48 protein-coding genes, 2 pseudogenes and 2 riboswitches (2 of these 52 cut by a window edge) are annotated in these 55,955 nt (G+C 71.3%); of the genes and pseudogenes, 24 read left to right on the forward strand and 26 right to left on the reverse strand.

Translation table 11 applies throughout. The features are described 5' to 3' along the window. From QE401_RS21485 to ispH, 9 genes and pseudogenes are all read right to left on the reverse strand, one after another. Positions 1-1,692, reverse strand: partial view of a DUF3320 domain-containing protein gene (locus QE401_RS21485; RefSeq protein WP_307140286.1) — the 5' portion only. It extends 621 nt beyond the left edge of the window; only the first 1,692 of its 2,313 coding nucleotides appear in the window; it begins with the start codon at positions 1,690-1,692; the stop codon falls past the left edge of the window. After that, positions 1,580-4,960, reverse strand: a complete 3,381-nt coding sequence (locus tag QE401_RS21490; RefSeq protein ID WP_307140134.1) for a DUF4011 domain-containing protein — start codon at positions 4,958-4,960, stop codon at positions 1,580-1,582. Before QE401_RS21490 ends, QE401_RS21485 begins: the two co-directional genes overlap by 113 nt. Positions 4,961-5,115: 155 nt before the next feature. Next, on the reverse strand, positions 5,116-7,710 hold the full coding sequence (locus QE401_RS21495) for an efflux RND transporter permease subunit (RefSeq protein WP_307140135.1): 2,595 nt from the start codon (positions 7,708-7,710) through the stop codon (positions 5,116-5,118). A 214-nt stretch (positions 7,711-7,924) separates the two neighbouring features. Further along, positions 7,925-8,230, reverse strand: a pseudogene (locus QE401_RS21500) (efflux RND transporter permease subunit); the annotation flags it as partial. Then, positions 8,227-9,363: an efflux RND transporter periplasmic adaptor subunit gene (locus QE401_RS21505; RefSeq protein WP_307140136.1), complete on the reverse strand. Its 1,137-nt coding sequence runs from the start codon at positions 9,361-9,363 to the stop codon at positions 8,227-8,229. The pseudogene QE401_RS21500 and the gene QE401_RS21505, both read right to left, overlap by 4 nt. Positions 9,364-9,470: 107 nt before the next feature. Next, a complete protein-coding gene (locus QE401_RS21510) occupies positions 9,471-9,923 on the reverse strand; it encodes a MarR family winged helix-turn-helix transcriptional regulator (protein WP_307140137.1) in 453 nt (150 codons plus the stop codon). 653 nt (positions 9,924-10,576) lie between these two features. Then, positions 10,577-11,050: a ribonuclease HI gene (gene rnhA, locus QE401_RS21515; protein WP_307140138.1), complete on the reverse strand. Its 474-nt coding sequence runs from the start codon at positions 11,048-11,050 to the stop codon at positions 10,577-10,579. Next, positions 11,040-12,014, reverse strand: a complete 975-nt coding sequence (locus tag QE401_RS21520) for a homoserine kinase (RefSeq protein WP_307140139.1) — start codon at positions 12,012-12,014, stop codon at positions 11,040-11,042. The genes rnhA and QE401_RS21520 overlap by 11 nt, the downstream gene beginning before the upstream one ends. Positions 12,015-12,038: 24 nt before the next feature. Then, positions 12,039-12,983, reverse strand: a complete 945-nt coding sequence (gene ispH / locus QE401_RS21525) for a 4-hydroxy-3-methylbut-2-enyl diphosphate reductase (protein WP_307140140.1) — start codon at positions 12,981-12,983, stop codon at positions 12,039-12,041. A 126-nt stretch (positions 12,984-13,109) separates the two neighbouring features. Here ispH and QE401_RS21530 point away from each other — a divergent pair, with 126 nt between their 5' ends. The 4 genes from QE401_RS21530 to gcvP all read left to right on the forward strand — a co-directional run bounded on the left by QE401_RS21530 (position 13,110) and on the right by gcvP (position 18,486). After that, positions 13,110-13,667, forward strand: coding sequence for a hypothetical protein (locus QE401_RS21530; RefSeq protein WP_271135999.1), 558 nt, complete (start codon positions 13,110-13,112; stop codon positions 13,665-13,667). Between the two features lie 194 nt (positions 13,668-13,861). Beyond that, a riboswitch (glycine riboswitch) is annotated at positions 13,862-13,951 on the forward strand. Positions 13,952-13,954: 3 nt separating this feature from the next. Beyond that, a riboswitch (glycine riboswitch) is annotated at positions 13,955-14,049 on the forward strand. A gap of 47 nt (positions 14,050-14,096) precedes the next feature. Further along, positions 14,097-15,200, forward strand: coding sequence for a glycine cleavage system aminomethyltransferase GcvT (gene gcvT / locus QE401_RS21535; protein WP_307140141.1), 1,104 nt, complete (start codon positions 14,097-14,099; stop codon positions 15,198-15,200). Between the two features lie 11 nt (positions 15,201-15,211). Continuing rightward, entirely contained in the window at positions 15,212-15,589 is a 378-nt protein-coding gene (gene gcvH, locus QE401_RS21540; protein ID WP_307140142.1) for a glycine cleavage system protein GcvH, read from the forward strand. Continuing rightward, the gene (gcvP, locus tag QE401_RS21545; protein ID WP_307140143.1) at positions 15,586-18,486 is read left to right on the forward strand and encodes an aminomethyl-transferring glycine dehydrogenase; all 2,901 of its coding nucleotides are present in this window, start codon (positions 15,586-15,588) and stop codon (positions 18,484-18,486) included. The genes gcvH and gcvP overlap by 4 nt, the downstream gene beginning before the upstream one ends. 136 nt (positions 18,487-18,622) lie before the next feature. Here gcvP and QE401_RS21550 read toward each other — a convergent pair whose 3' ends face one another. Both QE401_RS21550 and QE401_RS21555 read right to left on the reverse strand, forming a co-directional pair. Further along, positions 18,623-19,561 carry a DUF2891 domain-containing protein gene (locus tag QE401_RS21550; RefSeq protein WP_307140144.1) on the reverse strand — a complete coding sequence of 313 codons (939 nt, stop codon included), beginning with the start codon at positions 19,559-19,561 and terminating at the stop codon, positions 18,623-18,625. A gap of 31 nt (positions 19,562-19,592) precedes the next feature. Further along, entirely contained in the window at positions 19,593-20,726 is a 1,134-nt protein-coding gene (locus QE401_RS21555; protein WP_307140145.1) for a DNA topoisomerase IB, read from the reverse strand. A 60-nt stretch (positions 20,727-20,786) separates the two neighbouring features. Here QE401_RS21555 and QE401_RS21560 point away from each other — a divergent pair, with 60 nt between their 5' ends. The 4 genes from QE401_RS21560 to QE401_RS21575 all read left to right on the forward strand — a co-directional run bounded on the left by QE401_RS21560 (position 20,787) and on the right by QE401_RS21575 (position 24,059). Then, positions 20,787-21,239 carry a GNAT family N-acetyltransferase gene (locus QE401_RS21560; RefSeq protein WP_307140146.1) on the forward strand — a complete coding sequence of 151 codons (453 nt, stop codon included), beginning with the start codon at positions 20,787-20,789 and terminating at the stop codon, positions 21,237-21,239. Between the two features lie 53 nt (positions 21,240-21,292). Then, a complete protein-coding gene (locus QE401_RS21565; RefSeq protein ID WP_307140147.1) occupies positions 21,293-22,222 on the forward strand; it encodes an alpha/beta hydrolase family protein in 930 nt (309 codons plus the stop codon). Between the two features lie 28 nt (positions 22,223-22,250). Next, the gene (locus QE401_RS21570) at positions 22,251-22,868 is read left to right on the forward strand and encodes a ribonuclease HII (RefSeq protein ID WP_307140148.1); all 618 of its coding nucleotides are present in this window, start codon (positions 22,251-22,253) and stop codon (positions 22,866-22,868) included. A gap of 156 nt (positions 22,869-23,024) precedes the next feature. After that, positions 23,025-24,059 (forward strand): site-specific DNA-methyltransferase, encoded by a 1,035-nt coding sequence (locus QE401_RS21575; protein ID WP_307140287.1) that lies wholly within the window; start codon positions 23,025-23,027, stop codon positions 24,057-24,059. Positions 24,060-24,127: 68 nt separating this feature from the next. Here QE401_RS21575 and QE401_RS21580 read toward each other — a convergent pair whose 3' ends face one another. Both QE401_RS21580 and QE401_RS21585 read right to left on the reverse strand, forming a co-directional pair. Beyond that, the gene (locus tag QE401_RS21580; protein WP_307140149.1) at positions 24,128-25,366 is read right to left on the reverse strand and encodes an MFS transporter; all 1,239 of its coding nucleotides are present in this window, start codon (positions 25,364-25,366) and stop codon (positions 24,128-24,130) included. A 131-nt stretch (positions 25,367-25,497) separates the two neighbouring features. After that, on the reverse strand, positions 25,498-26,664 hold the full coding sequence (locus tag QE401_RS21585) for a multidrug effflux MFS transporter (protein ID WP_307140150.1): 1,167 nt from the start codon (positions 26,662-26,664) through the stop codon (positions 25,498-25,500). A gap of 368 nt (positions 26,665-27,032) precedes the next feature. On the opposite strand from QE401_RS21585, the gene QE401_RS21590 reads away from it, so the two are divergent. Beyond that, positions 27,033-28,067: an amino acid ABC transporter substrate-binding protein gene (locus QE401_RS21590; RefSeq protein WP_307140151.1), complete on the forward strand. Its 1,035-nt coding sequence runs from the start codon at positions 27,033-27,035 to the stop codon at positions 28,065-28,067. Between the two features lie 198 nt (positions 28,068-28,265). After that, on the forward strand, positions 28,266-29,648 hold the full coding sequence (locus QE401_RS21595) for an amino acid ABC transporter substrate-binding protein (RefSeq protein WP_307140152.1): 1,383 nt from the start codon (positions 28,266-28,268) through the stop codon (positions 29,646-29,648). Positions 29,649-30,329: 681 nt separating this feature from the next. On the opposite strand, the gene QE401_RS21600 is transcribed toward QE401_RS21595, so the two are convergent. Both QE401_RS21600 and QE401_RS21605 read right to left on the reverse strand, forming a co-directional pair. After that, positions 30,330-30,605, reverse strand: a complete 276-nt coding sequence (locus tag QE401_RS21600) for an acylphosphatase (RefSeq protein WP_307140153.1) — start codon at positions 30,603-30,605, stop codon at positions 30,330-30,332. Between the two features lie 17 nt (positions 30,606-30,622). Beyond that, positions 30,623-31,330, reverse strand: a complete 708-nt coding sequence (locus QE401_RS21605; protein ID WP_307140154.1) for an ATP12 family chaperone protein — start codon at positions 31,328-31,330, stop codon at positions 30,623-30,625. Between the two features lie 238 nt (positions 31,331-31,568). Between QE401_RS21605 and QE401_RS21610 the strand changes: the two genes are divergently transcribed. Beyond that, a complete protein-coding gene (locus QE401_RS21610; protein ID WP_307140155.1) occupies positions 31,569-32,132 on the forward strand; it encodes a GNAT family N-acetyltransferase in 564 nt (187 codons plus the stop codon). Between the two features lie 123 nt (positions 32,133-32,255). Here the strand turns inward: QE401_RS21610 and QE401_RS21615 are convergent, their stop codons facing one another. Beyond that, entirely contained in the window at positions 32,256-33,752 is a 1,497-nt protein-coding gene (locus QE401_RS21615) for a malate synthase G (RefSeq protein WP_475638096.1), read from the reverse strand. Between the two features lie 34 nt (positions 33,753-33,786). Then, a pseudogene (locus QE401_RS23120) lies at positions 33,787-34,458 on the reverse strand (malate synthase G); the annotation flags it as partial. A 101-nt stretch (positions 34,459-34,559) separates the two neighbouring features. On the opposite strand from QE401_RS23120, the gene QE401_RS21620 reads away from it, so the two are divergent. After that, positions 34,560-36,158, forward strand: coding sequence for a gamma-glutamyltransferase (locus tag QE401_RS21620; protein WP_307140156.1), 1,599 nt, complete (start codon positions 34,560-34,562; stop codon positions 36,156-36,158). 10 nt (positions 36,159-36,168) lie between these two features. Beyond that, positions 36,169-36,807 (forward strand): GOLPH3/VPS74 family protein, encoded by a 639-nt coding sequence (locus QE401_RS21625; protein ID WP_307140157.1) that lies wholly within the window; start codon positions 36,169-36,171, stop codon positions 36,805-36,807. Between the two features lie 64 nt (positions 36,808-36,871). Here QE401_RS21625 and QE401_RS21630 read toward each other — a convergent pair whose 3' ends face one another. The 6 genes from QE401_RS21630 to QE401_RS21655 form a co-directional block, all read right to left on the reverse strand. Next, entirely contained in the window at positions 36,872-37,576 is a 705-nt protein-coding gene (locus QE401_RS21630) for a glutathione S-transferase N-terminal domain-containing protein (RefSeq protein ID WP_307140158.1), read from the reverse strand. Between the two features lie 82 nt (positions 37,577-37,658). After that, positions 37,659-38,216 carry a sugar O-acetyltransferase gene (locus QE401_RS21635; RefSeq protein WP_307140159.1) on the reverse strand — a complete coding sequence of 186 codons (558 nt, stop codon included), beginning with the start codon at positions 38,214-38,216 and terminating at the stop codon, positions 37,659-37,661. 70 nt (positions 38,217-38,286) lie between these two features. Beyond that, a complete protein-coding gene (locus tag QE401_RS21640) occupies positions 38,287-39,231 on the reverse strand; it encodes a DMT family transporter (RefSeq protein WP_307140160.1) in 945 nt (314 codons plus the stop codon). 85 nt (positions 39,232-39,316) lie between these two features. After that, positions 39,317-39,649, reverse strand: coding sequence for a DMT family transporter (locus QE401_RS21645; RefSeq protein WP_307140161.1), 333 nt, complete (start codon positions 39,647-39,649; stop codon positions 39,317-39,319). Continuing rightward, positions 39,649-40,647 (reverse strand): glycosyltransferase family 2 protein, encoded by a 999-nt coding sequence (locus tag QE401_RS21650; protein WP_307140162.1) that lies wholly within the window; start codon positions 40,645-40,647, stop codon positions 39,649-39,651. Before QE401_RS21650 ends, QE401_RS21645 begins: the two co-directional genes overlap by 1 nt. Then, entirely contained in the window at positions 40,644-41,414 is a 771-nt protein-coding gene (locus tag QE401_RS21655) for a class I SAM-dependent methyltransferase (protein ID WP_307140163.1), read from the reverse strand. The genes QE401_RS21650 and QE401_RS21655 overlap by 4 nt, the downstream gene beginning before the upstream one ends. An 89-nt stretch (positions 41,415-41,503) precedes the next feature. Here QE401_RS21655 and QE401_RS21660 point away from each other — a divergent pair, with 89 nt between their 5' ends. Genes QE401_RS21660 through QE401_RS21675 form a run of 4 tightly spaced genes read left to right on the forward strand, consistent with a single transcriptional unit; the run spans position 41,504 to position 45,873 of the window. Then, positions 41,504-43,069, forward strand: coding sequence for a hypothetical protein (locus tag QE401_RS21660; RefSeq protein WP_307140164.1), 1,566 nt, complete (start codon positions 41,504-41,506; stop codon positions 43,067-43,069). Continuing rightward, complete coding sequence (locus QE401_RS21665) at positions 43,066-43,899, forward strand: HTD2 family dehydratase (RefSeq protein ID WP_307140165.1); 834 nt, start codon at positions 43,066-43,068, stop codon at positions 43,897-43,899. The genes QE401_RS21660 and QE401_RS21665 overlap by 4 nt, the downstream gene beginning before the upstream one ends. Next, positions 43,892-44,974 (forward strand): DMT family transporter, encoded by a 1,083-nt coding sequence (locus QE401_RS21670; RefSeq protein WP_307140166.1) that lies wholly within the window; start codon positions 43,892-43,894, stop codon positions 44,972-44,974. Before QE401_RS21665 ends, QE401_RS21670 begins: the two co-directional genes overlap by 8 nt. Continuing rightward, complete coding sequence (locus QE401_RS21675; protein WP_307140167.1) at positions 44,971-45,873, forward strand: DMT family transporter; 903 nt, start codon at positions 44,971-44,973, stop codon at positions 45,871-45,873. Before QE401_RS21670 ends, QE401_RS21675 begins: the two co-directional genes overlap by 4 nt. A gap of 39 nt (positions 45,874-45,912) precedes the next feature. On the opposite strand, the gene QE401_RS21680 is transcribed toward QE401_RS21675, so the two are convergent. Further along, entirely contained in the window at positions 45,913-46,566 is a 654-nt protein-coding gene (locus QE401_RS21680; RefSeq protein ID WP_307140168.1) for a hydrolase, read from the reverse strand. A 147-nt stretch (positions 46,567-46,713) separates the two neighbouring features. On the opposite strand from QE401_RS21680, the gene QE401_RS21685 reads away from it, so the two are divergent. Beyond that, the gene (locus QE401_RS21685; RefSeq protein WP_307140288.1) at positions 46,714-47,628 is read left to right on the forward strand and encodes a LysR family transcriptional regulator; all 915 of its coding nucleotides are present in this window, start codon (positions 46,714-46,716) and stop codon (positions 47,626-47,628) included. Positions 47,629-47,768: 140 nt separating this feature from the next. Here the strand turns inward: QE401_RS21685 and QE401_RS21690 are convergent, their stop codons facing one another. Continuing rightward, complete coding sequence (locus QE401_RS21690; RefSeq protein WP_307140169.1) at positions 47,769-48,167, reverse strand: winged helix-turn-helix transcriptional regulator; 399 nt, start codon at positions 48,165-48,167, stop codon at positions 47,769-47,771. A gap of 93 nt (positions 48,168-48,260) precedes the next feature. On the opposite strand from QE401_RS21690, the gene QE401_RS21695 reads away from it, so the two are divergent. From QE401_RS21695 to QE401_RS21715, 5 genes are all read left to right on the forward strand, one after another. Then, positions 48,261-48,983: an SDR family NAD(P)-dependent oxidoreductase gene (locus tag QE401_RS21695; protein ID WP_307140170.1), complete on the forward strand. Its 723-nt coding sequence runs from the start codon at positions 48,261-48,263 to the stop codon at positions 48,981-48,983. Between the two features lie 141 nt (positions 48,984-49,124). Beyond that, entirely contained in the window at positions 49,125-50,384 is a 1,260-nt protein-coding gene (locus QE401_RS21700; RefSeq protein ID WP_307140171.1) for a lipase family protein, read from the forward strand. Beyond that, positions 50,381-51,265 carry an MBL fold metallo-hydrolase gene (locus QE401_RS21705; protein ID WP_307140172.1) on the forward strand — a complete coding sequence of 295 codons (885 nt, stop codon included), beginning with the start codon at positions 50,381-50,383 and terminating at the stop codon, positions 51,263-51,265. Before QE401_RS21700 ends, QE401_RS21705 begins: the two co-directional genes overlap by 4 nt. 133 nt (positions 51,266-51,398) lie before the next feature. After that, on the forward strand, positions 51,399-52,139 hold the full coding sequence (locus QE401_RS21710) for a hypothetical protein (protein WP_307140173.1): 741 nt from the start codon (positions 51,399-51,401) through the stop codon (positions 52,137-52,139). An 11-nt stretch (positions 52,140-52,150) separates the two neighbouring features. Further along, positions 52,151-52,804, forward strand: coding sequence for a hypothetical protein (locus QE401_RS21715; protein ID WP_307140174.1), 654 nt, complete (start codon positions 52,151-52,153; stop codon positions 52,802-52,804). A gap of 119 nt (positions 52,805-52,923) precedes the next feature. Here the strand turns inward: QE401_RS21715 and QE401_RS21720 are convergent, their stop codons facing one another. Continuing rightward, the gene (locus QE401_RS21720; protein ID WP_307140175.1) at positions 52,924-55,254 is read right to left on the reverse strand and encodes a xanthine dehydrogenase family protein molybdopterin-binding subunit; all 2,331 of its coding nucleotides are present in this window, start codon (positions 55,252-55,254) and stop codon (positions 52,924-52,926) included. 174 nt (positions 55,255-55,428) lie between these two features. On the opposite strand from QE401_RS21720, the gene QE401_RS21725 reads away from it, so the two are divergent. Next, a protein-coding gene (locus QE401_RS21725) for an SMP-30/gluconolactonase/LRE family protein (protein ID WP_307140176.1) crosses the window boundary here: on the forward strand, positions 55,429-55,955 show its 5' portion. Its footprint extends 364 nt past the window's final position; 527 of the gene's 891 nt are visible here — the first part of the coding sequence; its start codon is at positions 55,429-55,431; its stop codon lies off the right edge, out of view.

Consider the following 55,955-nt stretch of genomic DNA (forward strand, 5'->3'; position numbering starts at 1 on the left):
TCTCTCGAGGGTCACCACATCGAGGGGCACGGCACGTCCGCCGAGACTGCCAGCCCTCTCCCGCTCCGCCAACTCGGCGCGGGCGGCCTCGATCGCCATGGCAATCCGCTCCAGCTGCTCCATGGGGCGCTGGAACCAGTCAGATCCCCAGACACGATGGATGATCCAGCCATGGTCCTCCAGCACTGCCTGCCGCAGGCGATCTCGGTCCCGGGCGGACCGGGAGCTGTGGTAGGCCGCGCCATCGCACTCAATGCCGAGCAGATACCGGCCCGGCCGCTCGGCATCCGCGATGGCCAAGTCGATGAAGAAGCCGGCAATGCCAACCTGGGGATGGACCTGGTAGCCACGGTCCTGCAGTGCGCGCCCGATCTGCTCCTCCAGAATGCTGTCTTGCTCCCGGCCGCTTCGATGGGCGACGTCAAGCCTGCCGGTCCGGGCATAGTGCAGGAATAGCTTCAGCGCGAAGACGCCTTTCCCCTTGACGCGCTCCAGGTCGATGTCCTCGTCCGTGATGGAGGCGAACACCTCGCAACGGCGCTTGGCGCGGCTTATGAGGACGTTCAGGCGCCGCTCGCCGCCATCAGCGCCAAGCGGGCCGAAGCGCATGGAGAAGGTGCCGTTCGCGTTCCGCCCATAGCCCACCGAGATCATGATGACGTCGCGTTCGTCACCCTGGACGTTCTCCAGGTTCTTGATGAAGAACGGCTCGCCCGGATGGGAGTGGAAGAACTTCTCCGTATCGGGATTCAGGCGCCGAAGGATTTCGAGCTCGTCCTGGATGGCGCGGCGCTGGCGGCTGGAGAAGGTGGCGACGCCCAGCGAGTGGCCAGGACTGGTCTTGGCATGGTGGATGACCTCCTGCGCCACCAGCTTGGCTTCGGCGGCATTCGTCCCCGTTCCGCCAGAGTCAAACACGCCGTCCGGCACGTGCCGGAAGGTCAGCCCCATTCCCGCTTCGCGCGTAAACGGGCTGGGGACGATGAACAGTTTGCTCTCGTAGAACTGGTGGTTCGATACCGCGATCAGAGATTGGTGTCGGCTGCGGTAGTGCCAGCGGAGCATGCGCTGAGGCAGGCCGCGTGCCATGAACAGGCCAAGGATGCTCTCGATGTCGGCAACGGACGCCCCGTCCTCGTCGTCCTCAACGTCGCCGCCAGTCATCTTGGCGAAGAAGCGGGTCGGCGGCAGCTGGCGCTCGTCGCCAACGACCACAACCTGACGGGATCGGGCGATGGCGCCGAGGGCGTCTACTGGCTGGATCTGGCTGGCCTCGTCCATGACCAGCAGGTCGAAGCTCATCGTGCCGGGCGTCAGGAACTGCGCGACCGAGAGCGGGCTCATCATCATGACAGGCTTCAACGCCTGGATGGCAGGTCCGGCGCGCTGGACGAGCTGGCGGATTGGCATGTGACCGCGGCGCCGGGCAATCTCCGCCCGCAGAACGCCCACAGGCCCCATGCCCACCTGGGCCGGAATCCGGCTGTGGTGCGCGCGGACGACCTCCAGCCGGGCGGCGTCGATGCGTTGCAGATCGAGCTCGGCGAACTCCCGGGCTCTGGCGCCGTGCAGTGCGCCGTCAAAGCGGCCGAGTTCCGGGTCCGCCCCCACCAGATTGGCCAGCAGGGCCTCGTAATAAGCCATCTGGAAGGAGGGGAGGGCATCGGTGGGTGCCAGGCGACCGTCCTGCAGGCGCTGCACGAGGGGCGTCAGGCCTGCCGCGCGGGGCGCGGTCGGCGCGTTCCCGATAGGACACCCATTTCGAGAGCTGTTCACGATGGGCCAGCCATTCCCGCAGCCGCGTGGCGAGCTCGACCAAGGGCAGGACGTCCAGTCTTTCCTTGCCGAATAGCGAGGCCATGTCGGCCCTGAGCGAGGCGAACACCTCCTCTATGTCCTTGACCAGCTCCTGCTGGCCGGTTTCGACGCGCTGCAGGGTTTCGATGAGCTCGCCACGGCCGGCGACGCGGGACGCCAGTTCCCGGATGTCTTGGTTCGACATTATCCACTGCGCCGCCTTGGCCAGCCCGCGCCAGTCGGACCGCTCGCCTTTCCAAGCGCGGCCGAAGGCTGCAGCGCCAAGCGATGCGCTGTCCTCGATGGCGCGCGATGCATCCTGGCGGGCGGCGATGCGGCGCAGGATTTCCAGCCGATCCGGCAATTGGACGGCGGCGGGCGCCGCAGCACAGGCCACCTCATCCGCTTCAGCTAGGGAGATAATCCTGGCGGCCAGATCCGGCAGCACCGCCCGCTCATCCGACATGCCTTCGCCGAACAGGGACGAGGCGCCGCCACCCGCCTCGGTCCGCAAGGAGACCAGCCTCCCACGGACCTCGGTGTAGAGTGCCTTCAACGCGCTCGTCATCTGCGACAGCGCGCTGCGCTGGGGCGTGCGGCCCGCGATCATCCGCGGTTCGGCGCCCAGGCCCCGCAGCGTGCGCATCCAGTCCACCAGGGCGATGAGGGGCGCTGAAGCCGACTTCTCGCCGCGCCAATCGGCGCCGAACGCCGACTTCCCGAACTCGTGCCCCTCCCTGATGGTGCGAATGGCCGCCTGACCCTTGGACAGCGTGTCCAACCGCTCCAGAAGTTCAGGCAGCGGCGCGTTCGGGTCACGGACAAGCGTGCGCAGCAGGGCGTTGGCTTGCCGCCACTCGCCATTCAGCATCTTGAGGAAACCGGTGTGCGTTGCCAGCGCCTGCCGGGCGCGGCTGACATCGGTCGTCCAGGCCGCATCGAGGAGGCTGTCGCCCAGCGACGCCTTTGCCCGCTCGAGCGAGGCGACGGCTTCCGCCAGATCACCGGCCTGCTCGACCCCATGGTCCCACACCGTGGCGGCGAAGGCTTCAGGGCTGGCATCGGGTGCGGCCGCCACTCGCTCGCCGGTGGCAATCAGGCGCTCGAGGCTGGCCAGGGTGCGCTCGCCGCCGGGGCGGCCCAGTTCGGCATCCAACTGGTCGGCGCCCGCCAGCAGCCGAGGCAGCGCGCCCCGCAACTGCCGGACATGGTCGAAGGCCGCGGCACCAAAGGCAGGCGGCAGGCTGGCGAAAGCGGTGATCGCGTCCGTGACTGAGGCTTCCAGACCGGCGGGAGTTACCCGCCCCTCAAGGCCAGCGGAAAACCGGTCGAAATCGTGGCCTGTGGCCAGCAGGCGCATCACCTCCCCGGCCTTGTCGGACCAGTGTGGCCAGCCTAGGGCGGCCGGGTCCATGTCGGGGGCCGAGGCGACGCGGCGCCCGAGGGCGGTGAGCCGTTGGGCGGCGGCAAAGCTGGGCGGCATGTCGGCCTCTAGCCCTTGCGCCAGTTCAGCCTGCATGGCGTTCCAGCCGCCGAGCTGGTGCAGCAACGCGGTCAGGCGGACCATCAGCCGCTCGACGTTTGTCGGCAGAACGACATCCAGCCCGACCCCGCGCCAGGGATGCCGGTCGGGCAGCCCGATGTCGAGGACGCGCTCCGCCATCTCGCCGACCAGCGCCTGACGATCGGCGACATCCTCCCGGCTCCAGCTCGGCGCGGCGGGCAAGTCGAAATCAACCGGGCGGCGCCCATCCTGCTGCAGACGGGCCAGCTGACCGAACACCTGATATGGGGTCAGCCCGGCCACGGGGTGGACACGGTGGATCCGTTCGACATGCGCGTTCAGCACGTCCCGGGCTTCTGTGAGGCGCCGGGTCAGCGCGTCCGGCCTGTCCCCCTTCGGAGTGCCGAGATTCCAGGTCCGCCGTAGCTCATCCAGGAAAGAGCGCTTATTGGCCTTGTTGCTGTGCAGTTCGAGGCAGGCATCCCCCAGGCCCGCCATGTCAAGGCGGCGCTTCACCACCTCAAGGGCCGCCATCTTTTCGGCCACGAACAGCACGGTCTTACCGTCGGCGATGGCGGAGGCGATGATGTTGGAGATGGTCTGCGACTTGCCCGTGCCGGGCGGGCCCTGGATGACCAGGTTGCGCCCCTGACGAACATCGTGGACGGCCAGCGTCTGGGAACTGTCGCAATCGACGATGTGCAGCATCTCGGCCGGGGCGATATGCCGATCGATCGGCGTGTCCTCGTGCAGCAACTCCTGGGCGCCATCGAAACCGTCCGCGAGCAGGGCACGGATCATGGGGCGGTCGGCGATGGTCTCGTTCTGTGGCCAGTTCGCCGGGTCCAGATCCCGGTACATCAGGAATTTGGCGAAGGAGAAGAAGCCGAGGACGATGTCGTCCGGTTTGACCTCCCATCCCTCCTTGGTCTCGATCGCCTTGGCGACCTCGTCAAAATAGGCGGCCGGATCGAAATCCTCGCCAGGGTCCAGCTCCGGGAGCTTCAGGGTGTGAATCCGGTCCAGATAGGCTTCGAGGGACAGATTGGCCGACAGATCCTCTGGCCGGGCGCGGAGCCGGAAGCGTTCCCCAGCCGTGCCGCGCTCCAGGGTGACCGGCACCAGCACCAGCGGCGCGTGGCGGATGTTCGCCGGGTTCTGCGGGTCGATCCATTTCAGCAGGCCAAGGGCGAGGTAGAGGACGTTGACGCCTTGCTCCTCCTCCAGGGTCCGGGCGTCCCCGTAGAGGTCCAGCAGTCGCTTCTGCAGGCCCTTGGATGTCATGCGGGTCTGCAGCCTGGTGTCCGCGTGACGGCTGGCGGTGCCCCGCTCCTCGAGGGTCTCGCTCTCCTCCGGCTGGGGCAGCTCGGGCAGGAAGAGCTCTGCCTCGGCCTTGGTCTTCGTATCAGCCTCGGCCTTCTCCTGGGCCGTCTCGCGGCCGGGGAGGAAGATGAGCGCCTTCCCGTCACGGACCAGCAGGCGAAACACCTCGGCGGACCGCTCGTCGACCACGTCAACCGTCCGGGCGGTCTGGGAGAACCTGGGAACGTTCAGGAGGCGGTTGCGCGCCGACATATCCAGAAGCTCGGCCCGTGCCCTTTCCAGCTTGGTGAGGATTGGGAGGTCGCCCTGGAACACCGAAACAGGCGCATCCGCCATGCTGAGTACCGCCGGAAAAATGTTCCCATACTGTTACAGATGGCCCCGGGAGCTGCAAGCGCCCCGGGGCAGGCTCAGTCCTCAAGGGTGATGCTTGCCCCTGAAACGACGAGCAGCCGGAGCGTTGCGCGCGGTCAGCGGAGCGGGGCTGATCATCACCGCCCCGGCGCCCCCAAGGCCTGTGCGGATTGCGCCACCGGCGCCGCGCCCGGCGCCCGGTCCACCTCCGGCCGCACGCGGAACCAGATGGCATAGAGCGCGGGCAGGAATACCAGGATCAGCACCGTGCCCACCGCCGTGCCGCCGATCAGCGTGTAGGCCATGGACCCCCAGAACACCGAATGCGTCAGCGGGATGAAGGCGAGCACCGCCGCCAGCGCGGTGAGGATCACGGGCCGCGCGCGCTGCACCGTCGCCTCGACGATGGCCTGGTAGGGTGACAGCCCCGCCGCCTCATTGTCATGGATCTGGCCGATCAGGATCAGGGTGTTGCGCATCAGGATGCCCGCCAGCCCGATCAGCCCGAGGATGGCGTTGAAGCCGAAGGGCTGGCCGAACAGCAGCAGCACCGGCACCGCCCCCACCAGGCCGAGCGGCGCCGTCAGCATCACCAGGGCGGTGGCCGCGAAGGAGCGGACCTGCAGCATGATGACGGCCAGCATCAGCGCGATCATGAGCGGGAAGACCGCCGCCAGCGCCGCATTCGCCTTGGCCGATTCCTCGATATTGGCCGCCGTCTCGATCCGGTAGCCCGGCGGCAGGGAGGCGCGCAGCGGCGCCAGCGCCGCGATGATCTGCTGCGACACCTCGGGCGGCTGCACACCCTCCGCCACATCGCCGCGCACGGTGACGGTCGGCACCCGGTCCCGCCGCCATTGCAGCGGGCTTTCCATGCGCATCTCCAGCCGGCCGATCTGCTCCAGCGGGATGATGCCGCCGCTGCGGGAGGTCAGCGTCAGCTCGCCCAGCCGGGCCGGATCGAGGCGCGTCGGCCCGGCGCTGCGGGCGACCACCTCCACGCTGCGGATGTCCTCGCGCATCTGCGTCACCGTGACGCCGGAGAGCAGGAATTGCAGCTGCTGCGCCGCCTCGGCCGGGGACAGGCCGATCAGCCGCAGCCGGTCCTGGTCGAGCACGATATGCGCGGTCGGGCTGCGGGCGCCCCAATCCTGGTCCACCCGCCGCATCTGCGGGTTCTGCCGCATGATCTCCTGCGCCTGCCCGGCGATGCGCAGCACCTCGGACGCCTCCAGGCCCATGACGCGGAAGGCCACGGGGAAGGGCGAATAGGGGCCGAAGACCAGCTGAGTGACGCGCAGATCCGCCTCCGGCGCCAGGCCCGTGGCGATGCGCGCGCGCAGCCGGTGCTTCAGCGCCTCGCGCGCCGCGGCCGAGGGCGTCAGGATCACGATCTTGGCGAAGGCCGGGTCCGGCAGCTCCGGCGACATGGAGAAGAAGAAGCGCGGCGCGCCCTGCCCGAAATAGCTGGTCACGATGCGGGCCTCCGGCTGCTGCTGCAGCCAGGCCTCGACCTTCGCCGCCGCCGCGCCGGTCGCGCCGATGCTGCTGCCCTGGGGCAGGCGGAGCTCGACCAGCAATTCCGGCCGGTCGGATTGCGGGAAGAATTGCTGCTTCACCGCGCCCATCCCCGCCCCCGCCAGGCCGAGCGACAGCAGCACAAGCCCGGCCACCAGAAATTTGCGCCGCACCGCCCAGACGATCGCCGCGCGCAGCATCCGGTAGCCGCGCGTCTCGTAGAGCGCCGCATGGCCGCCCGGCAGCGGCGCGGGCTTCGGCAGCATCACCACGCCCAGATAGGGGGTGAAGGTCACGGCCACGACCCAGGAGGCCATCAGGGCGAAGCCCACGATCCAGAAGATGTTGCCGGCATATTCGCCCGCGCTGGACTGGGCGAAGCCCACCGGCATCAGCCCGATCACCGTCACGACCGTGCCGGAGAGCATCGGCGCCGCGGTGTGGCTCCAGGCGAAGGCGGCGGCGGCGATGCGGTCCATGCCCTCCTCCATCTTCACCACCATGATCTCGATGGCGATGATGGCATCGTCCACCAGCAGGCCGAGCGAGAGGATCAGCGCGCCGAGGGTGATGCGGTCGAACACCCGGCCGGTGCCCAGCATGATGACGAAGACGATGGCCAGGGTGAGCGGCACGGCGGCGGCGACGATGATGCCGGCGCGCCAGCCCAGGCTGAGGAAGCTGACCAGCAGCACCACACCGAGCGCCATGACGAACTTCACCATGAACTCGCCGACCGCGCCGTCGATGTTGACGGCCTGGTCGCTGATCTTGCTGAGCGACAGGCCGAGCGGCAGCCCCTCCTGGATGGCCGCCACCTCCCGCTCCAGCGCCGCGCCGAGCGCCAGCCCGTTCCATCCCTCCTGCATGACCACGCCGAGCGCCATGGCGGGCTCGCCATCATGGCGGATCAGGAAGCTCGCCGGGTCCTCGTAGCCGCGGCGGATCTCGGCGACATCGGACAGGCGCAGGTTGCGGCCGCCGACCACGATGGGCGTCGCGGCGATCGATTCGACGCTGTCATAGGCGCCGTCGAGACGGATCGGCAGCTGCGGACCCCGGGTCTCCACCGAGCCGGCCGGAGAGAGCAGGTTCTGCCGCTCCAGCGCCGCGAAGATGTCCTGCGCAGCGATGCCGAGCGCGGCCAGGCGCGGATAGGAGAATTCGACGAAGACGCGCTCCGGCCGCTCCCCCAGGATGTCCACCTTCTTCACGCCGGGCACATGCAGCAAGCCGCTGCCGGATGGCCTCCGCCTGCCGCGTCAGCAGGCGCGGCGGCAGGCCGGGCGCCTTCAGCGCGTAGAGGCCGAAGGTCACGTCCGAATACTCGTCATTGACGAAGGGGCCGATGGCGCCGGGCGGCAGGCGCCGCGCCTCGTCGCCGAGCTTCTTGCGGGCCTGGTAGAACTGCTCCTGCACCTCTGCCGGCGGCGTGGTGTCGCGCAGCGTCAGCGTCATGAAGACCAGGCCGGGGCGCGTCATGGTCTCGACCCGGTCATACCAGCGCAGCTCCTGCAGGCGCTTCTCCAGCGGCTCGGCGACGAGGTCCTGCATCTGCTGCGCCGTGGCGCCGGGCCAGGCCGCCTGCACGGTCAGCACCTTGATGGTGAAGGCGGGGTCCTCGGCGCGGCCGAGCTTGAGGAAGGCGAAGGCGCCGGCGAGCGCGATCATCAGGATCAGGAACAGCGTCACCGGGCGCTCGCGCACCGCGAGCGCCGACAGGTTCAGGCTCATCGCGCGGCCTCCAGGCTCTCCACCCGCACCGGCTGGCCCTCCCGCAGCAGCTGGGCGCCCAGCGCCGCGACGCGCTCGCCCGGCGCGACACCCTCGACGACCGCCTGCTCGGCGCCCAGCCGCCGCAGCTGCACGGGGCGGAAGCGCACGCTCTGGCCGGCAGCGTCCAGCACCCAGACGCCGGTGGCCCGCCCATCGTCGCGGAGCGCGCCCAGCGGCACGGTCGCGCCACCGCCGGCGGCGGCGGCGAGGCGTAGCGTCACCGTGCTGCCGAGTGGTGCCTGCGCCGCCGCGCCCTCCAGCACGAAGCGCGCCTCATAGGTGCGGCTGGCGGGATCGGCGGCATCGGCCAGCTGCCGCAGATGGGCGGGCGAGGCCGTGGTCGCGGCGCCGGACAGCGCATAGACGGTGACCTCTGCCCGTGTGCCGAGGGCGGGGCGGAGGCCCTCGGGCAGGTTCACCACGGCCTCGCGCGGGCCGGCCTGGGCCAGGCGGATCATCGGCTGGCCGGCGGCCAGCACGGCGCCCGGCTCGGCCAGCACCTGGGTCACGACACCATCGGCATCGGCCCGCAGCGTGGCGTAGGCGAGCTCATTGGCCGCCATCTCGGCCTCCGCCTCGGCCGCGGCCAGGGCCGCGCGGGCAGTGTCGCGGGCGGCGCGGGTGGCCTCGTATCGCTGGCGCGATGCCCAGCCCTGGGCCAGCAGCTGGCGGTAGCGCCCTTCATCGGCCTCCGCCTGCAGCAGCGTCGCGCGCGCGCCGAGCACGGCGTTGCGCCGCGCCTGCAGCGCCAGGGTCAGATCCTTCTCGTCGAGCCGCGCCAGGACGTCCCCGCGCCGGACGGCCTGGCCGAGATCGACCAGGCGCGCCGTGACCTTGCCGCCGACGCGGAAGGCCAGGTCGCTCTGCACCCTCGCCCCAAGCAGGCCGGTGAAGGCGTGCCCGGCCAGGCCGGGCGGCTCGGCCACCGCCACCAGGACCAGGGGCGGCGCCTGCCGCGGATCCCCGCCCGCCGGGTCCTGGCCCCCGGCGGCGGGGTCCCGGGCGCGGCCGGCCAGCGCAAAGGCGCCTGCCCCGGCACCCGCCAGGGTGGCGAGGGTGCCGAGCATGGCCCAGAAAAGGTTCCGTCTCATCGGGGGTCGTCCTGGAGGCAATCCGCGCGAGGCGGAGGAGCGGTCGCTCCGGAATTCAGATGTATATGCACCTTTTTCGGCGATGGGCGTTGCCACGGCATGGCCGGTCATGGCCCGGCCAGGCTTCCCAGGCCGCGCCACATCGCCGGGAAGGAGGCCGCCGGGATGGAGGCCTTCACCGCCTCATTGGTCGCGCGCCAGGAGTCGAGCGCCCGGAGCAGCAGGTCGCGCCCCTGCGCTGTCAGGGCAGCGCGCCTGACGCGGCCATCCTGCGCATCCTGCGCCATCGACAGCAGCCCCCGCCGCTGCAGGACGGCGAGGTTCCGCGTCATCGTCGTGCGGTCCATGCCGAGGAAGCCGGCCAGCGCGTTCACGCTCGGCGCCTCGGACGCCTCGATGGCGGCCAGCAGGCTGAACTGCCAGTTGTTCAGGTCGAGCGGGCGGAAGGCGTCATCATAGCGCCGCCCCACGGCGCGGCTGGCGCGCTGCACCCGCAGGCAGACGCAGGACGCCTCCACCGCGCGGAGGAGCAGAGGGTCGAGGGGGGGCGTGTCTTCCATTCCGGCAATTTAGTGCATATGCACTTTTCTGCAAGCTGGATGTGGGCTGGTGGGCGCCCAGCGCGATACATGCCTCTTGAAGAAGTTTTCAGCGCCTGAGCAAGTTCATGGTTTTGGCAGCTTCCTTCCGCGTTGCCTCCGGACTGTCGCAATGACGAAGGACGCGGCGCCGAGAACAGCCGTAAGCGTTGTGAACCCTGAACGACTCATGGGTCAGGCGGTTTGCCCCGCCTGGCCTGCGCTGCCGGAGCGTCCAAGACTTCAATGGCGGGGAGCATCTTCTTGGGCGCGACCAAGCTCCGCATGCCACCAACGACCCCATGCACTTGCTATGACCAGCGTAGGCCTCGTGGCATAGGACTCCTCGCAGGTCACGCACCCTACATCGATTTGGCAAGGCTCGCCGGGTTTGGATCCGTGCCCTTGCGCCCGGCATCGAAAAGGGCGCTTTCAAGCTCTGGGCGCCGCTCATGCGCTGGCGCCCGCAGCTGCTCCGAGCGATCAATGAAATCCTTGAACGCGCTGAAGATGCCTGGCTCAGCCATGCCCAAGGAAGGCCTGGGCGATCACAGGGCTTCGCGGGATTTGGAAAGCATGGGGCAAGGACCCGACTGGCCAGAGTCCCGGTCATTCATGGAATGCCGGACGTACCTTCAGCCCTGCCGCCCTTCCGACAGCCGCGCGGCGGTGGCCAGCTGGTCGGCGCGCTCGTTCATCGCATCGCCCGCATGGCCGCGCACCCAGCGCCAATCGACCTTGTGCGGCTTGGCGGCGGCCAGCAGGCGCTGCCACAGCTCCATATTCGCCACCGGGTCCTTCGCCGCGTTGCGCCAGTTGTTGCGCACCCAGCCATTGATCCAGCGGCTGATGCCGTTGCGGACATATTCGCTGTCGGTGTGCAGCACCACGGTGCAGGGCCGCTTCAGGCTTTCCAGCGCCATGATGGCCGCCGTCAGCTCCATGCGGTTGTTGGTGGTGGCGGCGTCATAGCCGGAGAGCTCCTTCTCCGCCTCGCCATAGCGCAGGATGGCGGCCCAGCCGCCGGGGCCGGGATTGGGCTTGCAGCCGCCATCGGTCCAGATCTCGACCAGCCGCGGCGCGGCGTTCTCCACGGTCTCAGAGGCCATAGGCGCCAGCATCCCGGGCCTCGGCGTAGAAGCGCAGGCGCTTGAGGTATTCCAGCGGGTCCTTGCGGGTGACCATGGCGCCGGGCGGGGTGTGGGTCCAGTCATACAGCCGCGTCAGCAGGAAGCGCATGGCGGCGCCTCGGCACAGCACCGGCAGCGCCTCGATCTCCATGGCCGAGAGCGGGCGCAGCGCCTGGTAGGCGCCGATCATCGCCCGCGCCTTGGTCACGTTGAAGGACAGGTCCGGCTCGAAGCACCAGGCGTTCAGGCAGATCGCCAGGTCATAGGCCAGGGCGTCGGTGCAGGCGAAGTAGAAGTCGATCAGCCCGGAGACACGCGGCGCGCCGCGCTCCGAATCGAGGAAGAAGACGTTGTCCGGGAACAGATCGGCATGGATGTGGCCGCGCGGCAGGCCCTGGGGCCATTCGGCCAGGATGCCGGAGAGATGCCCGTCCAGCTCGGCCACCAGCCCCTCCTGCACCGCGTCGCCGCCGGCGCGGCAGCGCTCCAGCAGCGGCGCCCAAGCGCGGGGGCCGAGGGAGTTGGCGCGCTCGGCCCGGAAGCCCTCGCCGGCGGCGTGCAGCCCGGCCAGCGCCGCGCCGAGCGGCGCGCAATGCCCCGGCTGCACCCGGCGCGGCCAGACGCCGGGCAGGAAGGTGCAGATCGCCGCCGGCCGCCCGGCCAGCTGGCGCAGCGCCACCGTGTCGCGCCCCGCCACCGGCAGCGGGCAGGAAATGCCGCGCGACGCCAGATGCCGCATCAGGCCGAGGAACCAGGGCAGCTCGGCCGGGTCCACGCGCTTCTCGTACAGCGTCAGGATGTAGTCGCCGGTGGTGGTGCGCAGCGCGAAATTGCTGTTCTCGACGCCCTCGGCAATGCCGCGGAAGGCGAGCAGCTCGCCCAGCTCATACTCGGACAGGAAGGCGCGCAGCGCCTCGTCCGAGACCTCGGTATAGACCGCCATCGGCTCCGTCTCAGTCGGGGGAAGTTACCGCGCCAGGATAGCGGGCAGCTTGAAGGTGACGTTTTCCTCCGCCACCACCACTTCCTCAAGGGTCAGATCGAAGGCTTCGCGCAGGCGGGCGATCACCTCGTCCACCAGCACCTCCGGCGCGCTGGCGCCGGCCGAGATGCCGAGCGTCCGCACCCCCTGCAGCGCCGCCAGATCCAGCTCGGCCCCGCGCTGCACCATCAGGGCGCGCGGGCAGCCGGCGCGCTCGGCCACCTCGCGCAGCCGCACGCTGTTGGAGGAGTTGGGCGCGCCCACCACCACCACCGCCTCGGCCCGCGCCGCGATCGCCTTGACGGCGGCCTGGCGGTTGGTGGTGGCGTAGCAGATACTCTCCTTGGCCGGGCCCACCATGTGCGGGAAGCGGCGGGCCAGCACCGCCACGATGCCGGCCGTGTCATCGACCGAGAGGGTGGTCTGGGTGGTGTAGGCCAGCGGCCCCTCGGGCGGGGTCACCGCCTCGGCCTGCTCGGCGGTCTCGACCAGGGTGACGCTGCCGGGCGGCAGCTGGCCCATGGTGCCGATCACCTCCGGATGGCCGGCATGGCCGATCAGCAGGATGTGCCGGCCGGCCGCCGAATGCCGCTCCGCCTCCCGGTGCACCTTGGAGACCAGGGGGCAGGTGGCGTCGACATAGACCATGTTGCGCCGCTGCGCCTCGGCCGGGACCGATTTCGGCACGCCATGGGCGCTGAACACCACCGGCGCGTCGGGCGGCACCTCGTCCAGCTCCTCGACGAAGACGGCCCCCTTGGCTTCCAGGCTCTGCACCACGAATTTGTTGTGCACGATCTCGTGCCGGACATAGACCGGGGCGCCGAAGCGGGTGAGCGATTCCTCGACGATCTTGATCGCCCGGTCCACCCCGGCGCAGAAGCCGCGGGGTCCGGCGAGCAGGACGTGCAGGGCGGGCTTGACGGTCATGCGGGCCTGTCCGATGGGGGCGTGGTGGTTCATGGGGTCCGCCTGCGGGCGATCCGGGCACGAGCCGGGGCAGGGGGCATCAGCCCCGCGGCCGCCGGCCCGGGCACTAAGGGGAAGAGAGGCAGCATGGTCAAGGCACGGAACCTCCGGGGCGGCGCGATGGCGGCGATGGGCGCGGCGCTGTTGCTGGCCGGCTGCGGCGGCGGCGACCGCGGCAACCCGCTGCTGGACAGCAAGGCGCCCTGCCCGGCGATCTCGATCCTGTCCGACGGGGCGGACCTGACCCGGTTCCGCAGCGGCGGGGGTCGGGACCTGACGGCGATGGAGCTCAATGCCTCGATCTCCGGCTACCAGGCGAGCTGCGATTTCGCCCCCCGCGGCGGCGGGCTGGATGTGACGCTGAAGCCGAGCTTCCTGGTCGAGCGCGGCCCGGCCGCGCAGAGCCGCGTCGCCGAGCTGACCTATATGGTGGCGGTGGCGCAGGACGGGAACCCGGTGGCGCCGCCCAGCCAGTTCAACCTGCGCATCGAGTTCGCGCCCAATGTCTCCCGCGCCACCGGCACGGATGAGGTGACGATCCGCCTGCCGGGCAACCCGGCCCAGGCGGCGCGGCGGCAGGTCTGGCTGGCCTTCCAGCTGACGCCGGAGGAGCTGGCGCTGAACCGGGCGCGCGGGCCCAGGTAAGAAGACAGGGTTCTTTTTTGTAAAAAAGAACCAAAAAACTTTTTCCGTTGGCGTCCCGCTTCGGGCCTGAGGCGGGACGCCAAACCGGCAAAGTCTTTTTGCTTCTTTTTCTTCAGAAAAAGAAGATTCTTGGCTGAGCCCTTGACCTGAGGCTTGCGCGGCGCCGCGCCCTCGGGCAGAGGAGCAACACCCGCAGATCCCACGCGGGAGAGAATGGCGCATGCCATCGCCGAAGGCGCAACCGGCCCCCGGAAACGCTCAGGCAAAAGGGCCGCGTGGGGAAGGGGCCTCTGGAAAGCCCGGAGCCTGGCAACAGGCGCCGGCACCGACGGAGTAAGGCGCGCAACGCCCGCGCTGAATCTCTCAGGTCATCGGACAGAGGGGGGCCACGAACCCTGACCCGCCGCCTCGCGCGGCGCTGGAGGCTGCGTGGCCGATACATTGCTCGAAACCCCGCTGGCGTCGCTGCATCGCGAGCTCGGCGGCAAGATGGTGCCCTTCGCCGGCTATGCCATGCCGGTGCAGTACCCGGCCGGCATCATGGCCGAGCATCTGGCCACCCGCGCCGGCGCCGCGCTGTTCGACGTCTCCCATATGGGCCAGGCCGAGCTCACCGGCGAAGGCGCGGCCGCGGCGCTGGAGGCGCTGACCCCCGCCGACATCCGCATCCTGAAGCCGGGCCGGCAGAAATACGGCCTGCTGCTGAACCAGGAAGGCGGCATCGTCGATGATTTCATGGTGGCCAATCTGGGCGGCGACCGGCTGTTCCTAGTGGTCAATGCCAGCCGCAAGGCGGTGGATCTGCCGCTGATCGAGGCGGCGCTGCCCGCCGGCGTGCGGCTGGTGCCGCTGCCCGACCGCGCGCTGCTGGCCTTCCAGGGGCCGCAGGCGGTGCCGCTGCTGGCCGGCCTCGCCCCCGCCACCGCCGCGCTGCCCTTCATGGGCGTGGCGGAGACCGAGATCGACGGCATTCCCGTCCTGGTCAGCCGCAGCGGCTATACCGGCGAGGATGGCGTCGAGATCAGCGTGCCGGCCGAGCGGGCCGAGGCGCTGGCGAAGCGCCTGCTCGCCCTGCCGGGCGTGGTGCCGGCCGGGCTGGGCGCGCGCGACTCGCTGCGGCTGGAAGCCGGGCTCTGCCTCTATGGCAATGACATCGACGAGACGACCAGCCCGGTCGAGGCCGCCCTGGTCTGGACCATCGGCAAGCGCCGCCGCATGGAATGGAACTTCCCCGGCGCCGGGCGCATCCGCGCCGAGCTGGAGAACGGTCCGTCGCGGCTGCGCGTCGGCATCCTGCCGGAAGGCCGCCAGCCGGCCCGCGCCCACACCGCGATCCATGCCCCCGGTGGCGCGGCGATGGGCGAGATCACCAGCGGCACCTTTGGCCCCTCGCTGAACGGCCCCTGCGCCATGGGCTATGTGGCGCGCGAGCATGCCGCCGATGGCACGGCCCTGGAATTGCAGGTGCGCGGCAAGGCCCTGCCGGCCCGTGTCGCCGCCACCCCCTTCGTCCCTCACCGCTACGCCCGATAAGGACCGCCCCGATGGCCCAGCTGAAGTTCACCAAGGATCACGAGTGGGTTCGCCTGGAAGAGGGCGTCGCCACGATCGGCATCACCGACCATGCGCAGACCGCGCTGGGCGACGTCGTCTTCGTCGACCTGCCCGAGGCCGGCCGTGCGGTCGAGGCCGGCGAGGCCTGCGCCGTGGTGGAGAGCGTGAAGGCCGCGTCCGACGTCTATGCGCCGATCGCCGGCAGCATCGTCGAATCCAACGCCGCGCTCTCCGACGACCCGGCGCTGGTCAACAGCGCGCCGACCGCCGAGGGCTGGTTCTTCAAGATGACGCCCGCCGACCCGGCCGCCATCGACGCGCTGATGGATGAGGCCGACTACCTCGCCTTCGTCGAGAGCCAGTCGTGAGCGACGCGCTGCACGAGCTGGCGGCGCTGGAGGACCACGGCGCCTTCGCCGCGCGGCATATCGGCCCCTCCGAGGCCGAGATCGCCGCGATGCTGCAGCAGGTGGGCGCGGCCAGCCTCGACGACCTCGCCGACCGCACCGTCCCCGCCGCCATCCGCGGCCAGGATTTTTCTCAGTTGCCTCCTCCGGTGTCGGAGGCCGAGGTCATCGCTGAGCTGCGGGCGCTGTCGGAGCTGAACACCCGCCGCCGCTCGCTGATCGGCATGGGCTATCACGGCACGCATGTGCCGCCGGTGATCCTGCGCAACGTGCTGGAGAATCCGGGCTGGTACACGGCCTACACGCCCTACCAGGCCGAGATCGCGCAAGGGCGGCTGGAGGCGCTGGTCAATTTCCAGACCATGGTCTGCGATTTGACCGGCCTGCCGGTGGCGAATGCCTCGCTGCTGGACGAGGCGACGGCGGCGGCCGAGGCGATGGCCCTGGCGCTGGCCGCCAGCAAGTCGAAGTCGCGCGCGCTGCTGGTCGCGGCCGATGTGCACCCGCAGACGCTCGCCGTCATCCAGACCCGTGCCGAGCCGCTGGGCCTGGCGGTCGAGCTGGTGTCCGTCTCCGGAATTTCGGCGGCCGCCACTGAAAAGAAGCCCTTCGCGCTGGTGCTGCAATATCCGGGCACGACCGGCGAGGTCCGTGACCTGACCGCCGAGATCGCCGCGGTGCAGGCGGTGGGGGGGCTGGCCATCGTCGCGGCTGACCCGCTCTCGCTCGTGCTGCTGACGCCGCCGGGCGAGATGGGCGCGGATGTCGTCATCGGCTCCAGCCAGCGCTTCGGCGTGCCGATGGGCTATGGCGGGCCGCACGCCGCCTTCATGGCGGTGAAGGACGCCTATAAGCGGCTGATGCCGGGGCGGCTGGTCGGCGTCTCGGTCGATGCCGCCGGGCGGCCGGCGATGCGCCTGGCGCTGCAGACGCGCGAGCAGCATATCCGCCGCGAGAAGGCGACCTCGAACATCTGCACCGCGCAGGTGCTGCTGGCGGTGATGGCCGGCATGTATGCCGTGTGGCACGGGCCGGAGGGGCTGAAGCGCATCGCCCGCCGCGTCGCGCTGCAGGCGCGGCTGCTGGCCGATGCGGCGGTGCGCGCCGGCTTCACCCTGCGCCATGATGCCTTCTTCGACACCATCGCCATCGAGGCCGGCGCGAAGGCCGATGCGCTGATGGCCGAGGCGCTGTCGAGCGGCTTCAACCTGCGCCGCATCGACGCCACCGGTGTCGGCATCGCGCTGGACGAGACGGTGTCGCGGCTGGAGCTGGAGACGCTGCTGGCGGTGCTCGGCAAGGTCGGCGGGCAGGCGGTGGCGCTGGATGCGCTCTCGCCGCGCGGCGGGCTGCCGGCGGCGCTGGCGCGGCGCTCGGCCATCCTGACGGCGCAGGTGTTCAACAGCCACCATGCGGAGCATGCCATGCTCCGCTACCTGAAGTCGCTGGAGGACAAGGACGTCGCGCTGAACCGGAGCATGATCCCGCTCGGGTCCTGCACGATGAAGCTGAACGCGACGGCGGAGATGATCCCCGTCACCTTCCCCGGCTTCTCCGAGATCCACCCCTTCGCCCCCGCCGACCAGGCCACCGGCTATCTGGCGCTGATCCGGCGGCTGGAGAGCTGGCTGGCCACCATCACCGGCTTCGCCGCCGTGTCGCTGCAGCCCAATGCCGGCAGCCAGGGCGAGTATGCCGGGCTGCTGGCGATCCGCGCCTGGCACAAGGCGCGGGGCGAGGCGCAGCGCGATGTCTGCCTGATCCCCTCCTCGGCGCATGGCACCAACCCGGCTTCCGCCGTGATGGCCGGCATGCGGGTGGTGGTGGTGGGTTGCGACCGCGACGGCAATGTCGATCTCGCCGATCTCGAGGCGAAGATCGCGCAGCACTCGGAAAAACTGTCGGCGCTGATGGTCACCTATCCCTCGACGCATGGCGTGTTCGAGGAGGAGATCATCCGCATCTGCGACGCGGTGCATGCGGCGGGCGGCCAGGTCTATATGGACGGCGCCAACATGAATGCGCAGGTGGGCCTGACCGCCCCGGGCCGGATCGGCGCCGATGTCTGCCACCTGAACCTGCACAAGACCTTCTGCATCCCGCATGGCGGCGGCGGGCCGGGTGTCGGCCCGATCGGCGTGGCGGCGCATCTGGCGCCGCATCTGCCGAACCATCCGCTGCTGGCCGAGGCGGGCCCGGCGACGGGTTATGGCCCGGTCTCGGCGGCGCCGTTTGGCAGCGCCTCGATCCTGCCGATCTCCTACGCCTATATCCGCATGATGGGCGGGGCGGCGCTGACGCGGGCGACGCAGGTGGCGATCCTGAACGCCAACTACATCGCCAAGCGGCTCGATGGGCACTTCCCCGTGCTCTACAAGGGCAAGCGCGGCATGGTGGCGCATGAGTGCATCCTGGATTGCCGCGGCTTCCAGCAGGGCGGTGGTGTCCTTGTCGAGGACATCGCCAAGCGGCTGCAGGATTACGGCTTCCACGCGCCGACCATGTCCTGGCCAGTGGCGGGCACGCTGATGGTGGAGCCCACCGAGAGCGAGACCAAGGCCGAGCTGGACCGCTTCTGCGACGCCATGATCGCCATCCGCGCCGAGATCCGCGCGGTGGAGCAGGGCCGTGCCGACCGCAGCGACAACCCGCTGAAGAATGCGCCGCACACGGCCGCGGAGGTGATGTCCTCCGACTGGGCGCATCCCTACAGCCGGGAGGAGGCGGCCTTCCCGCTGCCCTTCGTCGCCGCGCACAAGTATTGGCCGCCGGTCAAGCGCGTCGACAATGTGCATGGCGACCGCAATTTGGTCTGCACCTGCGCACCGCTCGAGGATTACGCGCAGGCGGCGGAGTGAGCCCGCCGGCCGCCAGCGGCGGCCGGCCCTGACAGAGACTGAAGGGGTCCGGGGAAGCTGTGCTTCCCCGGATTCTTTTTCAGAATCTTCTTTTTCTGAAGAAAAAGAAGCAAAAAGACTTTTTTCAGTTTGGCGCTCAGCCTTCGAGGGCGAGCACCGCGAAGCTGGCCAGCCAGTGTTCGCCCATATAGTCGCCGGCGACATGCGGCAGGCCTGCTTCCAGGTGGCGCTGCGCCACCTTCTTCTGACCGAGATTGCGCCAGCACCAGGCGCGGCTGAGGTTCAGCCCATCCAGATGCGCGATCTTGCCGTCGCTGCGGTCGCTGACCGTGGCGGGGGTGAAGAGCGTCGCCGGCTCCTGCTGCGCCAGGCGCGGCAGGAAGGCGCGGCACCAGGGGGCGAATTCCTCGGGCGGCAGCAGGCGGCGCATCGCCTCGGCCTCGATCAGGGTGGAGGAGAGGAAATCATCGCCGGAGGGTTCGCCCCAGGCCGGGGCGTCGCGATCCTCGCCATACCAGCTTCGGGCGGTGTCGCGCAGCAGGGCCAGAAACTCCGCATCGGCATAGTCGGCGGCGAGGCGCAGGGCGAAGGCGGTGTTGAAATGCGTGCCCACGCGCACCGGGTAGGTGGCTTTCGGCAGGAAATCGCGGAACTTCTGTTCGACCAGCACGCCGAGCGGTGCGGTGGCGGCCTCCCATTCCGTGCCGCGCAGCGTGGCGCAGAGCTTCAGCGCCCAGGCCCAGCCATAGGGCCGCTCGAAGCCGCGTGAGGAGGGGCGGGAGAGATAGGCGCATTCGCCAGCGATTTTTGTCGGTGTGAGCTTGCGGCTGAACAGCGCGCGAATCTCGGCGGCGGGTTCCATGCCCGGAAAGCGCTGCAGCAGATGCGCCAGCAGCCAATAGCCATGCACGCAGGAATGCCAGTCGAAGCTGCCGTGGAAGATGGGGTAGAGCTGGCTCGGCGTGCCGACATCCTCCGGCCCCGCCATGGCATGGGCGATCTTGGTGGGATATTCGCGCTCGACATGGCCGAGGGCGATGCGGGCGAAGCGGCTGGCGAGGTCTTCGGTGAGCATGGCGCGATTCTGCCGCGCCAGACGCGCCCTGTCACGCCGTGGCGGCGGCGGCCAGGCGCTTGCGCAGGAAGGCCAGCACGGCGGCTTCCTCCGGCTTGAGGGAGGGCAAATCCTCGCGCAGCTCGGCCTCGATCTCGCGCTTCACGCGCAGCGCCAGCGCGCCCTGCAGGTAGCTGTCCAGCACCTCGGGGTGCACATAGCATTGTCGGCAGATGGCGGGCGTGTTGCCGAGGCGGGAGGCCGCCTTCTCGATCGCCGCCTTGACGTTGCGCTTGGCCGCGGCCTCGCTGTCGAAGGCGGCGAATTCCGACAGGGCCAGCGCCGCCAGCACGGTGCCGGCCCAGGTGCGGAAATCCTTGGCGGTGATGTCGCGGCCGCTGATCTCGCGGAGATACGCGTTCACTTCGGCGGAATCGACGGATTGCCGTTCGCCATCCTCGTCGATGTACTGGAACAGCGCCTGGCCGGGCAGTTCCTGGCAGGCGCGCACCACCCGCGCCACGCGCCGGTCGCGCAGCGACAATTTCCAGTCCTTGCCGCTCTTGGCGCGGAAGGCGAAGCGCAGCTCGTCGCCGCGCAGCGCCACATGGCGGTTGCGCAGCGTGGTCAGGCCGTAGCTGCCATTGGCCTGGGCGTAATCCTCGTTGCCGACGCGGATCAGCGTGGTGTCCAGCAGATGCACGATGGTGGCCAGCACCTTGCGCCGGCCGAGGCCGCGCTCGGCCATGTCCTCCGCCACCCGGGCACGCAGCTGCGGCAGCGCGCGGGCGAATTCCATGACGTGGTGGTATTTCGTGGCATCGCGCTGCGCCCGCCAATCCGGGTGGTAGCGATACTGCTTGCGGCCGCGCGCATCGCGCCCGGTGGCCTGGATATGGCCATCGGCGCGCGGGCAGAACCAGACTTCCGTCCAGGCCGGCGGCACCGCCAGGCTGCGCAGCCGCGCCAGCACCGCCTTGTCGCGCACGGGCCTGCCCGTGGCGTCGCGATAGCTCCAGCCGGTGCCGCTGCGCCGCCGCGTCAGGCCGGGGCCGTCATCCGAGACATAGCGCAGCCCGGCGGCGCGCGCCGCCGCCTCGGGCTCCACGGGTGGTGGTGGTGGCGGCGGTGCGGTGCGGCGGGGGCGGCGCGGTGTCTCGACCGCGGAGGCAGTCTCGGTCAGCATGATGTCCAGCAACGCGCGCCGGGCCGTTCCGGTTCCGCGTCCCGCCGGAGACACGCCAAGATGAGTGCCGCCTTCCAGATCCTGCCGCTCGCGCCGGAGCATCGTGCCGAATGGGAACGCCTCTACCAGGGCTATGCGGCATTCTACCGCGTCACCCAGACGCCGGAGATGCGCGAGACGGTCTGGGGCTGGATCCACGACCCGGCGCATGAGGTGCAGGCCTTCATCGCGCTCTCGCCGGAGGGCAAGGGGCTGGGCCTGGCGCATTACCGGCCCTTCGCGCGGCCGCTCTCGGCCAGCACGGGCGGTTTCCTGGATGATCTGTTCGTCGATCCGGCGGCGCGCGGCACCAGGCTGGCCGATGCGCTGATCGGCGCCATCGCCGAGATCGGGCGGCAGAAGGGGTGGAGCGTGATCCGCTGGATCACCGCGGAGGACAATTACCGCGGCCGCGCCGTCTATGACCGGGTGGCGGCGCTGACGCCCTGGAAGACTTACGATTTGAAGCTTTGAGGCAGGCCCGCCCGGGCTGGGAAAGCGGGTCGCGCGGGGCCATCTGAACGGCCATGCTGACCCGCCGCTCCGCCCTGGCGCTGCCCGCGCTGCTGCTGCCCCGCGCCGCCGGCGCCGTCACCACCACCCGCCAGGACTGGCCGGATGCCGAGCGGCAGCGCAGCCTGCCGGTGCTGCTGCGCCTGCCGCAAGGGCAGGGGCCGGTACCGCTGGTCATCATCTCGCATGGCCTTGGCGGCTCGCGCGAGGGGCTGGCCTATCTGGGGGAGGGGCTGTCGCAGGGCGGCATCGCCGCGCTGCATGTGCAGCACCCCGGCACCGATGACAGCCTGTGGCGCGGCAACGCCAACCGGCAGGCGAATTTCGCCGCCGCCGCCAGCGATGCCGGCCGGGCGCTGGACCGGCTGCGCGACATCATCTTCCTGCTCGACGCCATCCCGCGCCGGCCGGAGCTGGCGGGCCGCGTGGATGCGCGCCGCATCGGCATCGCCGGGCATTCCTATGGCGCCTGGCTGGTGCAGCACATGCTGGGCCAGCGCCTGCCCGGCGGCGATCGCGGCCTGACCCTGCCGGAGCCGCGGCTCTCGGCCGGCATCGCCCTCTCGCCCATGCCGCCGGAGGGGCTGCCGCCGCGCCTGGCCTTCGCCCGCGTCACCGCGCCGATGCTCTCCATCACCGGCAGCGAGGACCATAGCTGGATCGGCGGGGTGCGGGCCGAGGCGCGGCGCATCCCCTACGATTCCATCGACGCGCCGGGTGCGCTGGCGGTGCTGCGGGGGGCCGGCCATGCCAGCTTCGCCGGCGAGCCCGGCGTCGGCGGGCGATGGGAGGAGGACACCTACCACAACCGCGCCGCGGGCCTTGCCCTGGCCTTCCTGCGCGCCCTATGGCTGGGCGATGCCGCCGCCCGTGCCTTCCTGCGGGACGGCGCCCCCGGCCTGCTGGCCGCGGGCGACAGGCTGGAGAGCAAGGGCCTGGCCTGAGCGGGGGCTGAGCAGGGGTTGGGGCGGAATGCCGGACTACACGCTGGAGCTGGCGGCGGGCGGACGCGTCGCGGGCGTCGATGAGGCCGGGCGCGGCCCGCTGGCCGGCCCGGTGATGGCGGCCGCCGTGATGTTCCACGGCGCGCCCCCCGACACGCTGGCCATGCTGCTGGATGACAGCAAGAAGCTCTCGGCCGAGAAGCGGGAGGCGGCCTATGCCGTGCTGCGCGCCGCCGCCCGCGCCGGCGTGCTGGACTATGCCATCGCCGCCGCCTCGGCCGCCGAGATCGGAAGGCTGAACATCCTGCGCGCCACGCATCTGGCGATGTGGCGCGCCGTCTCCCGCCTGCGGGCGCTGCCGGAGGTGGTGCTGGTGGATGGCAATGCGGCGCCGCGCCTGCCCTGCGCCACGCGCTGCGTGGTGAAGGGGGATTCGCTCAGCCTGTCGATCGCCGCCGCCTCGATCCTGGCCAAGGTGACGCGCGACCGCGCCATGAGCCGGCTGGATGGCCGCTGGCCGGGCTATGGCTTCGCCCGCCATGCCGGCTACCCCACGGCGGCGCACCGCGCGGCGCTGGAGAAGCTCGGGCCCTGCCCGCATCACCGGCGCGGCTTCGCGCCGGTGGATCAGCTGGCGCTGCTCTGATCCGTCCGGCACGCTGGAGGAATGGCATCCCGGCTTCCTTGACGGCGCGACTCCGCCCCGCGCATTGTCCGCCTTCGAGTCGCTGGGGGTTTCGCGGGCGTGGGGACGGGGCTGGATCTGCCGTTGGACTGCATCCTGGAGGGGGATTGCATCGAGATGCTGCGGGCGCTGCCGCCGGCCTCGGTGCACGCCATCTTCGCGGATCCGCCCTACAATCTGCAGCTGAAGGGCGAGCTGCGCCGGCCGGATGAGAGCGTGGTCGATGGCGTGGACGATGCCTGGGACCGGTTCTCGGACCTCGCGGCCTATGATTCCTTCACCCGCGCCTGGCTGACCGAGGCGCGGCGCGTGCTGCGCAAGGATGGCACCATCTGGGTCATCGGCAGCTACCACAATGTCTTCCGCCTGGGCGTCGCGCTGCAGGATCTCGACTTCTGGATCCTGAACGACGTCATCTGGCGCAAGGCCAACCCGATGCCGAATTTCCGCGGCCGCCGCTTCACCAACGCGCATGAGACGCTGATCTGGGCCTCGCGCGGGCAGGAGAGCCGCTACAAGTTCAACTACACCGCCATGAAGTCGCTGAACGACGATGTGCAGATGCGCAGCGACTGGTTCATCCCGCTCTGCACCGGGGGCGAGCGGCTGCGCGACGAGAAGGGCCAGAAGGTCCATCCCACGCAGAAGCCCGAGGCGCTGCTGCACCGGGTGATCCTCTCCTGCACCTCGCCCGGCGATGTGGTGCTGGACCCCTTCCTGGGCAGCGGCACCACCGCCGCCGTCGCCCGCCGCCTCGGCCGCCGCTATATCGGCATCGAGCGCGACCCGACCTACGCCGCCGCCGCCCGCGCCCGCATCCAGGCGGTGGAGCCGCTGTCGGAAAGCGCCATGCTGGTGACGCCGACCAAGCGCGAGCAGCCGCGTATTCCCTTCGGCGCGCTGGTCGAGCGCGGGCTGGTGCCGCCGGGTGCGCGGCTGGTGGACCGGCACCGCCGCTTCGTGGCCGAGGTGGGGGCCGATGGGTCTCTCCGCTGCGGCAAGGCGCAGGGCTCGATCCACCAGGTGGGCGCGGCGGTGCAGGAGGCGCCCTCCTGCAATGGCTGGCTGTTCTGGCATGTCGAGCGGCGCGACGGCACGCTGCGCCTGCTGGACGAGCTGCGCGCCGAACTGGTCGCCAGCCAGGGCGGCTGAACGCCGCCCCTGAGAGGGGCCTTGCCCCTCTCACTCCCCACCAAAGGCCTGAGGCCTTTGGAAACCCGTCAGTGCGCCTCGGCCCGGCGTGTGGTGGCCAGGAACAGCACCGTGCAGGCCAGCACGCAGACGCCGAGAAAAGCGATCGCCGCGCCCGGCCCGTGGCTGGCACCCACCGGGCCTGACGCCGCCTGCAGCACCGCCGCGCCCAGGAAGAAGGACAGGTTGACGGCGGAAAGCGCCTTGCCGGCCTCGTCCGGCGGCACGGCGGCCCGCGTCATGGCGAAGATCAGCGGCTGGATCGAGATGCTGAGGCCGAAGCCGAACAGCAGCAGCGCATCGCCCGAGGGCGGCAGCATGGCGAAGCCCAGCAGGCCGGCCAGCCAGCCGCCCGGGCCGCCGGCGGCCAGCAGCAGCAGCAGCAGACCGGCCAGCGCATGGCCCAGCGCCAGCAGGGCGCGCCGCTGGCCGAGCCGGCGGTCCAGCACCCCGGCCAGCGCCGGCCCGGCGATCAGCGCCAGGGTGCAGACCAGCAGCACATTGCCGGCCTCGATGCGCGGCAGGCCCTTCACCTCCATCAGCCAGGGCCCGCCCCACAGCCCGCGCACCCCGATCACCACGGCGAAGGAGGCGAAGGCCAGCAGCACCATGCCGCGCAGCCGCCGCCCGAGCCCCATGCGCAGCACCAGCCGCGCATCCTGCACGAGCGTCGGGTGCGGGCCGGGATTGGGGGCGGGGGCGGGCACCAGCCGCGCCACCAGCAGCGCCACCACCAGGCCGAGCGCCGCCGCCGCCCAGAAGCCGGCGCGCCAGCCCTGCCGCTCCACCAGCCAGGCCAGCGGCGAGGCGGAGAGCAGCATGCCGACATTGCCCACCCCCTGGATCAGCCCGGACCACAGGCCGAATTTCGCCGGCGTCAGCAGCTTGGCGGCGAGCGTCATCGGGCAGAGCAGCATGCCGCAGCAGCCGAGGCCGAGCACGATCTGCGCCAGCAGGAAACCCGGCGCGCCGCCGACCAGCGCCGCCAGCACCGCGCCGAGGGTGATGGTGGCCAGCAGCACCAGCGCCACCGGCCGCACCCCGTAGCGGTCCAGCGCCACGCCGAGCGGGATCTGCCCGGCGGCGAAGGCGAAGTGATAGGCGCCGGTCAGGCTGGCCAGCCCCTCGGCCGAGACGCCGAGATCGGCCGAGAGCACATCGGCCGCGATGGCCGGCAGGGTGCGCACCAGGTTGGACAGCATATGGCCGCAGGCCAGCACCAGCAGCGGCGCCATGAAGGCGGCCGAGCCCTCGCGCGGGGGGGTCATGGCATTTCCTCGGTTCCTCTTGGCGGCCGCCCCGGCAGGGCAGGCCACAGCGCAGGCCTAGCAGAGGCCGCGCCGCCTGCCTGCCCCCTCCGCCCGCATGGCAGCTTGGCGCCGGGAGGAAAAGCGCCGCCTCAGCGGCGCGGGCGCAGCCGCTCCGCCACCACCACGCCGAGGGCGCCCGCCAGCATCAGCAGCGCCATCGGCCGCGCCGTGCCATCGGCGAAATAGCTGAGCAGCAGGCCGCTGCTGCCGGCGATGGTGAATTGCAGCGTGCCCATCAGCGCCGAGGCCGAGCCGGCCTGGCTGGCATGGCGCGACAGCGCGCCCACCGCCGCATTGGGCAGCACGAAGGCGCTGGCCGAGACGGCGACGAAGATCGGCGCCATCAGCACCGCCCAATGCGCGGGCGATGCGAAGGCGAGCAGCGCCAGCACCCCGGCCGCCAGCAGGATCAGCAGCCCCGCCAGCCGCACCAGCCGCTGCGCCCCGAGCCGCAGCAGCAGCATCGGGTTGAACTGCGAGGCGATGATGAAGCCCGCCGCGTTCAGCCCGAAGATCAGCCCGAAGCGGGTCGGGTCCAGCCTGAACATGCCGACGAAGACGGCGGCCGAGCCGCCGACATAGGTGAACATCAGGAACATGCCGGCGCAGCCCATGGCGACATGCGCCAGGAAGTTCGGCTCGCGCAGGATCTGGAGGTAGCGCAGCAGCTGCGCGCCGAGGCCGAGGCGCAGCCGCCGCTCCGGCGCCAGCGTCTCCGGCAGCAGGCGCCAGACCAGCAGGGCGGAGAGCACCGCATAGGCGGAGGAGAACCAGAAGATCGGCCGCCAGCCGCCGAGCCCGATCATCAGCCCGCCCAGGCCCGGCGCCAGGATCGGCGCCGCGCCCATCACCAGCATCAGCCGCGACATCAGCCGCGCCGCGGCATGGCCATCCGCCAGGTCGCGCACGATGGCGCGCGGCAGCACCATGCTGGCCGAGCCGCCGAAGGCGGCGATGCAGCGGAACAGCGCCAGGCTCTGGATGTCGGTGGCCAGCGCGCAGCCGATCGAGCCCGCCAGATAGACCAGCAGCCCGGCGATCAGCGGCCGCCGCCGGCCCAGCCGGTCGCCCAGCGTTCCCTGCACCAGCTGCCCCACCGCCAGGCCGAGGAACCAGGCCGCCAGCGTCAGCTCCGCCGAGCCATGCGGGGCGCCGAAATCCGCCTCGATGGAGGGGAAGGCCGGCAGGTACATGTCGGTGGAGAGCGGCCCGATGGCGGTGAGGAAGCCGAGCAGCAGGGGAAGCCAGGCGGGCATGGGCAGCGTGTTCCAGGGGCGGAGGGGCGCGCGGAGGGGCAGGGCCGCACGCGGCCGGGCCGGCGCGGGGGGCAGGGAGGCTGGGCAATGCGCCCGTTGCCGCGCCGCCGCAAGCGGGGCCGTGTGACAGCGGGGCCGCGCCCCGGCTTTTCGCCGTTTCACGTTTCCGTGCCAGGGGCGCGCACGGTCGCGTTATACCGGATGCCAAACAAGAGGCAGAAATCCGGCGCGTTTGCCTGCTTCCTGGGCTGGCGCGGCTTGCTGTGCCTTTTCTGTCATCGCTCTGCGCTTGCGCGGCACCGGACCGTTTCCGAAACTGCCCAGGTCGCCGGCGCCGCGCGCCTGCGGGAAAAAACAGGGAGAGCAACATGTTCCGTACCGCCCTTGCGGCCGCCGGCGGCCTGGCCGTCGCGGCCGCCACCGCGCTGGGTCTTGCGTCCCCCGCCGCTGCGCAGGCCTCGGCCGACACGGTGGGCGCCATCCGCGCCCGCGGCGCCCTGATCTGCGGTGTCACCGGCACCACCGCCGGCTTCAGCCTGCCCGACAGCCAGGGCGTCATGCGCGGCATCGACGCCGATAGCTGCCGCGCCGTCGCCGCCGCCATCTTCGGCGACGCCAGCAAGGTGCGCTTCGTCAACACCACCTCGCAGAACCGCTTCACCGCGCTGCAATCGGGCGAGGTGGACCTGCTGGTGCGCAACACCACCTGGACGCTGTCGCGCGAGGCCTCGCTGGGCTTCGAATTCGCCAGCATCAATTTCTATGACGGCCAGGGCTTCATGGTGAAGACCTCGCTCAACGTCACCTCGGCCCGCGCGCTGGACGGCGCCACCGTCTGCGTCCAGCCCGGCACCACCACCGAGCTGAACCTCGCCGACTATTTCCGCAGCAACAACATGCGCTTCACCCCGGTGGTGATCGAGAGCGTCGAGGAGATCCGCACCGCCTTCAACTCCGGCCGCTGCGACGCCTACACCAACGACGCCTCCTCGCTGGCCGCCTTCCGCGCCACCCAGGCCAACCCGGCCGAATATGTGCTGCTGCCCGAGATCATCTCGAAGGAGCCGCTCGGCGCCGTGGTGCGCAAGGGCGACTGGAAGTTCTTCGACATCGTCCGCTGGGCGCATTTCGCGCAGCTGACCGCCGAGGAGCTGGGCATCACCAGCCAGAACCTGGCGAGCTTCGCCGACAGCCCGAACCCGGATGTGCAGCGCTTCATGGGTCGCAGCGGCGACCTGGGCAAGATGCTCGGCCTGCAGCCGGACTGGGCGGTGCAGATCATCCGCCAGGTCGGCAATTTCAGCGAGGTCTGGGAGCGCAACATCACCCCGCTCGGCGTGCAGCGCGGCATCAACCGCCTCTGGACCCAGGGCGGCCTGCAATACGCCCCCCCCATGCGTTAATTTTTTTCGGCTTCCGGTCAGGGCCGGGACGGGGGGTGCTGCACTGGGCCGGATATGCTCCGGCCCAGGATGGTGCCAGCGCCTGTCCGGCCTGCCGGCCGCTTCGGCACTGCCCTTTCGCCGCGGGCTCGCGGCATGATGTCCGGCACGCCGCCCCATCCCACGAAGCGGCGACCGCCTGACATGCACGGAGGAACGATGCGACGCCTTTCCGCGGCCCTGCTGGGCCTTGCCGCGCTGCTGGCCGGCGCCCTGCCCACCGCCCGCCCCGCCTCGGCGCAGCCCGCCGCCGACACCATGGCCGCCATCCGCGCCCGCGGCCACATCCTGTGCGGCGTGACGCCCAACACCATCGGCTTCGCCGCGCCGGACAGCCAGGGCGTGTTCCGCGGCCTGGACGCCGATTACTGCCGCGCCCTGGCCGTCGCCGTCTTCGGCGATCCGGAGAAGACGCGCTTCGTGCCCACCACCGCGCCGCAGCGCTTCCCCGCCCTGCAATCGGGCGAGGTGGATGTGCTGATCCGCACCACCACCTGGACCCTGTCGCGGGAGGCAGCGCTGGGCTTCGTCTTCGCCGGCGTCAATTTCTACGACGGCAACGGCTTCATGGTGCGCCGCGCGCTGGGCGTGCAATCGGCGCGGCAGCTGGACGGCGCCAGCGTCTGCCTGCAGCAGGGCTCCACCACCGAGCTGAACGTCACCGACTATTTCCGCACCCACAACATGCGGATGAACCCGGTGACCTTCGAGAATGTCGAGGAGATCCGCACCGCCTTCGCCGCCGGCCGCTGCGACGTCTATTCCTCCGACACCTCGACGCTCGCCGCCTTCCGCATCGGCCAGGGCCCGGCCGCCGACCAGTATGTGCTGCTGCCCGAGATCATCTCGAAGGAGCCGCTGGGCCCGGCCGTGCGCAAGGGCGATGCCCGCTGGTTCGACATCGTCCGCTGGACGCATTTCGCCCTGCTGACCGCCGAGGAGCTGGGCATCACCCAGGCCAACATCGCCCGCTTCGCCGACAGCACCAGCCCCGATGTGCAGCGCTTCCTGGGCCGCAGCGGCGATCTCGGCAGGATGCTCGGCCTGCAGCCGGACTGGGCGGCGCAGATCATCCGCCAGCTCGGCAATTTCGGCGAGATGTGGGAGCGCAGCATCACCCCCCATGGGCATCCAGCGCGGCATCAACGCCCAATGGAACCAGGGCGGCCTGCAATACGCCCCGCCCATGCGTTGATTTCTTTCGGCTGCCGGTCAGGGCCGCGACGGCGGGTGCTGCACTGGGCCGGGGATACTCCGGCCCAGCCTCGCGTCCCGCGTCTCAACTCGCCTGCGGCAGCCCGACAGAAGAATGGGAGGCGAGGATGGCGTCGTAGCGCTCGCGGCGCAGGCGCTCGTAATGCCGGCGGTGATGGCCGTCGATGCGCTGCAGCGTCTCCTCGGTCATCTTCGGGAAATCGTAGCGCTCACTTTCGGCGATGCGCATGCGGTCGAAGCCCATGCTGCGGAAATGCGCGGGCGAGAAGGAATTGCCGCGCTCGCCGATATAGCGGCCGAAGCTCACCGTGGTCAGCACCCGGCTGAGGCCGAGCTCCAGGCAGGCCAGGCTTTTCGCCGCATCCTGCGAGGACGCCTCGGAGGCGATGGAGAGCGGGCGGAACAGCTCGTAGATCTGCCGGTGCGGGCGTTCATTGTAGTCGCGCCCCTCGAGCAGGGCGTAGAAGGGCTCCAGCCAGCGCATCATCTGCCGCCAGCCCTCGCGCCGCAGCCCGAATCCCCAATGGTGCTCGAGCGGGATGTACTTCACCTCCGGCCCCGGATAGTCGCGCCGGTGGTCGCCATAGGCGCCGAAATAGGCGATGCGCGGGAAGGGCTCGGTGACCTGGCGCAGCTGCTCCAGCGCCCAGATATACCAGGGGCCGAGCTCCAGATCGTCCTCGAGGAAATAGCCCAGCTCGGCATTCAGCTCGTCGAAGACCAGCCGCTCGCCGCGCAGGATGTTGCGGGCGACCCCCAGATTGTGCGGGCTGGCCAGCACCTGGCCGCGCGGGAAATGCCGGCGGAAGGCGGCGGTGGAGGCGGTGATGGCGTCGTCGCTGGCATAGCGCTTCCCCGTGCGCGGCGAGACGGCGCCATCCTGCAGCAGCCAGATCCTCGCGGGGTCCAGCACCACGCCGCGCTGCATCGTCAGGCTGCGGCAGACCCGGTCCAGATAGTCCGGCCGGTCGAAGGCGAAGAGGATGATCGGGGTCTCGATGCGCGGGATCATTCGGTGGCCTCGCGCCGGAAGCCGGGGGTGGTGGGCGGCTCGGCGAATTCCTCGTCGATCTGCTCGACACGGGCCAGGCGCGGGCCGGCGCGGCAGGCGGTCAGCAGCGCGGCCACCGCGGCGGCATCGCCCGCCACCAGCGCCTCGACACTGCCATCGGCGCGGTTGCGCACCCAGCCCTGCACGCCGAGCTTCGTCGCCTCCGCCACCATCCAGTCGCGGTAGCCCACGCCATGCACCCGGCCCCGGATGCGCACCCGCTTCGCGTCCATCGCGCCCTCCTCAGGCGTCAGCCACGCGCCAGCGCCAGCAGGCGCGCGGCCAGGGCGACATCCTTCACCACCCCGTCCTGGCGCGCCAGCGCCTCGGCATCCTCGCCCCACAGCTCCTGCTGGAAGCTCTCATCCAGGAAGGCCAGGCGGCAGGCCTCGGCCGCGTCCAGCCGCCCCTCGGCCAGGGCCAGGCCCAGCACCAGGCTGCCCAGCGCCGGGATGGCCACGCCGAGCGCCGCCAGCTCCAGCGCGTTGCGGGTGGCGAGCGCGCGGCGCAGCGCGGCCAGCGACTCGGGCGGCTGCGCCACCGGCATGATGCCGCTGGTGACCTTCAGCGGGGCGTCCAGCGCCAGCGCCGCCCAGTCCAGCAGCGGCTGCCATTCGCGCGCCTGCCGCTCCGCCAGGCGCGGCTCGCCGGCGGCGTGGTAGCAGAGCAGGTCGGTGCCGCCATATTCGGCCAGCGCGGCGACGCTGGCCTCCGGGTCGGCGGCGATGCGCTCCAGCGCGGTCGCCACCACCCGGGTCAGCGGCACCTGCTCCATCGACATCTCGCCGCCCTTGGCGCCGCCGGCCTGCTGCCATTCCTCGGCCACCGCCTCGGCCAGGGCCAGGCTGGGCAGCAGCAGCGGGCCGCTGCCCGGCAGGCGCAGCGGCCGCCCATCCAGCTGCACGGCAAAGCCCTCGGCCGATGTCAGGGCCTCGGCCCGATCCCAGAAACGCTTCATGCCGGGCGGATTAGAGCAAAACCGCCCGGGCGTGGAGGCCCCGCCCGCCACCACACAAAGTTGAGAGAGGGTGAAGCCCACCATCGCTGCTGTACACTTCCGCAACGAAGCGCGCGGTGCCACACTGGCCCGTCTCAACAGAACCAGCCCCGGCCCGGGCGGCCCGGCGTGGTGGGATCGCCGGGCGCTGCCGGCGGCATCCCCCCGTCATGCGCCCTGGCCGGAAGGATAAGGCGCCATGACGGTCCTGACGGCGATACCCCAGGCGGCGATGGCCGAGCCGGTGCTGGTGCTGCCGGCCGGACCGCTGCACCAGCCCGGCATGCTGGCCATCTTCAACCAGGTCGTGGCGCACAGCACCGCCGTCTACACCGATGTGCCGCAGACGCTGGAGCAGCGCGCCGCCTGGTGCGCGCAGCGCCAGGCGCAGGGCTTTCCGGTGCTGGTGGCGCTGGGGGCGGAGGAGGGTGACGTGCTGGGCTTCGCCAGCTTCACCGAGTTCCGCGGCTGCTGGCCCGGCTTCCGCCACACGGTCGAGCATTCCGTGCATATCCGCGCCGATTGCCGCGGCCGGGGCCTGGGCACCCGCCTCGTCGCCGCGCTGATCGAGCAGGCGGTGCTGCTCGGCAAGCATGTCATGGTGGCGTCCATCGACGCCGAGAACGCACCCTCGATCCGCATGCATGAGCGGCTGGGCTTCCGGCAGGTGGCCTACATGCCGCAGGTCGGCTGCAAGTTCGGGCGCTGGCTGGATCTGGTGCTGATGCAGAAGCAGCTCAGCGAGCGACAGCCAGAAAGCTGAGGGTTCTTTTTTTGGAAAAAAGAACCAAAAAACTTTTCTCAGTTGGCGTCCCGCCTATGGCCTGAGGCGGGACGCCGAACTGAGAAAGTCTTTTTGCTTCTTTTTCTTCAGAAAAAGAAGATCTTAGGCTGCCTTTGCTTCCCGGCGCCGCCGATGCAGCACGAACTCGGTATACCCGTTCGGCTGCGCCGCGCCCTCGAACACCAGATCACACGCCGCCTGGAAGGCCGGCCCGTCGAAGCCCGGCGCCATCGGCACATAGGCCGCGTCGCCGGCATTCTGCTGGTCCACCACGGCGGCCATGCGCTTCAGCGTGTCCTCCACCTGGGCGCGGCTGACCACGCCATGGCGCAGCCAGTTGGCGATGTGCTGGGCGGAGATGCGCAGCGTTGCGCGGTCCTCCATCAGCCCGACATTGTTGATGTCCGGCACCTTGGAGCAGCCGACCCCCTGGTCCACCCAGCGCACCACATAGCCCAGGATGCCTTGCGCGTTGTTGTCCAGCTCCGCCTGCACATCGGCCGGCGCCCAGTTGCTGTCGGAGAGCGGGATGGTCAGGATGTCGTCCAGCTTGGCGCGCGGGCCGCCGGAGAGCAGCTCCTCCTGCCGCCGGGCGACGCTGACCTCGTGGTAGTGCATCGCATGCAGCGTGGCGGCGGTGGGGGAGGGCACCCAGGCGGTGTTGGCGCCGGCCCTGGGGTGGCCGATCTTCTGCACCAGCATGTCGGCCATCCGGTCCGGCATGGCCCACATGCCCTTGCCGATCTGCGACTTGCCGCGCAGGCCGCAGGAGAGGCCCGTGTCGACGTTCCAGTCCTCATAGGCCTTGATCCAGGCCGCGCCCTTCATGTCGTTCTTGCGCAGCACCGGGCCGGCTTCCATCGCGGTGTGGATCTCGTCGCCGGTGCGGTCGAGGAAGCCGGTGTTGATGAAGGCGACCCGCTCCTTCGCCGCGGCGATGCAGGCGCGGAGATTGACGGTGGTGCGCCGCTCCTCATCCATGATGCCCATCTTCAGCGTGTTGGCCGGCAGGCCGAAGGCCTGCTCGACGCGGCTGAACAATTCGTTCGCCCAGGCCACTTCCTTCGGCCCATGCATCTTCGGCTTGACGATGTAGACCGAGCCGGCGCGGCTGTTGCGCCGCGCGCCCCGCAGATCGTGCAGCGCGATGGCGACGGTGGCCAGCGCGTCGAGGATGGTCTCCGGCACCTCCTTGCCATCCAGCGTCACCGCGTCCGTCATCATGTGGTGGCCGACATTGCGCACCAGCATCAGGCTGCGGCCATGCAGCGTCAGCGTCGAGCCGTCCGGCGCGGTGTAGATGCGGTCCGGGTTCAGCCGGCGCGTCAGCGTGCGGCCATCCTTCTCGAACTTCGCCTCGAGGTCGCCCTTCATCAGGCCGAGCCAGGCGCGATAGACCTCCACCTTGTCCGCCGCATCGACGGCGGCCACCGAATCCTCGCAATCCATGATGGTGGAGATGGCGGATTCGGCGATGACATCGGCGATGCCGGCCGGGTCGTCCTTGCCGATCGGATGCGCCTTGTCGAGGCGCAGCTCCAGATGCAGCCCATTGTTGCGCAGCAGGATGGCGGGTGGGCGCCGTGGCCTCGCCCGCATAGCCGGCGAACTTGGCGGAATCCTGCAGCGTGGTGGCGCCGCCCTGCACCAGGTCGACCTTCAGCACGCCGCCGATCACGGCGAGCCCGGCCACATCCGCCCAGGAGCCGCCGGAGAGCGGCGCCGCCTGGTCGAGGAGGGCGCGGGCGCGGGCGATCACCTTCTCGCCGCGGGCGCGGTTGAAGCCGCGTCCGGCGGCCAGCTCGCCCTCCTGCGGGATGGCGTCGGTGCCGTAGAGCGCGTCATACAGGCTGCCCCAGCGCGCATTGCCGGCATTCAGCGCGTAGCGCGGGTTGTTCACCGGCACCACCAGCTGCGGCCCGGCGATGCTGGCGATCTCCGGGTCCACATTCGCCGTGGTGACGGCGACCGGGCCGGGATCGGGCAGCAGATAGCCGATCTCCTGCAGGAAGGCGCGGTAGGCGGCGGCATCCACCGGGCGGGCCGGGTGCGCGCGGTGCCAGGCATCGATCTTCGCCTGCAGCGCGTCGCGCTCGGCCAGCAGCGCGGCATTGCGCGGGGCGAGCTCGGCCAGGATGTCGGCCATGGCGCCCCAGAAGGCCTCCGGCGCCAGGCCGGTGCCGGGCAGCGCCTCGCTTTCGATGAAGTCCCGCAGCACCGGCGCCACTTCCAGCGCCCCGATCCGCACCATGCCGGCCATGAAATCTCCCTCCCGCTTGAACGCTGTCCGGCAGTTAACCTGCATTTCCGGCGCCCCGCAAACCGCCCCGCCGGAGGGGATTGCGGCGCGGGCGGAAGAGGTGGAGGCTTCGGGCCCGCATCCCGACAGACCAGGATTTCCGCGCCATGACGCTGCCCTTCCTGCCGCCCGATTTCGCCACCCAGCACTGGCAGGTGACCAAGCCGGCGGCACGCGGGCAGCGCGGCATCGTGGTCAGCCAGAGCCGCGCCGCGGCCGAGGCCGGCATCGCCGTGCTGGAGGCCGGCGGCAATGCGGCGGATGCCGCCGCCGCCACCGCCTTTGCGCTGGCCGCCATGGAGCCGTGGAATTCGGGCCTGGGCGGCATCGGCTTCGCGGTGATCCACCGCCCCGGCCAGGCCAGCGCCGAGATCCTGGATTTCGGCCCCGTGGCCCCGGCCGCCAGCGACCCGGCGGATTATCCGCTGACGGGGCGGATGAAGCTCGACCTCTTCGCCTGGCCGGAGGTGGAGGGGGACCGCAACATCCATGGGCCGCTCTCCTTCGCCATCCCCTCCTCGGTGGCGGGCTATGGCACGCTGGCGGAGCGTTTCGGGCGCGGCCTGCCGCTCTCGGCGCTGCTCGACCCGGCCATCGCGCTGGCCCGGCGCGGCCTGCCGCAGGATTGGTACACCACGCTGAAGATCGCCAACTCGGCCAAGGTGCTGCGGCTCTACCCGGAAAGCGCGCGCATCTATCTGCCGGATGGGCTGCCGCCGGTGGCCCCCTACCAGGGCAAGCCCGGCTTCTTCCCGCTGGGGCGGCTGGCCGACACGCTGGAGCGGCTGCGCGACGCGGGCTGGCGCGACTTCTATGAGGGGGAGCTGGCCGCCTCGATCGCCGGCGATGTGGCGGCGATGGGCGGGCGGCTCTCGGCGGCCGATCTGGCCGGCGTGCGGCCGGAGGTGCGGCCGGCGCTCGCCATCCCCTGGCGCGGCCGCTACACGCTGCAGGGCGCCGGCGGGCTGACCGCGGCGCCGACGCTGGCCCGGCTGGTCGAGGCAATGGCGCCGCTGGAGCCGGGCGAGGCGCCGGATGCGGTGTGGTTCGGCGCGCTGGCCCGCGCCATGCGCCAGGCCTATGCGGAGCGGCTGGAGGGCCTCGGCGCCGCTGCCGCCGAAGCCACCCCGCCCGAGCCGTCGGAGACCTGCACCACGCATCTGACCGTGGTGGATGGCGACGGCATGATGGTGGCGATGACCACGACGCTGCTTTCCTCCATGGGCAGCCGGGTGGTGCTGCCGGGCAGCGGCGTGCTGATGAACAACGGCATGATGTGGTTCGACCCGCGCCCGGGCAGCGCCAATGCCATCCGCCCCGGGGCGCGGCCGCTCTGCAACATGTGCCCCGTCACCGTCTCGGACGGGGCGGGGCCGGTGATGGCGCTGGGCGCCTCGGGCGGGCGGCGCATCCTGGCCTCGGTCTACCAGATGCTGGCCTTCGCCCTGGATTTCGGCCTGTCGCCGGAGGCGGCGGCGCATCACCCGCGCATCGACGTCTCCGGCCCCGATGGCGCCAGCGCCGACCGGCGCCTGCCGCCCGATGTGCTGGCGGCGCTGGACGCGCAGGGCGGGCTCTCCGTGGTCGAGCATTCGGTGCTGCCGGTGAATTTCGCCTGCCCCAACCTGGTGCGGCGCGAGGCGGAGGGCTTCGCCGGCATCAGCGACGTGATGAGCCCCTGGTCCGCGGCGCTCGCCGCGCATTGAGGTCCTGCCGATGCCCCTGACCATGCCGGAGGAGATCCTGCTCCTCACCCTGGACGATGCGACGGGGCGGCCGATCGGCCTGCCCGGCCCGGCGGCGGAGCTGGCGCTCGCCGGCGCCATGCTGATGGAGCTGTCGCTGGCCGGGCGCATCGACACCGATCCGGACCGGCTCTACCGCGTGGCGGCGGCGCCGCTGGGCGATGCGGTGCTGGATGCGCTGCTGGCGCGCATCGGCGCCACCACCCCCGAGCGCCCCAGCCGCTGGTGGATCGAGCAGCTGATGCGCGAGGCGCCGAAGCTGCGCCCCGCCTGGCTGGAGCGGCTGGTGCAGCGCGGCGTGCTGCGGCGGGAGAAGGGCCGGGTGCTCTGGGTGCTGCCCGACCACCGCTATCCCAAGGAGGATGGCGGCACCACCGAGGCGGTGCGCGAGCGGCTGCGCCATGTGCTGCTGCAGGATGTCATCCCCGATGCGCGGGATGCCATGCTGGTCGGGCTGTGCCGCATCGCCGGCCTGGTGCCGCTGCTGCTGTCGGAGGCGGAGGCGGCGCGCGCCGCCGGCCGCGTCGAGCAGATCGCCGCGCTGGAGGAGATGGCGCGGGCGCTGTCGGCCGCCACGCGCGATCTCTACGCCGCGCGCGGCCTGCATTGAGGGAGGGGCGCCCGGTCCGGGGCAAGGTCCGGGGCAAAGGTCCGGGGCGCCCTTCCGCTTCGCCTTACGGCCGGGCCGGGATGGTCAGGCCGCGCTGCACCGCCGGGCGGGCCAGCCCGGCCTCCAGCCAGCGCGGCACTTCCTTCAGCCTGCCGAATTCCACCAGCTCGCCGGCCTCGTAGAAGCCGTTGATGTTGCGCACCCAGCCCAGCAGCGAAATGTCGGCGATGGTGTAGTCGTCGCCCATGATCCAGTCGCGCCCCGCCAGCCGCGTCTCCAGCACGCCGAGCAGGCGCTTCGATTCGTCGACATAGCGGCGCAGAGGCCGCTTGTCCTCGATCTCGCGCCCGGCGAATTTGTGGAAATAGCCGAGCTGGCCGAACATCGGGCCGACCGCGGCCATCTGGAAGAACACCCATTGGATGGTCTCGATGCGCAGGCCCGGATCGGCCGGCAGCAGCCGGCCCGTCTTCTCCGCCAGATAGAGCAGGATGGCACCCGATTCGAACAGGCCGAGCGGCTTCCCGCCCGGCCCGTCGGGATCGATGATCGCCGGGATCTTGCCGTTCGGGTTCAGCGAGAGGAATTCCGGCGTCCAGGTCTCGTTGCGGCCGATATCGATGGTGTGGGGTTCATAGGGCAGGCCCAGCTCCTCCAGCGCGATCGACACCTTCACCCCGTTCGGGGTGGGCAGCGAATAGAGCTGGATGCGGTCCGGATGCTGCGCCGGCCAGCGCTGGGTGATCGGGAAATGCGAGAGATCGGCCATGCGGCCCTCCTTGGCCCCGGGCGGGGCGGATGTCGTCGGGGAGAGGGTGGCGCCTCCCCCGCGCGGCTTCAACCCGTGGCCGTCAGCCCGGGCGCAGCCGCGCCGGGTTGCCCAGCGCCGTGGCGCCGGCCGGCACGTCGCGGGTGACGACGCTGCCCGCCCCGATCAGCGCATCATCGCCGATGGTGACGCCGGGCAGGATGATGGCGCCGCTGCCGATCCAGACATTGGCGCCGATCGTCACGGGGCGGCCGAATTCCAGCCCCTTGGCGCGCTGCGCCGGGTCGCGCGGATGGTCGGCGGTCAGGATCTGCACCGCCGAGCCGATCTGCGTGCCGCGCCCGATGCGCACCTTCACCACGTCCAGGATGACGCAGTTGAAGTTCATGAAGGCGCCGTCGCCGATCTCGATATTGTAGCCATAGTCGCAGAAGAAGGGCGGGCGGATGTTCACGCCCTGGCCGACGCTGCCCAGCGCCTCGGCGAGCAGGGCGTGGCGCTGCTCCGGCGGCAGGGCCAGGGCGGCGTTGTAGCGGGCCATCCAGGCGGAGATGCGGCGATTGTCCTCGGCCAGCTCCTCGCCTTCGGCGATGTAGAGGTCGCCGGCGAGCATGCGCTGCTTCTGGCTGCGCGGATCCATGGGGCGTTCCTTGTGGTTCGGCGCCGATCCTAGGGCGCGGTGCCGATCCGGGAAGGCGGCCCGGCCGCAATCACCGCGGATTGAGCGCGTCCCGGCCGCCGGCCATGGCGAGCAGCAGCCCGCCGCCGATCAGCGCCAGCCCCGCCAGGTGGAAGAGCTGCAGCCGCTCGCCCAGGAACAGCACCGCCAGCACGCTGCCGAAGAGCGGCATCAGATGGATGAACTGCCCGGCCCGCGCGGCGCCGATCAGCTCCACGCCGCGGTTGAAGAACAGGTAGGAGAGCAGCGAGGGGAACAGCGCCAGATAGGCGATGGCGCCGACCCCGGCGGCACCCGGCGCCGGATGGCCGGCCGCCCAGCTCTCCACGGCATAGCCGGGCAGCAGCACCAGCAGGCTGAGGGCGATGCTGGCGGCCAGGAAGCTCAGCGGATGCAGGCGCGGCCGCAGCCGCAGGCAGGAGGAATAGACGGCGTAGGAGAGCACGGCGCCCAGCACCCAGAGATCGCCCGGATGCAGCCGCAGCTGCCGCAGATCCTCGATCGAGCCATGCCCGGCGATGGCGACGACGCCCGCCACCGAGCAGGCGATGCCGGCCAGCTGGCGCGGCCGCGTGCGCTCGCCGAACAGCAGGAAGCCGCAAAGCAGGATGGCCAGCGGGATGACCGATTGCAGCAGCAGCCCGTTGATCGCGCCGGTGCTGCGCAGCCCCTGATAGGTCAGCACGCTGAAGCTGGCGAGGCCGAGCCAGGAGAGCATCAGCAGCCGCCAGGGATGCCGGCGCAGCAGCGGCCAGTCCCGCCGCAGATGCGGCCAGGCGAAGGGCAGCAGCAGCGCCAGCGCCAGGGCCCAGCGCCAGAAGGCCAGGAAGAAGGGCGAGGCGATGGTGTTGACCGCGCGGCCGATGATGAAATTGCCCGACCAGAACAGCGCCGCCAGCACCAGCAGCAGAACCGGCGCCTGCCAGGCCCGCGCCAGCGCGCCGGCGGGGGAAACGGGCTCGGCCTGGCCGGGCATGGCGCTCTCCGCATGTTGCAACTGCGAAGAGAGCGGCCTAGCCCCGCCGCGCCGCCAGGACAAGGGCCGCGACCCGGCCCCCGGCTCAGGCGGTGGCGAGCAGCGCGACGCCGAGCGAGATCAGCCCGATCGCCGCCACCTTCTGCGGGCCCAGCGCCTCGCCGAACATGAAATGGCCGATCAGCGCGATGACGACGTAGGAGGCGGCGGTGCAGGGCAGCGCCACGCTCATCGGGATCTTCCGCAGCGCCACGATGTAGAGCATCGCCGCGCCGCCATAGCAGCCGAGGCCGATGATGGTCTGCCAGCGGAAGAGCTGGGTGAGGAAGCTTCCCTCGCCCAGCGTGCCCGCCTTCAGCAGCACCTGGCCGATCAGCGAGGTGCTGATGGCCGCCGCAAGGACCAGCCAGTGCAGCATCAGGCCGGATCCCGCGCGCGAATGACCTCGCGCACCACGCCCTGTGGCTTGCCATTGGCCGAGAGGAAGGCGCGGCCGAGATACTCGCCCATCACGCCGAGCACGAAGAACTGCGCCGCGGCGACCAGCAGCACCACCGTCATCACCGAGGCCCAGCCGGAGGGCGTGTCCTTGGTCAGCGCCTCGACGATGGTGAAGACGGCGCCGAGCATGCCGAGCACGCCCATGCCGAGGCCGACGAACATCGCCATGCGCAGCGGCAGCAGCGAGAAATTGGTGGCGAGGTTCAGCCAGAGCCGGATCAGCCGGCGCAGCGTGTAGTTGCTGCGGCCCTGGGCGCGCGCCAGATGCATCACCTCGATGCTGTCGATGCGCTGCGTGACCTGCAGGATGATGCCGTCGATATAGGGGTAGGGGCCGGAATATTTCGTCACCTCCCGCACCACCAGCGCCGACATGCAGCGGAAGGAGGAGAGGTAGAGCCCCTTCGGCTTGTCCATCAGCTGGTCCGCCACCCAGTTGGCGAAGCGCGAGCCGAGATTGCGCCAGCCCTCATGCTCCTTCTTGGCGTAGCGGGTATAGACCACGTCCCAGCTGCCGAGCCGGGCATGGTCGTAGAGCTTGATGACCTCCTCCGGCGGGTTCTGCAGGTCGTCATCCATGGTGATGACATAGTCGCCGCGCGCATGGCGCAGCCCGCTCATGACCGCGTTGTGCTCGCCGAAATTGCGCGCATGCTCGACGAAGGTCAGCGGCACGCGGGCGGTGGCGGCAAGCTGGCGGCAGACCTCGCCGGAATTGTCCGGGCTGCCGTCATTGACCAGCACGATCTCGATGCCGCCTTCGGGCCGCAGCGCCGACAGCGCCTCGACCAGCAGGCCCACCGTGTCGGCGCCGCGATAGACCGGCACGACGATGGACAGGCCGACACGGCCCGGCGGGCGCGCGGCCTCGGCGGTGGCGGCCTCCGGGGCGGGGCTGAGGGAGGCGAGGGTCATGCGGCGCGGCCTTGCAGGCGGGAGGAGGGGGTGGAAGGGCGGCGCGCCGTCAGCAGCACCGAGCCGCCGGCCGGGTAGCGCAGGCCGAGGCGGCTGAGCGCGGCCTCGGCCCCGGTCGCCGCGTAGAGCGTCGCATCCAGCCATGGCGGGAATGGGGCGACGTCGCTGGAATGATCCTCGCCGCGCGCCAGCACCTTGCGCTGCAGCACCATCAGCGGCAGCAGCAGCGCGTTCCAGTAGCGCGCCTCCACCGCCTCGAAGCCGGCCTGCCGCAGCAGGTCCGCGGCCTCGGGCGCGCTGTAGCGGCGCGCATTGTGCACCCGCCGGTCATGCGCCGAGGCCAGCCAGGAAAAGGCCGGCAGGTTCAGCACCAGCAGCCCGCCGGGGGCCAGCACGCGGCGCATCTCGGCGAGCGCCGCCGCCTGGTCCACCGCGGCGTGGCACAGCACATCCATGCTGGCGAGTGCCGCGAAGCTGGCCTCGGCGAAGGGCAGGCGGGCGGCGTCGCCGGCGGCGATGGCGGCGCCGGATTTGGCGGCGGCGCGGGCGGCGGCGGCGGGGTTGTATTCCAGCCCGGCCAGGGCCTGGCCCGGGAAGGCGGCGGCCAGGTGGCGCAGCAGCCCGCCGGTGCCGCAGCCGACATCCAGCCAGGGGCCGGGGGGCGGGGCGCCGTCGCGCAGCGCCGCCTCGGCGCGGGCGCGCAGGGCGCGGTACCACCACATCCCGTCCTCGGCCCGGTCCATGAGGTCGTATTCGATCGCGTCCACGTGATCCTTGTGGCAGCGCCCGCGTCCTGCCGCAATGGGTTGCGAGGGAAGCGCCACCGCCGCCTTTCCCGGCCAGGATACCCCGCCGCATGCCCCTGCCTTCCGACAGAGACACCCCCCGCCGCGCCGGGCCCTGGCTGCTGCGCCTGGCCGCGCTGCTGCCGGCGCTGGGCTTCCTGGCGGTGGTGCTGGCGCCGCCGCTGAACCCGGATGTCGCGGCGGTGCTGGATTTCGCCAGCCGCATGCGGGCGGGGGAGGTGCTCTATGTCGACCTGATCGACATCAACCCGCCGCTGATCTTCCTGCTGAACTGGCCGGCGGCCTGGCTGGCCTCGGTGACGCCGCTCGACCCGCCCCAGGCGCTGGTGCTGACGCTGCTGCTGCTCTGCGCGCTGTGCTGGTGGCTCTGCCACGCCCTGCGCGACCGCGAGGCCGGCCCGGCCGAGCGGGCGGTGATGGCGGCCATGCTGCCGCTGCTGCCGCTTTCCGCCGGCCAGGATTTCGGCCAGCGCGAGCAGATCATGGCGCTGCTGGCGCTGCCCTATCTGCTGCTGGCGGAGCGCCGCATCCTGGGCCGCGCCACGCCGGCCGCGCTGGTGGCGGCGGTGACCCTGCTGGCCGGCATCGGCTTCGCGCTGAAGCCGCATTTCCTGGCCATCCCGGCGCTGGTCGAGGCGGTGGTGCTGCTCGCGCGGATCCGCCGCCAGGGCTGGGCCCGGCCATTGCTCGACCCCGTGCCCTGGGGCATGGCGGCGCTCTGGCTGGCCTATCTGGCGCTGATCCACTTCGTCTTCCCGGCCTACTTCGAAAACATCGTGCCGCTGGTGCGGGACTGGTATCTCGACCTCGGCGGCGCGCCCTGGTGGGCGGTGCTGCTGACCGCGCCTACCGGCAGCGCCGCGGTGCTGGCCCTCGGCCTGGCGCCGCTGGCGGCGCGGGCGCCGACCGGCTGGCTGCCGCGCCTGGCCGCCGCCGCGGCGCTGGGGGCGCTGGCCGCCGCCCTGGTGCAGCACAAGGGCTGGAGCTACCACCTGGTGCCGGTCTGGATCTTCGGCGGGCTGGCCGGCGCGGCCATGCTGGCGCGCGGGCTGGACGGCACCCTGCCGCAGGCGACCTTGCGCCGCGCCGCGCCGCTGCTGGCCATCGGTGTCGCCTTCGGCTTCACCCTGTTCACCCTGCGCGGCGGCGAGGCGCCCTGGGTCGCGCTGCGCTACGCCACCAGCCCGGGCGGGTTGCTGGCCGACTGGCTGGAGCGCGAGGCGCCGGGCCAGCGCCTGCTGGTGCTCTCCCCCGACATCCCGACCGTCTTCCCCGCCGTCACCTATGCCGAGTCGCGCTGGATCTCGCCCTTCATGAGCACCTGGCTGCTGCAGGCCGTGTACCGGGACTGCCCGGCCGGCGGCGCACGCTATCGCGATCCGGCGCAGATGGGCGCGGCGGAGGCGCTGGTCTGGCGCAGCCTGACCGAGCGTTTCCTGCGGCTGCGGCCCTCGGCCGTGGTCGTGTCCCGCAACACCGGCATCGCCGACTGCAACGGGCAGCGTTTCGACTTCATCGAATATTTCCGCCGCAACCCGCTATTCGCGCGCGCCTGGGAGCAGTATCGGCTGAAGGGGGAGATCGCCGGCTACATGCTGTATGAGCGGGAGGAATGACCGGAATGGCGTATGAGGAGTATCTCGGGCGCAGCGAGACGCGCGAGGACCGGATGGATCCGCGCCTGGCCGAGGGCATGGCCGCGACGATCTCCCGCCCGCTCGGGGAGGGCGCGCTGCCGCCGCTCTGGCACTGGCTGCTGTTCCAGGACTGGAAGCCGGCGGATGGGCTCGGCCCCGATGGCCATCCGAAGCGCGGCGGCTTCCTGCCGCCGGTGCACCATCTGGAGCGGCGCATGTGGGCCGGCGGCCGCGTCAGTTTCCAGGGCGAGATCCGCATCGGCGACACGCTGCGCCGCAGCTCCACCATTCTGAAGATCACGGAGAAAAAGGGCGGCAGCGGCGAGCTGGTCTTTGTCACCGTAGGGCACAGCCTGGAAGGCCCGCGCGGGCCGGTGCTGGAGGAGGAGCAGGACATCGTCTATCGCGGCACCGGCGGCGCCGCGCTGCGCGACGCCCCCGCCGCCCCGCCCTGGCCGGCGGCGAGCCGCGCCGAGCTGCTGCCGGATGCGGTGATGCTGTTCCGCTACTCGGCCCTGACCGGCAATGGCCACCGCATCCATTACGACCACCCCTATGTCACCGGGGTGGAGGGCTATCCGGGCCTGGTCGTGCACGGGCCGCTGCAGGCCACCTGGTTGGCGCAGCACGCGCTCGACATCGCCGGGCCCGGCGCCCGGCTGGCGCGTTTCTCCTACCGCGGCCAGCGCGCCGCCATCGCCGGCCAGAGGCTCACCTTGCTGGGCGAGCGCGCGGGCGGCCAGGTGAAGCTCGAGACCCGCGACGCCACCGGCGCCACCTGTCAGGTCGCCGAGGCCGATCTTGTCTGAGCTGCCCGCCGCCCGGCCCCTGGCGGCGGAGCAGGAGGGCGAGGCCGAGCCCACCCGACAACAGCCCGCCGGGGCCGCTTTGCGGCCCCGGCCCGACGAGGCACTGGCCGCTTTGCGGCCCCGGCCGGACGAGGCATTGGCCGCTTTGCGGCCCCGGCCGGACGAGGCATTGGCCGCAGCGCGGCCCCGGCTGGATGATGCGGTGCGCGGCATCGGGCTGATCGCCCTGGGCTATGCGGTGATCGCCTGTGCCGATGCCGCGGTGAAATGGGCGCTGCCCGAGGTCGGCGCCGCCGCCGCCATGATCTGGCGCGGCATCTTCGGCGCGCTGGCCATCGCGCTGCTGGCGCGCGGCGCCTCGCTGCGGCCGGTGAATGGAAGGCTGATCGCCTGGCGCAGCCTGCTGCACTGCGTCGTCACCATCGCCTATTACATCGCCTGGGCGCGCGCCATGCCGCTGGCGGACAGCTATGCCGTGGCCTCCGCCGCCCCCCTGCTGATGACGCTGCTGGCCATCCCGCTGCTGGGCGAGCGCGTGGGCTGGCGGCGCTGGACCAGCACGGCGGTGGGCTTCGGCGGCGTGCTGGTGATGCTGCAGCCCGGCGGTGCGCTGTGGCGCTGGGAGGCGGGCATGATGCTGGCCGCCGTGGCACTGATGGCGCTGACCCGCATCTGGACCCGGCTGCTGTCGCGCAGCGACACGCCCGCCACCATCGCCTTCTGGCTGCTGGCCGCGCATGTGCCGGTGGGGCTGCTGCTGCTGCCGGCCTTCCCGCCGCCCGCCTGGATCCCCGGCCCCGGCACCGCCCTGGCGCTGATCGGCTTCGGCCTGGCCAATGGCGTGGCGCATTTCCTCTTTGCCCGCGCCTTCGCCCTCGCCCCCGTCTCGGTGCTGGCGCCCTTCGAATACACCACCCTGGTCTGGGGGCTGGTGCTGGGCCTGCTGATCTGGGGCGACCTGCCGGCGCTGGCGACGCTGGCCGGCGCGGCCATCGTCATCGCCGCCGGGCTCTACAACCTCTATCGCGAGCGGCTGCGGGCGCGCGCCGCGCGCTTCGGGAAGGCCGCGCCATGACGCTGCGCCACGACCTGAAGCGCGGCGCGCTGCTGATGCTGCTGGCGACGGCCCTGTTCGCGCTGATGAGCGCGCTGGTGAAGGGCCTTGGCACCCGCATCCCGTTTCCGGAGCTGATGTTCTTCCGCAACGCCTTCGCCCTGCCGGTGGTGGTGGCGATCGCGCTGCGCCGGCATGTGACGCTGGCGACCCGCCGTTTCCCCGGCCATGTGGCGCGGGCGATGACGGGGCTGGCCGCCATGAGCTGCTCCTTCTTCGCGCTCACCGTGCTGCCGCTGGCCGAGCAGACGGCGCTGACCTACTCCACCCCGCTCTTCGTCATCATCCTCTCCATCCCTTTCCTCGGCGAGCGGCCGGGGCCGCATCGCTGGGGCGCGGTGCTGGTGGGCTTCCTGGGCATCCTGGTGATCGCCATCGGGCAGGGCGCCTTCGGCGGCGGCCATCGCGGCCCGCCGGGGGTGGCGGAATGGCTGGTCTGGGCCGGCTTCGCGGCGGCGGCGGTGCATGGGCTGTTCTCCGGCATGACCACCATGCTGGTGCGCCAGCTTTCCGACACCGAGGCCAGCTCGACCATCGTGCTGTGGCAGTCGCTGCTGATGACCGGCTTCAGCCTGCTGGTGCTGCCCTTCGTCTGGGTGACGCCGACGCTGGCCGAGCTGCCGCTGCTGCTGGCGATCGGGCTGCTGGGCGGGCTGGCCCAGGTGGCGCTGACCGAGGCCTATGCCAGCGCCCAGGTTTCCTCCCTCGGGCCCTATTCCTACACCGCGCTGATCTGGGCGATCCTGATCGGCTGGATCGCCTGGGGGGAGACGCCGACACTCTCCATGCTGGCCGGGGCCGGGCTGATCGTGGCGGCGGGGCTGTATATTCTGCATCGGGAGATGCGGCGGCGGGGCTAGGGGCACGGCCGCTGCGCAGCGGCCGTGCCCCCGGGCGGCTCAGCCCGCGCTGGGCACCACCGGCGTGTTGAGCAGCTGCTGCTCCCACAGATAGGCGATGCCGCTGCCGCCGGCATGCTGCTTCATCGTCTCGATCAGGCCGGCGACATGCTCGGTCCGGGCCCAGTCGCGCTGCCATTCGGCGGCGACGGCCAGCCAGGTCATCATGTTCACCCCGGCCGCGATCATGCGCTGGATGGCAACCTGATGCGCCTCGACCGAGACGCCGCCGCAGGCGTCGGTGACCACCGTCACGTCCCAGCCCTCGCCGGCCGCCTGGATCGCCGGCATGGCGACGCAGACCTCGGTCCAGAGCCCGGCGATGATCAGCTGCTTGCGGCCGGTGGCCTTGACGGCGTCCACCGTCGGCTTGTCCTCCCAGGTGTTGATGAGGGTGCGGTCGATCACCGGCTGGCCCGGGAAGACGTCCGTGATCTGCGGGAAGATCAGGCCGCCCTGGCGGGCGAGAACGCTGGTCAGGATGGTCGGCACCGCGAAGGCCTTGGCCGCCTTGGCCAGGGCGGTGGAGTTGTTGACGACCATCTGCGGGTCGTGGCTGTTCAGGTTCGCCAGCTGGAAGGGCTGGTGGTCGATCAGGACAAGAACCGAATCCTCGGGACGAAGCAGGGAAGCGAGGCCGTTCCGGAAGGTCATGAGATCATCCTCTGCCGCTGTCGGGCTTGAAGCGTTGCAAGGCTGAGCGCCATGGCGGCGCTGCCCGCGGCCGAGAGTGAAGAGCGGTTTGGCAGCGCAATAGTCCTGCCGCCTGTTAGGCTGTGTCGCAGATCGGGGAACGCCCGCTTGGATATCCAGGATCTCAGAACCTTTGTTGAGGTGGCCGATGCCGGAGGCGTGTCGACCGCCGCGCGCCGGCTCGGCGTGTCGAAATCGATCGTCAGCCGCAGCCTCGGGCGGCTCGAGGCGGAGCTTGGCGTGCAGCTGCTCGTCCGCACCACCCGCGGCGCCGCCCTGACGGAGGCCGGAAGCACCTTTCGCGACCATGCGGCCAAGGCCTGTGCCGAGATCGACCTGGCGCGGGAGACGATCCTGCCCGCCGGGCAGCTCTGCGGCCGGCTGAGGATCGCCGTCCCGCTGACCTTCGGGCCGACGCATCTCGCCCCCGTGTTGGCCGACATGGCGCGGCGGCATCCGCAGCTTCACATCCACGCCGTCTACACCGACCGCTTCGTCGACCTGATTGCCGAAGGCTTCGATTGCGCGATCCGGATCGGCTATCTCCCCGACTCCAATCTGGTGGCGCGGCATGTCGGGCCGATCATCGGCCGGCTCGTCGCCAGCCCCGACTACATCCGGGCGCATGGCGCCCCGGAGAAGCCGGAGGACCTCACCGCGCATCAGGCGCTGCTGCAGGGCACCGAAGCCTGGCGCTTCATGGATGGCGAGACGGTCATCACCATCCGCCCGCAGGGGCGCTTCAAGGCGGACAATGGCACTGCCCTGGCCGCCGCTGCCCTGGCGGGTCTCGGCATCGCCCTGATCCCCGAGGGCATTGTCGGCGAGCATCTGGCGTCCGGTGCGCTGGTCGAGGTGATGACGCGGTATCTGCCGCCACCCGCCGGGGTCTATGTCATCCGCCCGCCCGGCCGCCCCTCCCGCAAGATACGCGTCCTGACCGATCTGCTGCTGAAGTGCTTCGGCGAGGCTGCCAATCCCGGCGAGGCGGAGGCCGGGCGGGCGAAGACCGGCGCGGCCTGACGCCTGCCCCGCCGGTGGGGCGGGGCCAGGGGAGGCCTGCGCCCGGCATGCGCGCCGCGGCCGCTCATCCCCGGCGGCCGAGGCGCGCCGGGCCTGCATGGGGAAGGCAGAACGCAACCCCTCCCGGCAGTCGTATCCCGTCAGGCCTGCTCGACCTCCCTGGCGCGGTCATAGGCCGTGCTGGCGCTGTGGATCGCCTCGCCATGCGCCAGCGCCCAGCCGCACAGCGCCTCGAAGGGTTGGCGCAGCGAATGCCCCAGCGGCGTGATGGCGTATTCCACCCCGATCGGCACCGTCGGCAGCACGGTGCGTGTCACCAGCCCGTTCCGCTCCAGGCGCTTCAGCGCATCCGCCAGGGCCTTGTGGGTGATGCCATCCAGGCGCCGCTTGATCTCGTTGAAGCGCGCGGGCTTCGGGCAGATCACCGTCAGGATCAGGATGGTCCATTTGTCCGCGATCTTGTCGAGCACCGGGCGCACCCGCGCCATGTTGGCCAGCGCGCAGGCGGAGAGGGCTTCAAGGTCGGTATCGTCGGCCATATCTAGGCTATCCAAGGTGCGTTCTTGCTACCAGATACACCGCGTATATCTAGACCGCCATCCTTGCAGAACAGGAGATCGAGGATGGCGCGGATGTCGGACAGGATTGCCCTGGTGGTGGGCGGCGCGAGCGGCATTGGCCTGGCCACCGCCGAGCGGCTGGCGGCCGAAGGTGCGACGGTCTTTCTCACCGGCCGGCGTGCCGAAGCGGTGGAGAAGGCCGCCGCCGCCATCGGCCGCGGCGCCCGCGGCCTGGTCGCGGATGCCAGCCTGCCGCAGGATGTGGCGGCGGCCGTCGCCACGGTGCGCGATCGGCATGGCCGCATCGACGCGCTGGTGCTCAATGCCGGCATCTCCGAGCCGGCGCTGCTGGCCGAGGAGACGCCGGAGCATGTCGACTGGCATTTCCTGGTCAATGTGCGCGGCCCGGTTCTCGCCTTCCAGGCGGCGCTCGGCGCCATGGAGAAGGGTGGCTCGGTCGTGCTGATCGGCTCGATCGCCGACATGGCGGGCATTGCCCATTACGGCACCTATGCCGCCACCAAGGCGGCGCTGCGCTCCTATGCGCGCAGCTGGACCGCGGAGCTGGCGCCGCGCGGCATCCGCGTGAATGTCGTCAGCCCCGGCCCCACGGACACGGCGATGATGGCGGCCACCACGGAGGCGGTGCGCGCGGCGCTGGTCGGGCAGATCCCGCTCGGCCGCATGGCGCGGCCGGAGGAAGTCGCGTCCGCCGCGCTGTTCCTCCTCAGCAACGAGGCGAGCTACATCGCGGGCGCCGAGCTCTGCGTCGATGGCGGGATGCGGCAGGTCTGACCCGCTGCGAGGCTGCGGGGGAGGACCCTCCCGCAGCCGCCCGGGCGCGGGGCCGCCGGATGCCGCCCATCCGCGCCCCCGATAGACAAGCCCTGCCATCCTCCCCACTCTGTCCGGCCTGAAAAGATGGGACGGACCGCCATGCCCCAGCGCCCGCCGCGACGCCGCCCTGCCGGGGCGCTGCTCCTGGCCGCCCTGCTCGCCGCCTGCGCCACCGGCCCCGGGCTGAGCCAGGCGGAGGCTCCCGCTGGCCCCGGCGATGGCGGCACCGCCGAATTCTACCGCTACACCGACACCCTGCCCGAACCGGGAAAGATGCTCCGCCAGGAGGCGCTGCCGCCCGAGAAGGGCATCGCCGAGGCCGGGCTGCAGCAGCGCATCCTCTACAGTTCGCGCAGCGGCGTGGATGGGCGGCCCATCGCCATCTCCGGGCAGCTTTTTCTTCCGGCCGGCGATCCGCCGCGCGGCGGCTGGCCGCTGCTGGCCTGGGCGCATGGCACGGTGGGGGTGGCGGATGTCTGCGCCCCCTCCTGGACCGGCGCCAATCCGCGCTATGAGCGCTATCTCGGCGCCTGGCTGGCCGCCGGCTATGCCGTGGTGGCCAGCGATTATGAGGGCCTCGGCACGCCGGGGCCCCACCCCTATCTGGACAAGCGGGCTGAGGCCCAGGGCGTGCTGGATGGCGCCCGCGCCGCGCTGGCGGCCGGCCTGCCGCTGAATGGCCGCGTGGTGATCGCCGGCCAGTCGCAGGGCGGCGGCGCGGCGCTGGCGGCTGGCGGCCTGGCGCCGAGCTACGCGCCCGATCTCCAGGTGGCGGCGGTCATCGCCACCGGCGCGCCCTATCTGCGCCCGGGCGCGCTGCAGGCCACCGGCGTGCCGGCCGACCGGCCCGATCCCGGCCTGGCCTATGCCTTCTACCTGGCCCTGACGGCGCGGCTGCACGACCCGTCGCTGACGCCGGATCGCTTCTTCACCCCGGCTGCCCTGCCGCTCGCCGAGGCCGCGGCCGAGCTCTGTGTCGGCCCGCTCGCCGGGCGTGTGGTCGCTGCGGGGCTGACGCGCCAGGCCGCGCTGCGCCCGGGGGCGGAGGCGCTGGTGGAGCGCGCCGTGCTGCCCCGCCTGGCCTATCCGTCGCGGCAGCTGCGCATGCCGGTCTTCCTCGGCATCGGCGCGGCCGATCGCGACGTCGCCGCCAGCGGCCAGCTGGCCCTGCTGCGCGATCTCTGCGCGGCGGGCACGCTGGCCGAGGGGCGGCTCTATGCCGGGCTCGACCATGGCAGCGCCTGGCTCGCCTCGCAGCGCGACGCGCTGGACTTCGCCGCGCGCGCCCTGCGCGGCGCGCCGCTGGCGCCGGATTGCGACCCGCCGCCGCGCCCCGCCGCGCGCGGAGGCGCGCTGTGAGCGGCCCCGCCTTCCTGCGCGAGGATCCCTGGCCGAGCGGCGTGGTGCAGGAGCTGGGGCGTTTCGGCGGCGTGCGGCTGCGCCGGCTGCGCTGCGCCAATCCGGGGCCGTTCACCTTCCTCGGCACCAACAGCTACATCATCGGCGAGGGCGAGGTCGCGCTGCTCGACCCTGGGCCCGAGGATGCAGCGCACCACGCCGCGCTGCTCGCCGCCATCGGCGGAGAGCAATTGACAAAGATCCTTGTCAGCCACACGCATCGCGACCATTCGCCGGGGGCGGCTGCGCTCGCCGCGGCGACCGGCGCGCGCAGCTACGGCTTCGGCCCGCACCAGACCCCGCCCGAGGCCGGCGGGGAGGGGGGCGACCATGAATTCCGCCCCGATGTCACGCTGGCCGATGGCGCGGTGGTGGACGGCGCGGGCTGGCGCCTCATGGCGCTGCACACGCCCGGCCATTGCGCCAATCATCTCTGCTTCGCGTTGCGCGACAGCGGCGTGCTGTTCTCCGCCGATCATGTGATGAGCTGGTCGACCAGCGTGGTCAGCCCGCCGGATGGCGACATGGCCGCCTATATGGCGGGGCTGGAACGGCTGGCGGCGCGCGACGAGGCGCTGTTCCTGCCCGGCCATGGCGCCCCGCTCGAACAGCCGCAGGATTTCACCCGCGCCCTGCTGGCGCATCGGCTGGAGCGCGAGGCGAAGGTGCTGGCCGCCTTGCGCGCCGCCGGACCGGCGAGCGCCGAGGCGCTGGTGCCCGCGGTCTATGGCGCGCTGGATGCGCGGCTGGTGCCGGCGGCGGGGCGCAGCCTGCTGGCGCATCTGCTGAAGCTGGAAGACGAAGGCCAGGTGACGCGCGAGGGCGGGCGCTGGATCGGCTGAGCATCGCTTGACGGGACCCCGCGCCGGATCGTGAGCACCGCTATCACCTCCGTGATCGGGGTGCGTGTGGACATCAAGCGGCAACCTCGCCATCCCTCTGCCGTTCAGCCAGCGGTCAAAGGGAGCGCGACAGATGATCCGGCATTCCGCCTTTGCGGCCGTCCTGGCGCTGGCCGGCTTTGGTGCGTCGCAACAGGCCGCGGCGCAGCGCCTGCCCGACCCGTCCTTCGACCTGGTCAACAACACGCCGCGCATCGTCGAGCAGCTCTACGCCAACCCGGTCGAGATCCGCGACTGGGGGCATGACCGGCTGGGCACCATCGCCATTCCGCCCGGCGTCGTGCATCGCGTGCGGCTGGATCCGCGCGGCGGCTGCCTGCAGGATGTGCGCGTGGTGTTCCGCGATGGCGGCGTGCAGGATTATCGCGGCTTCGATGGCTGCGCCGAGCGCCGCCTGGTGCTCGACCCCGCCGGGCCGCCGCCCGGTGTCACCCCGCCCGGCTACGCGGCCCCCGGCTATGGGGCGCCCGGCTATGGCGGGCCTGGCTATGGCGCGCCGCCGCAGGGCTATGCGGGCGGCCCGGCCTATGGCGCCGCGCCCGGCTACGCGCCGCAGCAGCGCCGCCCGGCCACGCTGCGCATCGACAATCGCGGCCGTCGCCCGATCGAATTCGTCTTTGTCTCGCCCTCGGGGCGCCCCGATTGGGGCGAGGACCGGCTGCTCGGCCGGACCCTGCGGGCGGGCGGCAGTGTCGCCCTGCCGTTGCCCCCTGGCGACTGCATCTATGACGTGAAGATCGTCTATGCCGATGGCGCCCCGCAGGAGCAGCGTGGCGTCGATCTCTGCGCACGCCCGGCGCTGCGCTTCCCCTGAGGAAACCCCCGATGCGGATGACCACCAAACTCGCCCTGCCCACCCTGGCCGCGCTGCTGCTGGCGCTGCCGGCGATGGCGCAGGGCAACGCCCCCGCGGCCGACCAGGATGGCTCCTTCAACCTGACCAACCGCAGCGGCCGCGCCATCGAGCGCTTCTACGCCTCGCCGGTGCAGTCGCGCGCCTGGGGCGAGAACCGGCTGGCCAGCCCGCTGGAGCAGGGCGCCGAGCGCGCCGTGCGCATGCCGGCGCGCGGCGGCTGCCGCACCGATATGCGCATCGTCTTCGCCGACGGCCTCACCGAGGAGAAGCGCGACGTCAACACCTGCATCGACCGTGACGTGGTGATCGGCACGCCGGCGCGCACCGGCTCGCTGCAGCGCGACGCCAGCGGCCGGGTGACGACGCCGCAGGGCGATCCGAGCTTCGAGCTGGTCAACCAGGGCAATGCCGCGATCCGCGAGCTCTACGCCTCGCCCGCCACCGACGACAATTGGGGCGAGGACCGTCTGGGCCAGGATGTGGTCGAGGCCGGGCAGCGCATGTTCATCCGCCTGCCGGAGGGGCCCTGCTCCTACGACATCCGCGTCGTCTGGGCGAATGGCCGGGCCGAGGAGCGGCGCGAGATCAATCTCTGCACCACCAGCGAGCTGAGCTTCCGCTGAGCCTGGCCGGCTGAGCCTCATGGGGAGGGGCGGCAACGCCCCGCCCGCCGCGGCGGGCCGGATGTGAAAAAGGCCAGGGCGATCGCCCTGGCCTTTCCTCGTTCCGGGCGGCGCCCGCCTCAGGCGGCGCGCTTCGCCTCCTGCAGCGCGCGCCACACCACCTCCGGCGTCGCCGGCATGTCGAGATGGTGGATGCCGCTGCCGCGCAGCGCATCGACCAGCGCGTTCATCACCGCCGGCGGCGAGCCCACCGCGCCGGCCTCGCCCGCGCCCTTGACGCCGAGCGGGTTGGTCTCGCAGGGGATCTCCATCAGCTCGACCTCGATATCCGGCAGGTCGGAGGCGCGCGGCAGCGCGTAGTCGTTCAGGCTGGCCGAGATCAGCTGGCCGGTCTCGGGGTCATAGGCGGTGCGCTCCATCACCGCCTGGCCATAGCCCTGCGCCACGCCGCCATGCACCTGGCCACGCACGATCAGCGGGTTCAGCGCGTGGCCCACATCATCGACCACGATGTAGCGGCTGGCGGTGATGTGGCCGGTGTCGGTGTCCACCTCCAGCTCGGCGATGTGGCAGCCATTGGGGAAGGTGTGCGCCGGGATGGCGGCGATCTCCGCCGCGTCCAGCAGGGTCGCCGGCTCGCCGCGCGCGGCGCGCTCGCGCTGCGCCATGGCCAGCTCCAGGATGCCGATGCCGCGATCGGTGCCGGCGATGGCGAAGCGCCCGCCGGTGAACTCGATATCGGCCGGCGCCGCCTCCAGCGCCTCGCCGGCGGCCTGCTTGCCCTTCTCGATCACGGTCGCGGCGGTGGCCAGCAGCGCGGTGCCCTCGGAATACAGGCTGCGCGCGCCACCCGTCCCGCCGCCGGTCGGGATCTCGTCGGAATCGCCCTGCACCACACGGATCTTCTCGAGCGGAATGCCGAGCTGGTGGCTGGTGATCATGGCATAGGCGGTCTCATGCCCCTGGCCGGTGGACTGGGTGCCGACCAGCACCTCCACCATGCCATCCTGGGCGAAGCGCATCTCGGCGCGCTCCGACGCGTCGCCGCCGGTGGCCTCCAGGTAGTAGGCCATGCCGATGCCGCGCTTGCGGCCGCGCGCCTCGGATTCCGCGCGCCGCGCCTCGAAGCCGGCCCAGTCGGCCTTGGCCAGCGCCGCGTCCAGCACGGTGGCGAAATCGCCGGAATCGTAATTCTGGCCGACCGGCGTGCGGTGCGGCATGGCCGAGGGCGGCACCATGTTGCGCCGGCGCAGCTCGATGCGGTCGATGCCGAGCTCATGCGCCGCGGCATTGATCAGCCGCTCGACCAGGTAGTTGCTCTCCGGTCGCCCGGCGCCGCGATAGGCGTCCACCGGCACGGTGTTGGTCAGCACGCCCAGCACATTCGCGTAGATCGCCTGGAAGCCATAGACGCTGGCCAGCACCTTGGTGCCGGCGCCGGTCGGGATATAGGGCGCGAAGGTGGAGAGATAGCCGCCCATATCGGCGATGTTGCGGGTGCGCAGCGCCAGGAATTTTCCGTCAGCGTCCAGCGCGATCTCGCCCAGCGTCAGGTTGGCGCGCCCCTGCGTGTCGGACTGGAAGGCCTCCATGCGCTCGGCGGCCCATTTCACCGGCCGGCCCAGCTTGCGCGCCGCCCAGCAGCACAGCGCGTATTCGGCATAGAGATACAGCTTCATGCCGAAGCCGCCGCCGACATCGGGCGTCACCACGCGGAACTTCTCCGGCGGCAGGTTGAACACCACCTTGGCCAGCAGGTCCTTCACCAGCCAGGAGCCCTGCGTGCCGGCATGCAGGGTGAATTTCTCCGACGCCGTGTCGTATTCGGCGAGCGCCGCGCGGCCTTCCATGCTGGCGACCACGATGCGGTTGTTCACCACCTCGAGCTTCGTCACATGCGCGGCCTTGGCGAACAGCGCCTCGGTCGCCGCCTTGTCGCCCGTCTCCCAGTCGAAGCACAGATTGTTCGGCGCGCTGTCCCACAACTGCGGCTGGCCGGGCTCGGTCGCGGTGGCCAGGTCGGTGCAGGCGGGCAGGATGTCGTAATCGACGAACACCGCCTCCGCCGCGTCGCGCGCGATGGCCAGGCTGTCGGCGACGATGAAGGCCACCGGGTCGCCCACATGGCGCACCTTCTCCACCGCCAGGCCGTAGCGCGGCGTCTCGGCGCGCGGGCTGCCATCGCGGTTCTTCAGCGGGATGGCGCAGGGGATCTGGCCCAGCCCCTCGGCCAGCCAGTCCTGGCCGGTCAGGATGGCGTGCACGCCGGGGATCGCCTTCGCCTCCGCCGTGTCGATCGACAGGATGCGGGCATGGGCGTGCGGGCTGCGCAGCACATAGCCATGCAGCTGGCCGGCGGCCGAGATGTCGTCCGTGTAGCGGCCATGCCCTTTCAGCAGGCGAGGATCCTCGATGCGCCGCACCGCCTGGCTGAGGCCGAATTTCGCCATTGGAGTCCGCTCCCCATTATGTCCCGGGCGTATCATTGGGCATGATCCGGGGCAGGGGAAGGGGGCTCGCCCGGGATGCCCGCTCCTCCCGAAACCGTCATGCGGGCGGCGCGGCGGTGACCCGGCCCCGGTGCCGCTTGCCGGCGCGGCGCGGCTTGGGCAGCTTGCGCGCCCATGTGGTTCCCTGCACCCCGCCCGCTCACCCCAAAGCTGCTCAGCCGGCTGCCCGACACCCACCGCCAGCCGCGCCGCTCCGCCTGGGCCGATGCGCATCGCGGCGGCGCGCTGCTGCACTCCTTCCTCGAAGGCCCGTGCTTCGACGATGCCGGCAACCTGATGGTGGTCGACATCCCCTTCGGCCGCATCTTCCGCGTCGGCCAGCGGGTGTGGGAGGCCGTCGCCGAATATGATGGCTGGCCGAACGGCCTGGCGCTCGGCACCGCCGGCAGCCTGCTGCTGGCCGACCACCGTCACGGTCTGCTCAGCCTGGACCCGGCCAGCGGCAGCCTGGCGCCGCTGCTGGAGAGCCTCCACACCGAGGGCTTCAAGGGGCTGAACGACGTCACCACCGGCCCGGGCGGCCAGGTGCTGTTCACCGACCAGGGCCAGACCGGCCTGCAGGACCCCACGGGCCGCCTCCACCGCCTCTGGCCCGACGGACGGGTGGAGACGCTGCTGCGCAATGGCCCCAGCCCGAATGG

Origin of the sequence: Pseudoroseomonas cervicalis, from assembly GCF_030818485.1 — a bacterium.
In the GTDB taxonomy this organism is placed as follows: domain Bacteria; phylum Pseudomonadota; class Alphaproteobacteria; order Acetobacterales; family Acetobacteraceae; genus Pseudoroseomonas; species Pseudoroseomonas cervicalis_A.

What these genes read in the sequence shown, in the direction of transcription:
- QE401_RS21490 (WP_307140134.1), bottom strand. Translation starts at nt 4,960, where the DNA reads ATGGCGGATGCGCCTGTTTCGGTGTTCCAGGGCGACCTCCCAATCCTC.
- QE401_RS21505 (WP_307140136.1), bottom strand. Translation starts at nt 9,363, where the DNA reads ATGAGACGGAACCTTTTCTGGGCCATGCTCGGCACCCTCGCCACCCTG.
- QE401_RS21510 (WP_307140137.1), bottom strand. Translation starts at nt 9,923, where the DNA reads ATGGAAGACACGCCCCCCCTCGACCCTCTGCTCCTCCGCGCGGTGGAG.
- rnhA (WP_307140138.1), bottom strand. Translation starts at nt 11,050, where the DNA reads ATGGCCTCTGAGACCGTGGAGAACGCCGCGCCGCGGCTGGTCGAGATC.
- QE401_RS21520 (WP_307140139.1), bottom strand. Translation starts at nt 12,014, where the DNA reads ATGGCGGTCTATACCGAGGTCTCGGACGAGGCGCTGCGCGCCTTCCTG.
- ispH (WP_307140140.1), bottom strand. Translation starts at nt 12,983, where the DNA reads ATGACCGTCAAGCCCGCCCTGCACGTCCTGCTCGCCGGACCCCGCGGC.
- QE401_RS21530 (WP_271135999.1), top strand. Translation starts at nt 13,110, where the DNA reads ATGGTCAAGGCACGGAACCTCCGGGGCGGCGCGATGGCGGCGATGGGC.
- gcvH (WP_307140142.1), top strand. Translation starts at nt 15,212, where the DNA reads ATGGCCCAGCTGAAGTTCACCAAGGATCACGAGTGGGTTCGCCTGGAA.
- QE401_RS21550 (WP_307140144.1), bottom strand. Translation starts at nt 19,561, where the DNA reads ATGCTCACCGAAGACCTCGCCAGCCGCTTCGCCCGCATCGCCCTCGGC.
- QE401_RS21555 (WP_307140145.1), bottom strand. Translation starts at nt 20,726, where the DNA reads ATGCTGACCGAGACTGCCTCCGCGGTCGAGACACCGCGCCGCCCCCGC.
- QE401_RS21560 (WP_307140146.1), top strand. Translation starts at nt 20,787, where the DNA reads ATGAGTGCCGCCTTCCAGATCCTGCCGCTCGCGCCGGAGCATCGTGCC.
- QE401_RS21565 (WP_307140147.1), top strand. Translation starts at nt 21,293, where the DNA reads ATGCTGACCCGCCGCTCCGCCCTGGCGCTGCCCGCGCTGCTGCTGCCC.
- QE401_RS21570 (WP_307140148.1), top strand. Translation starts at nt 22,251, where the DNA reads ATGCCGGACTACACGCTGGAGCTGGCGGCGGGCGGACGCGTCGCGGGC.
- QE401_RS21575 (WP_307140287.1), top strand. Translation starts at nt 23,025, where the DNA reads ATGCTGCGGGCGCTGCCGCCGGCCTCGGTGCACGCCATCTTCGCGGAT.
- QE401_RS21580 (WP_307140149.1), bottom strand. Translation starts at nt 25,366, where the DNA reads ATGACCCCCCCGCGCGAGGGCTCGGCCGCCTTCATGGCGCCGCTGCTG.
- QE401_RS21585 (WP_307140150.1), bottom strand. Translation starts at nt 26,664, where the DNA reads ATGCCCGCCTGGCTTCCCCTGCTGCTCGGCTTCCTCACCGCCATCGGG.
- QE401_RS21590 (WP_307140151.1), top strand. Translation starts at nt 27,033, where the DNA reads ATGTTCCGTACCGCCCTTGCGGCCGCCGGCGGCCTGGCCGTCGCGGCC.
- QE401_RS21595 (WP_307140152.1), top strand. Translation starts at nt 28,266, where the DNA reads ATGCGACGCCTTTCCGCGGCCCTGCTGGGCCTTGCCGCGCTGCTGGCC.
- QE401_RS21600 (WP_307140153.1), bottom strand. Translation starts at nt 30,605, where the DNA reads ATGGACGCGAAGCGGGTGCGCATCCGGGGCCGGGTGCATGGCGTGGGC.
- QE401_RS21605 (WP_307140154.1), bottom strand. Translation starts at nt 31,330, where the DNA reads ATGAAGCGTTTCTGGGATCGGGCCGAGGCCCTGACATCGGCCGAGGGC.
- QE401_RS21610 (WP_307140155.1), top strand. Translation starts at nt 31,569, where the DNA reads ATGACGGTCCTGACGGCGATACCCCAGGCGGCGATGGCCGAGCCGGTG.
- QE401_RS21615 (WP_475638096.1), bottom strand. Translation starts at nt 33,752, where the DNA reads ATGCGGGCGAGGCCACGGCGCCCACCCGCCATCCTGCTGCGCAACAAT.
- QE401_RS21620 (WP_307140156.1), top strand. Translation starts at nt 34,560, where the DNA reads ATGACGCTGCCCTTCCTGCCGCCCGATTTCGCCACCCAGCACTGGCAG.
- QE401_RS21625 (WP_307140157.1), top strand. Translation starts at nt 36,169, where the DNA reads ATGCCCCTGACCATGCCGGAGGAGATCCTGCTCCTCACCCTGGACGAT.
- QE401_RS21630 (WP_307140158.1), bottom strand. Translation starts at nt 37,576, where the DNA reads ATGGCCGATCTCTCGCATTTCCCGATCACCCAGCGCTGGCCGGCGCAG.
- QE401_RS21635 (WP_307140159.1), bottom strand. Translation starts at nt 38,216, where the DNA reads ATGGATCCGCGCAGCCAGAAGCAGCGCATGCTCGCCGGCGACCTCTAC.
- QE401_RS21640 (WP_307140160.1), bottom strand. Translation starts at nt 39,231, where the DNA reads ATGCCCGGCCAGGCCGAGCCCGTTTCCCCCGCCGGCGCGCTGGCGCGG.
- QE401_RS21645 (WP_307140161.1), bottom strand. Translation starts at nt 39,649, where the DNA reads ATGCTGCACTGGCTGGTCCTTGCGGCGGCCATCAGCACCTCGCTGATC.
- QE401_RS21650 (WP_307140162.1), bottom strand. Translation starts at nt 40,647, where the DNA reads ATGACCCTCGCCTCCCTCAGCCCCGCCCCGGAGGCCGCCACCGCCGAG.
- QE401_RS21660 (WP_307140164.1), top strand. Translation starts at nt 41,504, where the DNA reads ATGCCCCTGCCTTCCGACAGAGACACCCCCCGCCGCGCCGGGCCCTGG.
- QE401_RS21665 (WP_307140165.1), top strand. Translation starts at nt 43,066, where the DNA reads ATGACCGGAATGGCGTATGAGGAGTATCTCGGGCGCAGCGAGACGCGC.
- QE401_RS21675 (WP_307140167.1), top strand. Translation starts at nt 44,971, where the DNA reads ATGACGCTGCGCCACGACCTGAAGCGCGGCGCGCTGCTGATGCTGCTG.
- QE401_RS21680 (WP_307140168.1), bottom strand. Translation starts at nt 46,566, where the DNA reads ATGACCTTCCGGAACGGCCTCGCTTCCCTGCTTCGTCCCGAGGATTCG.
- QE401_RS21690 (WP_307140169.1), bottom strand. Translation starts at nt 48,167, where the DNA reads ATGGCCGACGATACCGACCTTGAAGCCCTCTCCGCCTGCGCGCTGGCC.
- QE401_RS21695 (WP_307140170.1), top strand. Translation starts at nt 48,261, where the DNA reads ATGTCGGACAGGATTGCCCTGGTGGTGGGCGGCGCGAGCGGCATTGGC.
- QE401_RS21700 (WP_307140171.1), top strand. Translation starts at nt 49,125, where the DNA reads ATGCCCCAGCGCCCGCCGCGACGCCGCCCTGCCGGGGCGCTGCTCCTG.
- QE401_RS21710 (WP_307140173.1), top strand. Translation starts at nt 51,399, where the DNA reads ATGATCCGGCATTCCGCCTTTGCGGCCGTCCTGGCGCTGGCCGGCTTT.
- QE401_RS21715 (WP_307140174.1), top strand. Translation starts at nt 52,151, where the DNA reads ATGCGGATGACCACCAAACTCGCCCTGCCCACCCTGGCCGCGCTGCTG.
- QE401_RS21720 (WP_307140175.1), bottom strand. Translation starts at nt 55,254, where the DNA reads ATGGCGAAATTCGGCCTCAGCCAGGCGGTGCGGCGCATCGAGGATCCT.